The sequence below is a fragment of the Achromobacter sp. Marseille-Q0513 genome (assembly GCF_018195695.1).
Taxonomy (GTDB): Bacteria; Pseudomonadota; Gammaproteobacteria; order Burkholderiales; family Burkholderiaceae_B; genus Achromobacter.
The window spans coordinates 1-55,729 of record NZ_JAGTJY010000015.1 but is presented as its reverse complement, the minus strand read 5'-3'; the positions used below and the strand labels follow the sequence as shown (position 1 = coordinate 55,729).

Here is a 55,729-nt window from a genome sequence, read left to right as displayed (position 1 = left end):
CCTGGGTCTGGACGCTGAACGAATCGAACACGGAATCGAACTTGGCGCGGTCCACGCCTTGCGCGGCGGCCCATTCGCCCATGGCCTTCTTGTCGATCAGGCGCTTGTGCTCGCCATGGATGGCGGTGAAGACCTTGGCGTGCAGGTCGGGGCGTTCCAGCGCGATCAGCGTGAAGTACAGCTGCTGCAGCGGCTTCATGCCGGCGTTGAAGGCGATCGGCACCTGCTTGAGCACCACGTCGGGCGGGGCGGTCTTGGCCCAGTCCTCGACCAGCGGTTCCATGGCGGCGCAGTGCGGGCAGGTGTAGGCGAAGAATTCCAGCACTTCGATCTTGCCCGGGGTGTCCGACGGCAGCGGCGGGTTGATCGCCTGGTATTGCTGGGCGCCGCCCTGGGCGTGGCTCGCCGGGCTGAGGAAGGCCGTCGCGGTCAGGGCGGCGGCGGCCATAAGGCGGATGAGCTTTTGGGACAGCATGGGTATGAGGTTCCTGGAGAAAACGTTACAGACAGGCCCAAGGCCGGATTAGTTCAATGCGGCCATTCACTGCCGCACCACCGCGGTTTCGATCTTGTTCTCGCCCAGGCGCCCGCGCGCCCGGTTCATGTCGTCCAGGCGGGCATACGGCCCCACGCGGACGCGGTTCAGCGACTTGCCGTTGACTTCGGCCTTCTGCACCGACACCGGCAGGCCCAGCAGGATGATGCGGGCCTTGAGCGATTCGGCGTCGTCGGCGCTGCGGAAGGCGCCGGCCTGCAGATAGTAGGAGCCGTTGGCCGATGCCGAGGCGGACGCCGATGCCGCGGGCGCGCTGGCCTTGGGCGCCGGGGCTGGCGTCGGCGCGACCTTGGCGATCGGCGTGGGCAGCGGATTGGGCGCGGCGGGGGGCGGCGCCACGGCCGCGGCTGCCGGCTTGTTGTTGGACGTCGGCAGCGTGGCGATCAGCGCGCCCAGGTCGTCGGACTTGGACGGCGGCGTATCGGCGCCGGCCGTGCCGGTGCCGGGCAGCGGCGCCGGCGTGGTCGCGGTGGGGCCGCTGGGCGGCGTGCCCGCCGCGCCGTCGCGGCCGTACAGGCCGGCGTTGGGATCCGGCGCCTGGCGCGGGTCGGGCAGCTTGCCGGCGTCGCGGCTGGCGCGGTCCACGAAGGGCACCGGCGCCTTGGTCACGTAGAACGCCACCACCGCGGCGACGATGAGGCCGATCAGCAGGCCGGCAAGCGCCCCGTACAGGGTGCTGCCGCTTTCGCCCGACCGGCCGGAGGATTTGCGCTTGGTCGCCATGTGCCGATGTTACATCCGCTCCGGCGCCGACACGCCCATCAGCTCCAGGCCGTTGGCCAGCACCTGGCGGGTGGTGGCGGCCAGGCGCAGGCGCGCCAGCTTCAGGGCGGTGTCGTCGACCAGCACGCGCTCGGCGTTGTACCAGGCGTGGAAGTCGGACGCGCAATCACGCAGCCAGAAGGCGATATGGTGCGGCGACAGGTCCTGGGCGGCCAGGGCCACCACTTGCGGGAACTCGGCCAGGCGCTGCATCAGCGCGAATTCGGTCGGCGCGGTCAGCAGCGCGGCGTCGGCGCGGGCGACGTCGTCGGCCGGCATGCCGGCGTTGGCGATCACCGAGCAGATGCGGGCGTGCGCGTACTGGATGTAGTAGACGGGGTTCTCGTCGCTCTTGGACAGCGCCAGGTCCACGTCGAACACGAACTCGGTGTCGGCGCGGCGCTGGATCAGGAAGTAGCGCACGGCGTCGCGGCCGACCCAGTCGATCAGGTCGCGCATGGTGACGTAGCTGCCGGCGCGCTTGGAGATCTTGACCTCTTCGCCGCCGCGCATGACCTTGACCATCTTGTGCAGCACGTAGGACGGGTAGTCCTTCGGGATGCCCTCTTCCAGCGCCTGCAGGCCGGCGCGCACGCGCGCCACGGTGCCGTGGTGGTCGCTGCCCTGGATGTTCACGGCGCGGTGGAAGCCGCGTTCCCACTTGGCCTTGTGATAGGCCACGTCGGGCACGAAGTAGGTGTAGCCGCCCTCGCTCTTGCGCATGACGCGGTCTTTGTCGTCGCCGGTGCCCAGTTCGGTGGTGCGCAGCCACAGCGCGCCGCCGTCTTCGTAGGTGTGGCCGCCGGCGATCAGCGCCTTCACCGTGGCCTCGACGCGGCCGGAGGTGTAGAGCGAGCTTTCCAGGTAGTAGTTGTCGAACGCCAGGCCGAAGGCCTGCAGGTCCAGGTCCTGTTCGCGGCGCAGGTAGGCCACGGCGAAGGCGCGGATGTCGTCCAGGTTGGCGATGTCGCCGCTGGCGGTGACCGGCGCGCCGTCGGAGGCCTGCAGCGTCTTGCCGGCCTGGTAGTCGCTGGCGTTGTCGCTGATGTAGTCGCCCTTGTAGCCGTCGGCCGGCCATTCGGGCGAATCCGGCGTCAGGCCGCGGGCGCGGGCCTGCACGCTGATGGCCAGGTTCTCGATCTGGTTGCCGGCGTCGTTGTAATAGAACTCGCGGGTCACGTCCCAGCCGCTGGCGTCGTAGAGGCGGCAGAGGGCGTCGCCCAGCGCGGCCTGGCGGGCATGGCCCACGTGCAGCGGGCCGGTGGGGTTGGCGGACACGAACTCGACCAGGATCTTCTCGCCCGTGCGCGGCGCGCGGCCATAGGAGGCGCCCTGCTCGGCCACCGTCGCGATGACGGCCTGGCGCGCGGCGGGGGTGACGCGCAGGTTGATGAAGCCGGGGCCGGCGATCTCGGCGCTCTCGACCAGGGCGCGGGCATCGGGCTGCGCCATCAGGGCGTCGACGATGGCCTGGGCCAGCTCGCGCGGATTGCGCTTGGCCGGCTTGGCCAGCTGCATGGCCACATTGGTGGCGACGTCGCCGTGGGCGGCGACCTTGGGGCGCTCCAGCAGCACGTTGGGCTGGGCGTCGGGCAGGCTTTGCGCGACGGCGGCCTGGATCAGGGAAATGAGTTGTTTCTGTTGCTCGAGGAGCATGGGCGTCCGGAGTGGTTCGGTATGAGTGGCGCAGGCGGCCGGGCCGGGCTGGCCGGGGGCGTCCAGGGATGCGCGGCGCGTCGGCGCCGGATTCGTGGCCGCCGCAGGTCCTGCTGTCACGGGAATCCCCTGAATCATAGTTGATTTGGCGGCCGGACCGGCGGTTGCCGGGGGCGGGCCGGCCCGTGCAGGCATGCCGCGGCGTTTCCGGCGGCGCGTTCAAAGCGCCAATGAAATCAAGGAGCTAGGCCAGGCGCCGGATGGCCGGTGGCATCCGGGGCGGGGTTGCGGTAGTGTTATGAAGTCCCACCCCATCCCGGAGACAGGAATATGCTGATCACTTTTCATTCCAAGGTCGTGGCCGAAGTGCTGATGTTGACCGACCACGCCGGCGCGCTGCTGCAGGCCGCGGGCAAGTCCTTCGGGGACAAGATTCCGGAACGCGGCGTGTTCACAGCGGACCAGCTCGGTCCGGCCATCCAGGGCATCGAGCGCGCCATCGCCGACTACCAGAAGAGCGGCCATGATGACGACGAGGACGACGACAAGCAGCCGGTGGCGCCGATGGCGCGCGCCGTGGGCCTGAAGGAACGCGCCTTTCCGCTGCTGGACATGATGCGCCAGTCGCAGGCCGCCGGCGCCGAAGTCACCTGGGAAGTGTCGCGCGGCTGGTAGCAATGTCGCCGGGCGGACAATCTGTCCGGCGATTTTTGCCTACGCTTGCCGGCTGACGCCACATCAAGGAACCTGCCCCATGCGCAGCGACATCACCATCGTTTTCGACACCCGGCGCTCGCTGGACCTGAATGCCACCGTCGAGCCCTCGCCGCAGCGCCAGAGCGACGCGCGCGACTGGTTCGACAGCGCCTGGGAAACCCTGGGCTGCGAGCCGCTGCGCCCCAGCGGCAAGGTCCTGCTGCTGGACAAGGTGCTGGGCGTGGCCGACGCGCTGGGCTATGACGTGCTCTCCACCGACGAGAAGGAAGCGCGCGAGTTCGCCGAACACCTGGCCCTGGCGCTGGAGCGCCCGCGCATCACCGTGGACCTGCCCGGCCTGACGGTCGGTTACTGATCCGCCCGTCCGCCCCGCAACGGGGCGGATGTTCGTGACACGGCGGGGCGGGCTCCGCCGCGACCTGATTTCCTGGCCGGGCCTCGCGCCCGCCGACCCGCCTGGGCATCGCCCGCATCTGGCGTTTCCTTTCCGCATGTCACCTGGCCCGACCGTGCCCCGGGCGGCGGCGTCACGCGCCGCCTTTCCCAGCTAGGGTATTTCCCAGGCCGCACACGCCTGGCTTCGGGCTATAGTCAGTTGGAATTCAGGTGGGATCCCAGAAGGATTCCAATGGGAACATGAACATCGAACTGACAGGCCATTCCGTCGAAAACGAGGCCGCCGGCTGTGACGGCCCGGCGCTGAGCGTGTCCGAACGCACCTACCAGGCCCTGCTCGACCGCATCGCGGCGCGCCAGATCGGCCCGGGCGAAGTGCTGGAAGAGCGCCGCCTGGCCGAAGAGCTGAACGTGTCGCGCACGCCCATGCGCGCCGCACTGAACCGGCTGCTGGGCGAAGGCATTCTCAAGCGCCTGTCCAATGGCTCCGTGGTGGTCCATGCCTTCGGCGTGACCGAATTGCTGGAGCTGCTGCAGATCCGCCAGCTGCTGGAAGGCCAGGCCGCCGCCATGGCGGCCGGCCGGATTCCCGGCGACAAGCTGGCCGCCGTCAAGGCGCGGCTGGAAGACGTGATGCGCTACAGCGCGGCCGGGGGCGAATCGACCTGGACCGCGGACAACGAGGTGCACGAGCTGGTGGCCGCCTATTGCGGCAACAAGTCCATGGCCGCGATGATCGCCGACGCGCGCCGGCGCGCGCGCCTGTGCAACGTCGAGCGCCTGTCGCAGCGCGCGGTGCAGGCGCGGGCCGAGCACCTGGCCATCGTGCAGGCGCTGCAGGCCGGCGACGCCGAACGGGCGCGCGCGACCATGACGGCGCACCTGGGCGCCGTGCGGCGCGCGTTCGCGCGCACGCTGGGGTATCTGCCGCATGAAGACTGACGCCGCGCGCCTGGCGCGTTGCATCGTCGCCGAACCGCTGACATCGCAGGCCTTCGCCGAATTCGGCGAAGTGGTGGAACATGCCGGCAATGAACGCCGCAGGCATCTGGCCCTGCCCTACGCGCACTCGGCGCCGGCCGCGCGCACGGCGATCTGGGTCAGCCGGGTGGAAAGCGCCATACCCCAGCCCTGCCCCGTGCTGCTGCTGGAACGTCATCCGTATTCTTCGCAGACCTTCATCCCGCTGGACAACACCCCCTATCTGGTCGTCGTGGCGCCGGACGATGCGCAGGGCGAGCCGGACCTGGAACGGCTGCGCGCCTTCGTCGCCAGCGGCAGCCAGGGCGTGTGCTATCGGACTGGCGTCTGGCACCAGGGCCTGTCGACGCTGCGCGCGCCGGCCCAGTTCGCCGTGACCATGACCTTGACCGGCGCCGGCGACGACGATGTGTTCTGGAAGATGCCGGACAGCGTTTCCATCGCCATCGACTGCACCCTGCCGGCGTCCCGCCCGCGCTCTGATCCCGCCACCTGAAGATCTGCTCAAGGACTCGCCCAAGCCCATGCAACCCGATCATCCCCACCTGAGGCGCGACTTCGTCGGCTACGGATCCGACCTGCCCCATGCGCGATGGCCCGGCGACGCGCGCATCGCGCTGAACCTTTGCGTCAACTACGAAGAAGGCGGCGAGCTGTCCGTGCTGGATGGCGACGAGGCCTCGGAGTCGGCGCTGACCGAAGGCGGGGGCGGCGGCTTCGCCGGCCGCGACCTGGCGGCCGAATCCATGTTCGAGTACGGCAGCCGCGTCGGCTTCTGGCGCGTCGCGCGGCTGTTGCAAGCGCGCGGCATGCCGGCCACCATCTTCGGCTGCGGGCTGGCGCTGGAACGCAACCCGCAGGTCTGCGCCGCCATCCGCGACGCCAGCTGGGACGTGTGCGCGCACGGCTGGCGCTGGGAGCGCCACCAGACGCTGACCGAGGCCGAAGAGCGCGAGCGCATCCGCCGCACCGTCGCCTCGATCGAGGCCTCGGTCGGCGCGCGCCCGTTGGGCTGGTATTGCCGCTACGGTCCCAGCGTCAACACGCGCAAGCTGGTGGCCGAGGAAGGCGGCTTCCTGTACGACTCCGACGCCTACAACGACGAGCTGCCCTACTACGTGCAGGTGGATGGCCGTCCGCATCTGGTGCTGCCCTATGGCCTGGCCAACAACGATGCCAAGTTCATCCGAGGCGGCATGGCCACCGGCCAGGACTTCTTTGAATACCTGAAGGACGCGTTCGACATGCTGTACCGCGAAGGCGCGCAGCGGCCCCGCATGATGTCGGTGGGCCTGCATCTGCGGTTGGTGGGCCATCCCGGCCGCGCGGCGGGCCTGGAACGCTTCCTGGATCATGTGGCGCGCCAGTCCGGCGTATGGGTCTGCGGCCGCGCCGACATCGCGCGCCACTGGCTGGCCACGCATCCGCCGCGTTAGCGGCGCGCGCGGCAGGCAAGGGCGCGGAAGCTCGAGCGCATCGGCGCGTAGCGGCAAGCGCGCCGGCGCGAGGCAACGAAAGCATAGGCAAGACGAATCATCACAACGAGGAGAAAAGCATGAACCTGTGGGTCCAAAGCAAGCTCGGGTTGTTTGTCAGCATTCTGGCGCTCGCCACCGCCGCGCCTTCCGCCGCGCTTGCCCAGCAGGGCTATCCCGACAAGCCCATCCGGCTGGTCACGCCCTTCCCGCCGGGCGGAGCGGCCGACATCCTGGCGCGCTCGCTGGCCAAGAGCCTGAACGAAACCTACGGCGCCACCGTGGTGGTCGAGAATCGCGCCGGCGCCGGCGGCACCATCGGCACGGCGTCGGTGGCCAAGGCCGCGCCCGACGGCTACACGCTGCTGCTGGGCAACGTCTCCACGCTGGCGACGGCGCCCAGCCTGTACACCAAGCTCACCTATGATCCGCTGAAGGACTTCACGCCGCTGACGCTGGTCGGCCGCAGCCCGCTGGTCTTCGCCGTGAATCCCGGCGTCAAGGCCAACAACCTGAAGGAACTGATCGCCGCCGCCACGGCGCAGCCCGGCGCGCTGGACTACGGCTCGTCGGGCGCCGGCAGCATCACGCACCTGACCGGCGAACTGCTCAACGTCAACACCAAGGGCGCGATGGTGCACGTGCCGTACAAGGGCAGCGCGCCCGTGGTCATGGCGATGGTGTCGGGCGAGCTGGACATGGGCGTGACACAGGTGGCCGAGATGCTGCAGCAATACCGCGCCAAGCAGGTGCGCGCGCTGGCCATTACCGGCAACCAGCGCCTGTCGGCCATTCCCGAGGTGCCCACGGCCGCCGAAAGCGGCGTGACGGGCCTGGACGCCACCACCTGGTACGCGGTCGTCGCGCCCCAGGGCCTGCCGCAGCCCGTCATCGACAAGCTGCAGCCCATGCTCGTGAAGGCGCTGGAAGATCCCGACATGAAAAAGCGCTTCGCCGAGGAAGGGCTGATCCTGGAATCCTCGACGCCCGAGGCGCTGAAGGACCTGATGCGCAGCGACATCCCGAAGTGGGCCGAGGTGGTCAAGCGCGCCGGCGTGAAACTCGACTAGGGGTAAGGCCCACCCCCGAAGCGCTGCGCGCTTCCCCCTCAAGGGGGCACCGCTACGGACCGGCAAAGCCGGCTCCGTGCGGTCCCGATATTCATGCAGCGCTGGGGTTGGGGTGATCTAGCGGATCCCTGCACGCATGAACGACTGCACGAACTGGCGCTGGAATAGCAGGAACGCGATCAGCAGCGGCGCGGCGGACATCAGCGTGGCGGCCGTGATGACGGACCAGTCGATGCCCTGGTCGGTCGACGAGAACACCTGCAACCCCACGGTCAGCGGGCGCGATTCCACCGAGTTGGTGATGATCAGCGGCCACAGGAAGTTGTTCCAGTGGTGGCTGACCGACACCAGCCCGTAGGCCACGTAGATAGGCTTGGCCAGCGGCACGTAGACCTTCATCAGCACCTGCAGCGCATTGGCGCCTTCCATGCGCGCGGCCTCTTCCAGCTCGCGCGGCACGGTCTTGAAGGTCTGGCGCAAGAGGAAGATGCCGAAGGCCGAAGCGAAGTACGGCAGGCCGATGGCGAACACCGTGTCGCGTATGCCCAGCTGGCTCATCGAGCGGTAGTTCTCGACCAGCAGCACGTCCGGCATGATCATCAGCTGCAGCAGCACCAGCATGAAGACGAAGTCGCGGCCACGGAACTCGAAGCGCGCGAAGGCGTAGCCGGCCAGCGTGGACAGCACCAGCTGCGCGGCCAGCACCATCGTGACCAGCAGGAAGGTGTTGAGGAAGTAGCGCGGGAACGGCGCCGCATTCCAGGCGCGCACGAAATTGTCCAGCGTCAGCGGCGCGAACAGGTCGAAGCGGGTCGCGTAGGCCGGCGGATGGAAGGCGGCCCACATGGCATAGGCCAGCGGCAGGATCCACAGCAGGCCCAGCGCCCAGGCACCCAGGGTGTCTAGCTTGTCTTTCATTGATAGTGCGTCCTGCGGTCCAGCCAGCGGAATTTGATCAGCGCGGTCAGCGCCAGCACCACCAGCAGCACCACGGTCAGCGTGGCGGCGTAGGCGGTGTCCCAGAAGCTGAAACCCACCTGGTAGATGTAGTACAGCAGCAGCGTGCTGGCGTTGTCGGGCCCGCCCTTGGTCATCACGACCACGTGGTCGACCAGGCGGAAGGCGTTGATCAGCGCGTTGATCAGCACGAACAGCGTGGTGGGCATGAGCAGCGGCCACAGCACGCGCCGGAAATACTGCCAGCGCGACGCGCCTTCCAGCATGGCCGCCTCGCGCAGCGACGGCGATACCGTCTGCAGGGCGGCCAGGTAGAAGATCATGAAGAAACCCGACTCCTTCCACACCGTGACCAGCATCAGCGCCGGCAGCGCCGTGGCGCGGTCGCCCAGCCAGTTGGGGCCGGGCGAGCCGAACAGCTGCATCACCTGGGCGATCAGGCCGTACTGCGGCGTGTAGAAGAACAGCCAGATGTTGGCCACCGCCACCATGGGCAGCACCGTCGGCGTGAAGTAGGCCATGCGCAGGAAACCGCGCCCCGCGAGGTTGCGGTTGACCCAGAGCGCCATGATCAGCGCGATGCCGATCGAGGTGGGAATGGTGCCCAGCGCGAACCACAGGTTGTTCCACAGCGATTGCCAGAACACCGGGTCATCGCGCAGGACCGCGTAGTTGTCCAGCCCGACATAGCGGGCCGGACGCGCGCCCTTGGGCGTGGAGTAGAAGCTGTGCCAAAGCGTCGCCAGCGCCGGGTAGTGCGTGAACGCGGCGAGCAGCACGACGGCTGGCAGCAATAGCAGCCAGCCGTAAAGCGCATTCAAAGAGCGATTCATCGTGCTGGAACGTGATTACTTGTAGGAACGCAGTATGCGGTCGGCTTCGCGCTGGGCGTCCGTCAGCGCCTGCTGCGGCGCCTTCGAGCCGGTCAGCACGGCTTGCAGCGCGTCGTTCAGCACTTTGGTCACGCGCTGGTTCTCGTGCGTCGAGAATTCGGCCACGCTGACTTCCAGCTGGTCGCGCGCCACGGCGGCGGCCGGCACGTCCTGCGCGTACTTCTTCATCTTGTCGGTCTGCCAGGCGGCGGGCGTCACGGCCACGTAGCCGGTGGCGATGCTCCAGTCGGCGGCGCGCTCGGGCGTGGTGACCCATTGCGCGAACTTCAGCGCGGCCTGCTGCTGCTCAGGCGTGCCGCTCTTGAAGATGTAGAAGTTGCCGCCGCCGGTCGGGCTGCCGCCGCGCTTTTGCTGCGGCATCATGGCCACGCCGAACGGGAAGTCGGCGTTCTTGCGGATGTTGGTCAGGTTGCCGGTGGTGGTCCAGACCATGGCGGCCTTCTTTTCCAGGAAGTCCTTGGGCGTGGTGCCCCAGTCGATCGTGCCGCTGGGCATGATCTTGTGCTTGGCGGCCAGGTCGCGCCAGTATTGCGCGGCCTCGACCACGGCGGGCTTGTCCAGGTAGACCTCGTTGCCGGCCTCGTTCATCAGGATCGCGCCGTTGGGCGTGGTCAGGGCCTGGAACAGCCAGTAGGCGAAGGCGCCGCCCGAGGGGATCTCGATGCCCCATTGCGTGGTGTTGCCCGAGGCGTCCTGCTTGGTCAGCTTCTTGCCGTATTCGACCAGCTCGGCCCAGGTGGCGGGCGCGCGCTCGGGATCCAGGCCGGCGGCCTTGAACAGGTCCTTGTTGTAGTACATCACGATGGTCGAGCGCTGGAACGGCACGCCCCAGGTATGCCCGCCGCTGCGGCTGTTCTGCATGAAGGCGTCGTAGAAGCTGCCCAGCCACTTCTTGTCGGCATCGCTCTTGGCCAGCGAGTCGATCGGCACGATGGCGTCTTCGTCGATCAGCGTGAACATGTCGGTCGACAGCAGCACGGCCAGCTGCGGCGGCGTGCCGCCCTTCAGCGCGGTCAGCGCCTTGGCGATCGAGTCCTGGTACGAGCCCGCGTAGATCGGCTTGATCTTGATGTTGGGGTTTTCCTTCTGGAAGTCCGTCACCATGTCGTCGACGATCTTGGTGATCGGGCCGCCCACGGCCACCGGGTAGTAGAACTCCACTTCCACCGGCTTCTGCTGGGCCTGCGCCGGCAGCGACAGGCAGGCGGCGGCCAGGCTGGCGGCCAGGGTCTTGAGTACGATGCGTCGCATGTCGTGTTTCCTTTCCTGAGGTGGGCGCTTCAGCGCCCGGCGGTGTTGATGACCGCCGAATCGGCGGCAAAGAAATGCTGTTGTTCGTCGGGCCAGGACAGGCGCAGCGTCTCGCCGGCGCGGGCGCGCATGTGCCCGCCCACGCGCACGGCCACGCCGCTGGTGTCGCCCATGCGGCAGACCACGATGGAGTCGGCGCCGAAGAATTCCACGCTTTCCACGGTGGCCTCGCGGCCCTCGCCGTCGATGCGGATGTGTTCGGGGCGCACGCCCAGCTTGACCGCGCCGGCGGGCGCGCCGGCCACGGCCGGGCCCTGCGCGCCGGCGATCACGGTCGCGCCTTGCGGCGCGGCCAGGCCGATCAGGTTCATGGGCGGCGTGCCGATGAAGCGCGCGGCGAATTCGCTGGCCGGGCGCGCGTACAGGCCGTCAGGCGTGTCGTGCTGTTCGATCTGGCCGCCGCGCAGCAGCACCACCTGGTCGGCCATGCTCATGGCCTCGGTCTGGTCGTGCGTCACGTACACCATGGTGATGCCCAGGTCCTGCTGCAGCGCGCGGATCTCGCGGCGCATGTCGTGGCGCAGCTGGGCGTCCAGGTTGGACAGCGGCTCGTCCATCAGGCAGACCGGCGCTTCGGAAATCACGGCGCGGCCCAGCGCCACGCGCTGCTGCTGGCCGCCGGACAGCTGCGACGGCTTGCGGTCCAGCAGGTGGCCCAGGCCCAGCAGGCCGGCCACGCGCTGCAGGCGGCGCTCGTAGTCGCGCGCCGGCTCCTTGCGCACCTTCAGGCCGAACAGGATGTTCTCGCGCACCGACAGGTGCGGGAACAGCGCATAGGACTGGAACACCATGGAGATGCGGCGCTTGGCCGGCGGCAGCTGCGTGACGTCGCGGTCGCCGATGTGGATGGTGCCGGACGTGGGCGTGTCCAGTCCGGCGATCATGCGCAGCGTGGTGGACTTGCCGCAGCCCGACGGGCCCAGCAGCACGGTGAAGCTGCCGGCCGGGACCGTGAAGCTCACGCCGTGGATGGCGGCGGCGCCGTTGTATTGCTTGGTCAGCTTATCCAGGACGATGGATGACATGCTTTCTCGTAGATCTATCGGGTCGTTGCGTTTGGCGGAGCCGCATTGTCGCTGCTGATGAAAACCTTTTCATTGTGCAGCGCAAACATGACGGGTGTATGGCAGCCCTGTGTTTGTAATCCGGATGCGGCCTCAGGCGAAGGGGTAAGGACCGGGGTATTCCCCAATCACGGCGTGATGCGTGACCAGCCGGCCGTCGTTCCACCAATGCAGTTGGTAGCCCGGCGGTTCCATGATGTATTGCAGCGTCGGCCGCGGGCCCAGCTCCAGCGCCAGCTGGTGCGCGGTGCCCGGACAGGTCGAGGCGATGGTGCCGCCGAAGCGCTGGAAGATGGTCCGGTGCAGGTGACCGCAGAGCACGCGCTCGACATTGGGATGGCGCGACACGATGCGCTCCAGCTCGGGCGCGCCGGCCAAGAGGCCGATGGCGTCCATGTGCTCGATGCCGGTCAGGAACGGCGGATGGTGCATCAGCACCAGCGTGGGCCGGCCTGGTTGCTGCGCGAGTTGTTGCTCCAGCCAGGCCAGGCGCTCGCCGCAGAGTTCGCCGTGGCTCTTCATCGGCACCACGGTGTCCAGCGCCAGCAGGCGCAGCGGATAGGTGTCGACCGAGTACTGGATGAACGGGCTCGCGCCTTGCAGGTAGGCGTGGTCGGGGAACGCGGCGCGCAGGCCCGCGCGGTCGTCGTGGTTGCCGGGCAGCAGGAAATACGGCATTTCCAGCGCCTGCAGCTGCGCGCGCAGGTGCGCGTATTCATGCGGGCGGCCCAGGTCGGTCAGGTCGCCGGTGATGAGCACGCAATCGGGGCGCGGCGACAGCGCGTTGAGCGCGCGCACGGCCGGGCCGAGGAAGGCGGCGGGGTCGATGATGCCGTAGGCCTTGTCGCCCGGCGTGCGCATGTGCAGGTCTGTGATTTGTGCGATGAGCATGAAGAATCCGTGGGGTGTAAGGGCGGCGCGCGCGTTCAGCGCCGCACCGCCGCCGCCGTGCCGCCCACCACGATGCAGTGCGGCAGGCGGTTCGATTGCGGAGGTTGGCCGTGGATCTGCGCCAGCAGGTTGGAACAGGCCGCCTGGCCGATGCCGTCGCTGGGCTGCGCCACCGTGGTCAGCGGCGGCGTGAGCAAGGCGCCGAAGCGCATGCCATCGAAGCCGCAGACCGAGATGTCTGCGGGCACCGACAGGCCCAGCCCGACCAGGTCGGCGATGACGGCGGTGGCCAGCAGGTCGTTGGAGCAGAACAGCGCGGTGGGCGCCTGCTTGCCGCGCAGCGCGGCCTTGAGCGCCTCGACATCGCTGCCGGTGTGCGAGCTCATGCTGATGTGCTGGACTGCGTCCAGCCCCAGCTTCTTGGCGCAGGCGCGCGCGCCGGCCAGGCGCCGCCGCGCGCGGTCGGAGGCCGTCAGCGGGCCCGTCACCAGCGCGATGCGCTTGTGGCCCAGCTGGGCCAGATGGGTGACCATGTCGCAGGCCGCGGCGCGGTTGTCGACCGAGGCATAGGGATGCGACGCGGATTCGTTGTAGACCAGCACGTAGGGCATGCCGGCGCTGTCCAGGTCGTCCAGCGTGGCGCTCTTGGCCACGTCGGCCACGGTCAGGATCAGGCCGTCGACCTGATGGTCCATCAGGCCCTGCACCGCCGCCGATTCCACCGCCGGGTCATAGCCGGTGGCGGTCAGCATGACGCTGTAGCCGGATTCGCGCGCGCGCCGCTCGGCGCCCTCGAAGCATTCGGCGAACACCGGGTTCGACAGCGTGGGCAGGATCAGGCCGATGGTGCGGGTGCTGCCCGAGCGCAGGCTGCGGCCCACGCGGTTGGGGCGAAAGCCCGCGCGCTTGGCGATGCTGCGGATATGGGCCAGCGTGTCCGGATGCACGATCTCGGGCTGGTTGAACGCGCGCGAAACCGTCGCTGGCGAGACGCCTGCCTTGCGGGCCACTTCGATGATGGAAAAGCGGGGCGACGGACGCGCGGCCATGTCTCTGTGTTTTGCTTATATGCTGAAAACGATTTCATCTTACAAGACAAATATGACCTTTGTGTTGCACGGGTTTGCGCTATGCTGGCAGCAACGCAACAACACGAAGCCAACATGCGCGAGCATGACGCGAGTCATGAAAATCACCGGGGTTTTTCGGTAGTTTTCCTAATTGACGCGTCGCATGAATTGGCAGGTCCGCGCAGGCGGGCCACGGTCAAGGGGACCGGGTGCGGAAGTCAGTACCGCGCAGGGCGCGGCACCGGGAACGAGGAAAGCAAATGTCCATTGCCTTGAACAGACTTGGCGCGCTTGACGCGGCGCGCAAGCTGCAACGGCGCGAATTGACCGCGGTGCAATTGGTGCGCGCCTGCTTCGCGCGCATCGAACAACGCGAGAACACCATCCATGCCTGGACCGCGCTGCAGAAGCAGGCGGCGCTGGAGCATGCCGAACAACTCGACAAGGGTCCGCTGCGCGGTCCGCTGCATGGCCTGCCCATCGGCGTGAAAGACCTGTTCGACACCGTCGACCTGCCCACGCGCTACGGCTCGCCCATCTACGAGCGTCACCATCCCGGCCTGGATGCCGCCGCGGTGGCGCTGTGCCGCGGCGCCGGCGCGGTCGTGGTCGGCAAGACCGTCACCACCGAATTCGCCACCTACACGGCCGGTCCCACGCGCAATCCGCGCAACGAGGCCTACACGCCCGGCGGCTCGTCCAGCGGCTCGGCCGCGGCGGTGGCCGACGACATGGTGCCCTTCGCGCTGGGCTCGCAGACCGCCGGCTCCATCATCCGTCCGGCCTCGTATTGCGGCATCGTCGGCTTCAAGCCCACCTTCGGCGCGATTCCGCGCGCCGGCGTCAAGAGCCTGGCGGAATCGCTGGACACAGTAGGCGGCTTCGCCCGTTCCGTGCCGGACATCGCTCTGTTCGCATCGGTGCTGATGCGCGATCCGCGCATGCTGGACCTGAACTACGACGCCAAGCCGCGCATCGGCATGTACCGCAGCCTGCAATGGCGCCACGCGCAGGCCGAGACCAAGGAAGCCTACGCCCAGGCCGCCGCCATCCTGGCGCGGGCCGGCGCCCAGGTCGAGGAAGTGCCGCAGCCGCCGGCCGCCGACTGCATGCTGGTGCAGCTGCACGCCGACATCATGGCCTACGAGGCCTCGCAGTCGCTGGCCTACGAACGCCTGGAGCATGCCGCGCAGCTCAGCGCCAAGATCCAGTCCGTGCTCGAGGCCGGCGCGCGCATCACGGCCGAGGAACATCACCGCAACCTGGCGCGCGCCGCCGAGGTGCGCGCGCGGGTGGACCTATGGTTCGACCGCTACGACGTGCTGCTCACGCCCAGCGCCAGCGGCGAGGCGCCCTTCGCCGACCTGGGCACGGGCGATCCGCAGTTCTCGCGCGGCTGGACGCTGTTCGGCCTGCCCTGCCTGAACCTGCCCTTCGCCACTGGGCCGCAAGGGCTGCCGGTGGGCTTGCAGGTGGTCGGCCCGCGTCACGCGGACCATCGCACGCTGGCCATCTCCGCCTGGATGCACGAACGCTTGCTGGCCACGCAGGCGCCGGACATTGGCGCTTCGAATATCTGGCCGCGCGGCTGAGTCCGTGGCGTGATGCAAAGCCCCCGCAAGGGGGCTTTGCATATCCAGACGGTCCGACACAAGAAATACTCCCCACGCCGCGCGCCCTGCGCGCGTTGCTGCCCGCCCGAGGGGGGCGCTTTTCATCTTGGGCGGCCCGACCATGAAAAAAGCCCGCAACAGCCTGTTTGGCTGCTGCGGGCTGCTTCGTCTCCCTCGCGCCCGGCGCTGGTGCGCGCGGCGGGCGGTCGGCGGCGCATGTGGCGCGCCGCCGCGGACGTTTCATGCCTGGGCGCGGATCACGCGGCCTCGGCGGTTTCTTGTTCGGTGGCGTCGGCGCCGGCGTTGATGTGGCGGTTGACGGCGCTCAGCACGGCCTGGAACGAGGCCGTGACGATGTCGCGGTCGATGCCCACGCCGAAGCCCGTGCCGGAATCGCCCACGCGCAGTTCGACGTAGGACGCGGCGCGGGTGTCGGTGCCGGTGCCGATGGCGTGCTCGTGGTAGTCCATGATGCGCACCGGCACGCCCAGCGCGGCCACGAATGCCGAGATGGCGCCGTCGCCCTTGCCCGTCACGATACGGCGTTCGCCGTTGTATTCGAGTTCGGCCTCGATGCTGAAGTGCTGGCCTTCGCCGGCCGACGGATTGCCGTCGATGCGATGGCGCACCAGCTTCCACGGCGACTTCTGTTCGAGGTATTCGCGGTTGAAGATGGTGTGCACATCGTCGGCCGTGACTTCGCGGCCGGTCTCGTCGGTGACGCGCTGGATGGCGCGGCTGAATTCGATCTGCAGGCGGCGCGGCAACACCAGGCCGTGTTCCTGTTCGAGCAGGTAGGACACGCCGCCCTTGCCCGACTGGCTGTTCACGCGGATCACCGCGTCGTAGCTGCGGCCGAGGTCAGCCGGGTCGATCGGCAGGTAAGGCACTTCCCAGACGGCGTCCGGCTTCTGCTGCGCGAAGCCCTTCTTGATGGCGTCCTGGTGCGAGCCGGAGAAGGCGGTGAACACGAGGTCGCCGGCATAGGGATGGCGCGGGTGCACGGGAAGCTGGTTGCAGTACTCGGCGCAGCGGCGCACTTCGTCGATGTCCGAGAAGTCCAGGCCGGGGTGCACGCCTTGCGTGTAGAGGTTCAAGGCCAGCGTCACCAGGTCGACGTTGCCGGTGCGCTCGCCGCTGCCGAACAGGCAGCCTTCGATGCGGTCGGCGCCGGCCATGACGGCGAATTCGGCGGCGGCCACGGCGGTGCCGCGGTCATTGTGCGGGTGCACGCTGAGCACGATGCTGTCGCGGCGGGCCAGGTTCTTGTGCATCCACTCGATCTGGTCGGCGTACAGGTTGGGCGTGGTGGCCTCGATGGTGGCGGGCAGGTTCAGCACCATCTTGCTGGCCGGCGTGGGCTGCCAGATGTCGGCGACGGCGTTGGACACGTCCAGCGCGAAGTCGGGTTCGGTGGTGCTGAAGACCTCAGGCGAATACTGGTAGCGCCACTGCGTTTCCGGATGCTGGGCCACGTATTGCTTGACCAGGCGCGTGCCGGTGGTGGCGATGTTCTTGATTTCGTCGCGGCTCATGTTGAACACGACCTTGCGGAACGCCGGGGCGCAGGCGTTGTACAAGTGGACGATGGCCTGCTTGGCGCCGGCGGCGGCTTCGACCGTGCGGCTGATCAGGTCTTCGCGCGACTGCGTCAGCACGATGATGGTCACGTTTTCGGGAATGCGCTTCTCGTCGATGAGCTTGCGCACGAAATCGAAGTCGGTCTGCGAGGCGGACGGGAAACCGACTTCGATTTCCTTGAAGCCGATCTTCACCAGCTGTTCGAAGAAGCGGAGCTTGCGCTCGACGCTCATCGGTTCGATCAGGGCCTGGTTGCCGTCGCGCAGGTCGGTGCTCATCCAGATGGGCGGCTGCGTGATGCGGCGGCTGGGCCAGGTGCGCTCGGCATAGTCGCCGGCGAAGGGCTTGAACGGTACGTACTTGGTGGCGGGGTTGGCAAGCATCATCTCTACACCTCGATCGGTTTCTTTTGAATCCCGGGGACTGGGTCCCGCAAGCGGCGCACGCCCGGATGACGGTCTGGCGCCTGGATTTGCCGTGGATATGCCCGGAAACTACTGGCCAGGCCGGCAGGATTCAGTCTTGAAAACAGGAAAAGAAAGGGGAATACGCGTGTGGCGAGCGTGTGGCTGCCGAGCTACCACGAGGCACTAGGCCCGGCAACCGATCGGTAGGTATAGCGATAGCGCGGCGAAGGAGGCAACGCTGAAGAAGGAAGCGCGCAGGCCGGCGACCGGAGCGTCGTAGCGTCCGGTGGCAATCGCGAGGGGGTTGCGGTTAGCGGCCATAGGTGTGCTAGTCAAACATACTTTTTGTGCAAGCGCAAATGAAAAAGCCAGGGACGTATCTGTCTTACGGTGACGTCTCAGGGTAATCCCTGGTTCTTTCGACAGGCCGGCAGGCGCGGCGCGAGCCACGCGTTTCGCGGTGGCGCGGGGCTCGCGCGGCCGGACGCGCAACAGCATGAGCGCGCGCCGGCCCAGGCGCCTACTGCGTCTGCATATGGCCGTTCTTGACCACTTCGCCCAGGCGCTTGCGCTCGTTGGCGGCGAACTCGGCGAAGCTGGCGCGCGAACCGCCGCCCGGCTCGATGCTGCTCTGGCGCAGCGCATCCTGCACTTCACGCGTCTGCAGCGACTGCTCGACCGCCGCGTTCATCTTGTCGAGCACGTCTGCCGGCGTGCCGGTCGGCGCGTACAGGCCGGCCCAGTGGCCGATGCGCACGGTGCCGAAGCCGGCCTCGGCCGTGGTCGGAATGTCCGGCGCGCTGGCCATGCGCTTGTCCCAGGTGGTGGCCAGCGCCTTGAGCTTGCCGCTCTGGACCAGCGGCAGCGTCACGATGCTGGCCTCGGAGGTGGCGTCGACCTGGTTGCCGATCACCGCGCTCACGCCTTCCGAGCCGCTCTTGTAGGCGATGGGCTCGACCGGCAGGCCGGTGGCCTCCTTGAGCATCTCGGCCACGAAATGCGGCGTGCTGCCGTTGCCGGCCGTGGAAAAGGTGATGCGGTCGCTCTTGGCCTGCTTGGCGCGCGCCACGAAGTCCTTCAGGTCCTTGGCGGGGTTGGACGGATGGGTCACGATCACCGACGGCGTGATCGACAGCAGCGCGACGGGCGTCAGCGCCTCGTCCTTGTACGGCTGGTCGGAACGGATCAGGCTGTTGGTGACGGTGCCATTGCTGCCGACCAGGTAGGTGTAGCCATCGGCCGGGCTGCGCGCCACGTGCGCCGCGCCGATCACGCCGCCGGCGCCGGGACGGTTCTCGACGATGACGGGCTGGTTCAGCGCGGCGCCGACCGCCTTGGCGATGATGCGGGCGACCAGGTCATTGGCGCCGCCAGCGGTGAACGGGGCGACGAAGGTGATGGGCTTGTCGGGCCAGGCGGCCAGGGCCGGCGCGCTGAACGAGAGGGCGGCCGAGCAGGCCAGCGCCATGCTGGCGGCGAACCGGACGGAAGTGCGGAACATGGAAAGCGGACTCCAGGAGGCCGGCCGCGCGGTCGCCGCGGCAGGGCCGCCGGCGCTTGGTGTCGGTATGACGCGCAGCCCGCGGTTGCGCGAGCCTGGCCGGCCAGTATAGGAGCGGCTTGCTGGCAGGGGACTGAAATGCAAAAGCCGCCTGGACGGCGGCTTCTGGCGGGTTGCGCGGAAGGGGTGTCGCTTATCGGGCGGGGCCGATGCGCGGCTCGACGTAGCGGTCGGCGCGCGCTTCGCGGCGCGGGGCGTCGTCGTCGCGGGAGCCGGCGCGGGACTTGCCGCCGCCTTCCAGGATCTCGGCCTGGCGCGCCACCATGTCGATCTTGGCGATGCGGCTGTGGCGGATTTCAGACAGCGAACGGCGCAGGTCGCCGACGGTGAAGGGTTCTTCGCGGTCGCCCCAGGTCCAGCGCAGCACGCCCAGCGATTCGTCGGACAGCTGCGGCGCCAGTTCGGCCAGCACCTCGGTCTGCACCGGCGTGGCGCGGCCGGAGGCCAGGCTGGCGGTCAGCCAGGCGCGCAGCGCGAAGAAGACGATGAGGCTCCAGATGCCGACCCCGACCCACCACAGGTAGGGGCTGAACTTCTGCACCATGTCCATCGTGGGCTGGCCCAGCGAGTGCAGGAATTCGAAGCTCACGCGCTTGCCCGCGTCCAGTATCCAGTTGGCGACGAAATACCAGATGATGAGGGCGACGGCGATCACGATCGCGCGCAGGAGGAGTCTGGGAAGCGCAAGTTTGAGCAGGGTCTGGCCGATCAGGCGGCTATCCTGGCGAACGCGCTCGGGCGAAGTCTGATTCATCATGCAAAATATTGTACCTATGACCCGTCCGATTTTAGAACTGCGTCCTGGTCAGCATCTGACGCTGACCCCACAACTGCAGCAATCGATCCGATTGTTGCAGTTGTCCACGCTCGAACTGGAAGCCGAGATCTCGCAGGTGCTGGCGGACAACCCGCTGCTCGAGCGCGACGACGAGCCCGCGGCGCCCGAGGCGCAGGCGGAGTCCGAACGCGAATCCTCGGTGCAGGACGACGAGCCGGCCGCCGAGCGCGACACGCCCGTCGAGGAAATGCCCGGCTCCGGCGGGGTCTATCCAGACGAGGACGGCGGCCCGCCCGAGGCCGCCATGCCGGACACGCTGCGCGAGCATCTGCTGGGCCAGCTGATGCTGACTCGGGCGGCGCCGCGCGACGCCGCCTTGGCCGCCCTGCTGATCGACGAGCTGGACGAGAACGGCTACCTGGGCTCGCCGCTGGAGGAAATCCTGGGCTGGCTGCCCGCCGAGCTGGAGCCGGACATCGACGAGCTGAAGGCGGCGCTGTCGCTGCTGCAGTCATTCGATCCGCCCGGCATCGGCGCGCGGGACATGGCGGAATGCCTGCTGTTGCAATTGCGCCACCCCGATATCGGCCGCCTGCCCGAAGCGGCCGACCCGGCGGCGCTGGCCTGCGCCCGCGAGATCTGCGCCCGTCACCTGCCGCTGCTGGCCACCGGCAATGTCGCCCGTCTGTGCGCGGCGGCGGGTTGCGACGAAACCCGATTCCGCGCCGCGCACGCCCTGATCCTGCGCCTGGAACCGCGTCCGGGACGCGCCTGGACCGTGCCGGCCGCCGACTACGCCGTGCCGGACGTGATCGTGCGCAAGACCCGGCGCGGCTGGCAGGTCACGCTCAACAGCGCCGCCGTGCCGCGCCTGCAGATCAACGGCCTGTACGCGCAGATGCTGGGCAACCAGAAGGAATCGGCCCACGCCGGCCTGCAGGCCCAACTGCAGCAGGCCAAGTGGATGATCCGCAACGTCGAGCAGCGCTTCGACACCATCCTGCGCGTGTCCCAGGCCATCGTCGAACGCCAGACGGCCTTCTTCAGCCAGGGGCCGGCGGCCATGCGTCCGCTGATCCTGAAGGACATCGCGGGCGAATTGGGCCTGCACGAATCCACGATTTCGCGGGCCACGACGCAGAAGTACATGCTCACCCCGTTCGGCACGCTGGAGCTCAAGCGCTTCTTCGGGACAGGGGTTTCGACCGATGGCGGCGACGCCACCTCGGCCACGGCGGTGCAGACCCATATCCGCCAGATGGTGGCGGACGAGAATCGTGCCAAGCCGCTGTCCGACAGCCAGATCATGGAAAAGCTGGCCGACCAGGGCATCGTGATCGCCCGGCGCACGGTGGCCAAGTACCGCGAGGCCTTGCGCATTGCGCCGGCGGCGCTGCGCAAGGCGCAAGCCTCGGTCCGGTGAAATCAGGGACGAATCGTTAGAAATTCGTCCCTGATTTCAAATACTTGCGTGACAAATCGGTTGCAAATTTTTTTAGGACAGCCGCTTGCCAGATTGAGAATAATTTTCGATAATTATTCTCATGTACATTTGTGTATGCAACGCGATCACCGAACGCCAAGTCCGCGCCAGCGTGGACGCGGGCGCAACCACGCTGGCCGACCTGCAGTTCGAGCTGGGCGTGGCGACCTGTTGCGGCTGTTGCGCAGCCACCGCCACGGAATACCTGCCCGGCGGCCGTTGCTCCAGCGTCTGCGACGTGCGCTCGATCGCCGTTCCGGTCAATCCTCCCGCCGCCCTGACTGAACAGGCCAGCGCGCCGGCGGCCAATACCTATCCGGTCATCCGGGTGGCCGTCGCCTGATTTCTCCAGCCTGATTCATCTGGCTTGATCACATAGCCACGGTTGTCGACCGTGGCTTTTGTTTTTTGGGCGCGCCCGCCGCGCCAGTCCCCGCGTTCTTCCTGTCAGCGCCCGTCTTTTCCTCTTGCGGCTTGTCGACGCGCGCGGATCCTCCCGATTCCTTGAATTCTCGCTGACCCTCCACCGTCCAGGGCGATGGCTGGCGCCATGTCTCGGCGCAGAAAGCCTGCACCGTCAGCGCCACCTGGCGCGCCGGTTCGCGTGCCGCCGCGCCCAGGCGGACGGCCAGTTCGGTCGGCGGCGCCCCGGGCAGGTGTCCGTCCACGATGCGCAGGCCGGTGGCCAGGCAGCGGCGCTCCAGCAGCGCCACGCCCAAGCCGCCGGCCAGCGCCGCCTGCAGGCCTAGCAGGTTCGGGCTTTCATAGGCGATGCGCCAGCGCCGGCCGGCCGCTTCCAGCGCGTGGATGGCGCGGTTGCGGTAGATGCAGCCCTGGGGAAACGCCACCAGCGGCACCGGTTCGACATCGGGCAGCGGCCAGGCATCGGCGGCGATCCAGTGCAGGTGTTCCGGCCAGGCCGCCAGCGCCGCGCCCGCACCCAGGCCGGCTCCGGGTTCGCGCTTGAGCAGCGCCACGTCCAGGTCACCGCGTTCCAGGCTGCGCGTCAGCCCGGCGCTCAGGTCGCAGCGCACCGACAGGCGCAACGCCGGCCGTTCGCGCGCGTAGGCCGCCAGGATGGCCGTCAGGGCCTCTGGCGCGAAGTCGTCCGGGATGCCCAGGCGCACCACGTCCACGCGCTGGCGGCCGCTGACGGCCTCGCGCACCTCGGTGGACAGCGCCAGCATGCGGCGGGCATAGCCCAGCAGCCGCTCGCCGTCCTCGGTCAGCTGGACCTGGCGGCCGTCGCGGATGAACAGCGCGCATTCCAGCGCCTCTTCCAGCTTGCGGATCTGCTGGCTGACGGTGGATTGGCTACGGTGCACGCGTTCGCCGGCGCGCGTGAAACCGCCGGCGTCGACGACGGAAACAAAGCTGTGCAGCAGGTCGAGATCAAGCATGGCGGGGTCTGGAAAGAGGTCGCGCCTTCCGGACGGAAGGCGGATTCATGCATTCGATTTTCAAATACTTTCGATCTGAATAAAGCGTTTGTCAATGGATAGGGCGGCGCGCAGAATGGCCGCCAGCATGTCGCCACAGCGGCGGCGCCCTCTCTCCGAGACTCGCATGAAAACCCCCTCGCTAGCTGTCGCATCTCCCGCCCGCGCCGATTCTCCTGCCGCGTTCGCCTTGTTGCCCGTTGCCGCGTTCTGTCTGCTGTGGAGTTCCGCCTTCGCCGCCGCCAAGATCGCCGTGCGCGATTGTCCGCCGATGACCCTGCTTGCCGTGCGCTTCCTGATCGCGGGCGCGCTGATGCTGGGCGTGGCCGCGGCCACGGGCCGCTAGCGCTGGCCGAGCCGGCGCGACTTCGCCGCGCTGGTCTTGCTGGGCCTGCTGAACAACACGCTGTACCTGAGCTTGAGCTGGTCGGGCATGACGCTGGTGTCATCGGCTTTCACCGCGGTGCTGATCAGCACCAATCCGCTCTTGATCGGCGTGCTGGCCGGGCCGGTGCTGGGTGAGCGGCTGAACTGGCGCAAGCTGTCGGGCCTGCTGCTGGGGCTGGCCGGCGTGGCCGTGGTGCTGCGCTCGCGCCTGAGCGGCATGCAGGAAGACGCGCATGGCACCTTGCTCGTGGTCGGCGGACTGATCGCGCTGGTGGCGGGCACGCTGCTGTACAAGCGCCTGAAGCCGTCCGCGGACCTGTGGATGGGCACCGGCATCCAGTCGCTGGCCGGCGCGGCCGCGATGGTGCCGGTCGCGCTGGCGGTCGATGATCTGGGCGCGGCGCACATGACGGCCAGCCTGTTCTGGAGCATGGCCTACATGATCGTGGCCGTGTCGATTGGCGGCTATTACTTGTGGTTCATGATCCTGGGCCGCGCCAGCGCCACCGCGGCCAGCGCGCTGCACTTCCTGATGCCGCCGCTGGGTTTGCTGTTCGGCTGGCTGGTGTTGAGCGAGCCTGTGTCCTGGCTGGACCTGCTGGGCATCGTGCCGATCGCTTTCGGCATCTGGCTGGCCACGCGGCGTGCCGATTGAGTCCGCGATATCCAGCAGGTCGATGCGTCATGACGCCGCCCGCGCTCATGGGGTCGTAGATATGCAACAGCGCGGATCGCGCGTCGCACGCGGGCTTTTCAGCGATGCGGCGCGCGATCCGCGCTGCGCTTGACGCGCATCAAGGCGCGCAATCGGGCGCCATGGTCGCTTCCAGGCCGCATGCAGCCTGCGTGGCGCGTGCAAGGCATCGCTCACGCAAACTCATTCTCATTATCCTGTCGCTTTCGTGTTGCGCTTGCAAAGCCGTTTACCAAATGCAGAGCAAGGCTAGGCGCGGCCCCGCACCGGATGTTAGTCTGCCGGGGTTGCGTACGCGCGGCATCGCGCGTCTTCCTGTCGCGATGTGCTCGCATCGCGCCTGACTGCAAGGAGTCTCATCATGAAAGGCGATAAAACCGTCATCCAGCATCTCAACAAGCAGCTGACCAACGAGCTGACGGCCATCAACCAGTATTTCCTGCATGCGCGCATGCTGAACCACTGGGGCTTCGACAAGCTGGGCAAGCACGAATACGAAGAGTCGATCGGCGAGATGAAGCATGCCGACCGCCTGATCGCGCGCATCTTCATGCTCGACGGCCTGCCCAACCTGCAGGACCTGCACAAGCTGCTGATCGGCGAAGACGTGCCGGAACTGCTGGCCTGTGACCTCAAGCTGGAGCAAGGCGCGCAAGCCACGGTCAAGGAAGCCATCGCGTATTGCGAATCGGTGCGTGACTACGTGTCGCGCGATCTGTTCCAGGACATCCTGGACGACACCGAAGAGCACATCGACTATCTGGAAACCCAGATCGACCTGATCGACAAGGTCGGCCTGCAGAACTACCTGCAGAGCCAGATGTCGGTGCCGGAATAAGGTTGACGGCCTGGCGGCGGTCACAGGATCGCCGCCCAAGACAAAGGCGCCCCGAGGGGCGCCTTTGTTTTTGTACGCGGCCAGAGCGCCGCGTCGATATCGCTGCGATCGCGTTACTGCGGACGGGCCGGGCATTCGGCCATCGTGCCCCAGGCGCGGTTCGGCGCACAGTACTTGTTGCGCGCGGCCCAGGAACACGAGGGGCGTTCGAAGAAGCCCTGCGTGGCGCAATGGGCCAGCTCGCGCTTGAGCGCGTCCTGCCAGCCGGGGGCGCCGGGCGCCTGCGCGGTGTTCGGGGGCGGAGGCGCGGGCATCATCTGGCCGGAACCGTAGCCGCCGGCCTGGACCTGGCCCTGTCCCGCGCCGCCGTTGACGGCGGTCGAGGTGCCGGGCGCCTGCAGATCCAGCGTGCTGACGTCGGACGTGCCCGTGGGCAGCGGCACCTGCTGCGAGGCCGCGGCGATCTCGCGCGCCTGGTCGGCCGAGATGCGCTCGCGCGACAGCTTGACGTTGGGATCGCTGACGGAATCGAACAGCGATACGGTGTTGATGGCCCACTCGCGGTCGGCAGGCTTGTCGGGCACGCCCAGCGTGCCGTCGATGCGCGGCTGCGGCGGCTGCGCCACATAGGGACGCCCGTTGGCATCCAGCACCGGTTGCTGGCCGTCGGCCCCATCCTGGCCGGGCGCGGGCGCGGCGACCGGGGCATGCGCCACCAGCCAGTCGCCAAGTTGAATTCCGCCCCAGGCCGACGCGCCCAGCGCGACCAGCAGCGTTGCGAACAATAAACGCCAAGACATTGCTAAACCTCTTCTGCCGTGCGGAACCCGGACGGGTCTACGCCTTGTCTCCGAAAACCTTGCCGCCATGCTCGCGCATGGCGTGGAATTTCACATCCGGATACAGTTCCTCGGCCACGCGCAGCTGCGCGGGCGAACCGATCAAAAACGCCGCCGCATCGACCACATCATAGGCGATATGGGCAGCATTGGCATCCATGAACTTGCGCAGCGCCTTGGGGTTGTCGGACGTGATCCAGCGCGCCATGGTGTAGCGCGAAGGCAGCATGCGGGCGTCCACGCCGTACTCGGTCTTGAGCCGGTGCGCCACCACTTCGAACTGCAGCTGGCCGACCGCGCCCAGCAGCAGCGAGCCGCCGGCCGCCTCGGGACGGAACACCTGGATGGCGCCTTCCTCGCCCAGCTGCGTGAGGCCGGTGCGCAACTGCTTGGTGCGCAGCGGGTCCTTCACTTCGACGGCCTGGAACAGCTCGGGCGCGAAGAACGGCAGCCCGGTGAACTGCAGGGTTTCGCCTTCGGTCAGCACGTCGCCGAGCTGCAGCACGCCGTGGTTGGGGATGCCGATGACGTCGCCGGCATAGGCCTCGTCCAGCAGCTCGCGCCGCTGCGACAGGAACGACACCACGTTGTTGGGCCGCATTTCCTTGTTGGTGCGCGCCACCTTCAGGCGCATGCCGCGCTCGAAGCGGCCGGAGCTCACGCGCACGAAGGCGACGCGGTCGCGGTGCGCGGGGTCCATGTTGGCCTGCACCTTGAACACCACGCCGGTGAACTTGGGTTCCTCGGGCTGCACCTCGCGTTGCAGCGCGGTGCGCGGGCCGGGCGGCGGGGCCTGCTCGACCAGCGCGTCCAGCACTTCCTGCACGCCGAAGTTGTTGATGGCCGAGCCAAAGAACACCGGGGTCTGCCTGCCGGCCAGGAACTGCGCGCGGTCGAAGGCGGGCGCCGCTTCGTTGATCAGCTCGATCTCGCCGCTGGCCTGTTCGAAGGCCGAGCCGAAGCGGCGGCCGATCTCGGGGTTGGACAAGCCCTCGATGAAGTCGTCGTTGTCGGAGCGGCGCTCCTGGCCGGCGCGGAACACGCGCATGCGGTCGCGGCGGATGTCGAACACGCCGCCGAAGGCCTTGCCCATGCCCACCGGCCACGAGAACGGCACCGCGTCCATGCCCAGGTGCCCTTCGATCTCGGACAGCAGCGCGAGCGGCTCGCGCACTTCGCGGTCCATCTTGTTGATGAAGGTGATGATGGGCGTGTTGCGCGCGCGGCAGACCTGCAGCAGGCGGATGGTCTGCGGCTCCACGCCGTTGGCGGCGTCGATCACCATGAGCGCGGCGTCCACCGCGGTCAGCACGCGGTAGGTGTCTTCCGAGAAGTCCTGGTGGCCCGGGGTGTCGAGCAGGTTGATGACGCAGTCGCGGTATTCCATCTGCATCACCGACGAGGCCACCGAGATGCCGCGCTGCTTTTCGATCTCCATCCAGTCGGATGAGGCGTGGCGCGAGGCCTTGCGGGCCTTGACGCTGCCGGCGATCTGGATCGCGCCTGCGAACAGCAGCAGCTTTTCGGTCAGCGTGGTCTTGCCCGCGTCGGGGTGGGAAATGATGGCGAACGTCCGGCGTCGCGCGACTTCTTGTTGAATGCTCATGATCGGTGGAATATTCGGGCGCCGTGTTTCAGGTCCGGCGCGGTCCTGCTGCGTGCAAAATAGCGCGGGGCTCGCGCCGGGAAGGCGGCGAGCCCCGCTCGGTCGGGTTCAGGAATGGCGGCGGAACGAGGCGAGGAACACCCCGGCCAGGATGAACAGCGACCCGAAGGTCCGGTTCATCCAGCGGATGTGCTTGGCGTCGCGCAGCAGGCGCAGCACGCGTGCCGCCAGCAGCGTGTACACGCCCATCGCCACCAGGTCGGTGAAGGCCAGCGTGCCGGCCAGCGCCGCGTACTGCGCCACCATCGGCAGCGCCGGGTCGACGAACTGCGGCACCACGGCCAGCAGGAACACCGTGCCCTTGGGATTCATGGTGTTGATCAGGAAGCCGCGCATGACCAGCTCGCGGATCGACGCCTGCTTGGGATCGCCGGCGTCGACCGCGACCGGCGCGGCGTCGGTGCGGATCTGGCGCACGCCCAGGTAGATCAGGTAGGCCACGCCCAGGTACTTGACCACGTTGAAGGCCATCTCTGACGTGGCCAGCACCGCGCCCAGGCCGACGGCCACGACCACGAACTGGAACAGGATGCCCATGATCAGGCCGGCCGTGTTCCAGTAGCCGCGCGCGAAGCCGTACTTCAGCCCGGAGGACATGGCCGAGATCGCGCCCGCGCCGGGCGAGAACGAAATGGCCCAGGAGGCCAGGAAAAACGTCAACCAGGTCGATAAGGGCATGATGCGCGCGGGTCCGTGGGTCGCTGTCTGGGTGTGGGCTATCCGCAGATATTACTTGCTGAGCAGCGCGGCCCGCGGCGAGCCGCCGGGACGGCCGCCGTTGCCCGCCGGGCGCGCGGCGCCCTCGGGACGGCGGTGGTTCTGCTGTTGCTGCGGGCGGGCCTCGTTGCGGCCGGCGTGGGCCGGACGGTCGGACGGCTTGCGCTCGCCATCGCGCGGGGCGTGGCCGCGGCCTTCGCCGCCGGCGCGGGCCGGGGCGGGGGCGCGGTTGCCCGAGGGTGCGCGCGGCGCGGCGCCGGCCGGGCGCTGCTGGCCGCGGCCGCCGCCGTTGCCACCGCGGTCGCCACGGTCGCCGCCGCGATCACCGCCGCGGCCGTTGCGCTGGCCGCCGCGAGGCTGGCGCGAGTCTTCGTCCCGTTCCTGGCGCTCGAACGAGGCCGCGGTCGTGGCGGGCGGGGTCCAGCCTTCGACCGGCTTGCGGTCGATGGTCTTCTTGATCAGGCGCTCGATGTCGCGCAGCAGCTTGATTTCGCTGTTGTCGACCAGCGAGACCGCGGCGCCACCGGCGCCGGCGCGGCCGGTGCGGCCGATGCGGTGCACGTAGTCCTCGGGCACGTTGGGCAGCTCGAAGTTCACGACCTGCGGCAGCTGGTCGATGTCCAGGCCGCGGGCGGCGATGTCGGTGGCGACCAGCACGGTGACCGTGCCTTCCTTGAAGCCGGCCAGCGCGCGGGTGCGGGCCGACTGGCTCTTGTTGCCGTGGATGGCGGCGGCGGTCAGGCCGTCCTTGACCAGCTTTTCGGCCAGGCGGTTGGCGCCGTGCTTGGTGCGCGTGAACACCAGCACCTGGTGCCAGCCGCTTTCGCGGATGATGTGGCTGATCAGGTCGCGCTTGTGGTGCTGTTCGACCAGGTGCACGGTCTGCGTGACCAGTTCGGTGGCGGTGTTGCGCGGGGTGACCGAGACTTCGCCCGGGTTGTTCAGCACGCCGCGCGCCAGCGAGCGGATCTCGTCCGAGAAGGTGGCCGAGAACAGCAGGTTCTGGCGCTTCTGCGGCAGCAGCGCCAGGATCTTGCGGATGTCGCGGATGAAGCCCATGTCCAGCATGCGGTCGGCTTCGTCCAGCACCAGGATCTCGACGCCCGACAGGTCGATGGTGCGCTGGCCGCAGTGGTCCAGCAGGCGGCCGGGCGTGGCCACCAGGATGTCCAGCGGCTTCTTCAGCGCGCTGATCTGCGGATTGATGTTGACGCCGCCGAACATCACCATGGATGACAGCGCGGTGTGCTTGCCGTAGGTCTGCACCGATTCGGCCACCTGCGCGGTCAGTTCGCGCGTGGGCGTCAGGATCAGGCAGCGCGGGCGGCCCGGCTTGCGCTGGGCGGGCTTGGTCTGCGACAGCAGGTGCAGGATGGGCAGGGTGAAGCCGGCGGTCTTGCCGGTGCCGGTCTGGGCGGCGGCGAGCAGGTCGCCGCCCTTCAGGACCTGCGGAATGGCCTGGGCCTGGATGGGGGTGGGCGCGGTGTAGCCGGTTTCGGCGATGGCGCGCAACAGGGAATCAGCCAGCCCGAGGTCGGCGAAATTAGAAGAGGCAGTCAAAACAACTCCAGCGGCAGCCCGTCGCTCAAGTTGAGAGACTCCAATCCAGGCGTACGAATAAGGAGAAAAGGGAAGCGCCCTTGCAGGGCGAAGCCAGGCGGCGAAGGGCCCGGCGAACGTGCGCAGATTGGCAAAGCGCACGGCGGGATTGTAGCTGATGTGGCCGCCGGCCATGGCGGCAAGGGGCGTCCTGGTATAACCAAGTAACATATTGCACGACCTTTCTACCAAATAAGTAGTTTCCCTAGGCCGCACTCCCTATAATCCGTGCGCTTTCATCCATTTGAAAATAAGGATTGCTATGAAAAAGGCGGCAATTGCGGGCATCGTCGTGGCGCTGGGCGCGGTTTGGACCGGCTCTGCCTGGTACACGGGCAAGAAGGCCGAAACCTTCGTCAAGCAACTGATTCAGGATGGCAACGTCGATCTGCAGAAGTTCGGCGAGCGCACCGGCGTCACGCCCTCGATCGAGCTGATCTCGTTCGAGCGCGGCGTGTTCTCGTCGACCGAGCGCTATCGCGTCAAGTTCTCGATCCCGGCCAAGGACGGCAAGCCCGGCCATGACGGCGAGATCGAGTTCGTCGAATACCTGGACCACGGTCCCTTCCCGCTGTCGAACCTGAGCCGTGGCAAGCTGGCCCCGGCCATGGTCGCCAGCCGCTTCCAGCTCGTGGAAACGTCCTCGGTCAAGGAATGGTTCGCCGCCGCCAAGGGCTCGGTGCCGCTGTCGGGCTCGTACAGCGTCAGCTATGGCAAGAATGTCGACGGCAAGTTCGACCTGGCCGCCGTCGAATTCGCCAAGGATGCGAACAGCCTGAAGTTCTCGGGCATGAAGGGCGATGTCGAGGTCAACACCGGCACCAAGCACGCCGTCTTCAGCGCGCAGTCGGACAGCCTGGTGATCGGCGGCAAGTCCGACGACAGCGACATCACCAGCATGGCGCTGCAGGGCCTGACGATCGCCGGCAACGGCGCGCCGGGCAAGAGCGACATGTACATGGGCAGCCAGAAGATCGGCTTCAAGACGCTGACGATCAACTCGGCCACCCAGCCGCCCGTGATCGTCAAGGACACCTCGATGTCCTTCGACACGAGCGAGGCCGACGCCGGCGTCAACGCCAAGGCCGTGCTCGACTTCGGCATGATCAACGTGCAGAACCAAGACGTCACCGGCGTCAAGTTCGCGCTGGACATGAAGAACCTGGATCCCAAGGCGCTCAAGGCCCTGAACGAAGTCTATGAAAAGGCCTCGCATCGCATGCTGCAGAGCGGCGGCGAGGAAAAGACGCCGCAGTTCACGCCCGAAGAGCAGCAGATCCTGAAGGACAACGTCCAGCTGCTGCTGGCCGGCAACCCCAGCTTGTCGGTGGCGCCGCTGCAACTGCGCACCGCCAACGGCGCGTCGACCTTCAACCTGGATCTGAACCTGGCCAAGCCCGCATCGCTGGACGCGCCCTTCCCGGACGTGGCCATGCAGACCGTGCGCAAGCTGGACGCCAAGGTCGTGCTGTCCAAGGCCAGCCTGGCCGACCTGATGGCCTTCAAGGCCCAGCAGGACGGCGCGCCGGCCGACCAGGCCCTCAAGACCGCCAAGGGCCAGGCCGACATGGTCGGCACCATGGCGGGCGCCATGGGCCTGGCCAAGGTCGAGAACGACAACGTCGTTTCCTACCTGAACTACGCTGACGGTCAGGTCGATTTCAACGGCAAGAAGATGCCGCTGGAACAGTTCCTGATGATGGCCATGGGCGGCTTCATGGGCAAGCGCTAAGCGCGCGTCCTGCCGGCCCCTGGTGGCCGGCGTCGCAGTGAAACGGGCTGATGCGCCTTGCGCGCATCAGCCCGTTTTCATTGGCGTGGGCGAGCGCAACGCGGCGCTGCGCCCGTGATACTCACCCAGGCAAGGCGCCTGCCTGGACCACGCCGCCCTGCAGCACCGCCACATGGAAGCGCTTGTCGGCCGCCTTCGTGATGTCCTGGGTCGGATCGCCCTGCACCAGCAAGAGGTCGGCGGCGTTGCCGTCCTGGATGGCGCCGTGCCCGTCCATGCCCATCAGGTCGTGCCCGCGCGAGGTGCCCGCGACCAACGCGTCCACCGGCGTCATGCCGAACTCGACCATGTAGGCCAGTTCCATGGCGTTCTCGCCATGCAGGTTGAACGGCGTGCCCGCGTCGGTGCCCATGGCGATGCGGCCGCCGGCCTTGTAGTACATCTGGATGGACTCGCGGTGGCGCTGTTCGACGGCGCGGGCCTTTTCCACCGCGTAGGCGGGGATGCCGTTGTCGGCATTGGCCACGATGTTGCGCACGGCGGCGATGGTGGGCACCAGGTAGGTCTGGGCCTCCAGCATCTCGCGCAGGCATTCCTCGTCCATGAAGATGCCGTGCTCGATGGAATCGATGCCGGCGCGCACGGCGTTCAGGATGCCTTCCGTGCCCTGCGCATGGCTGGCCGTGCTCTTGCGAAAGCGCTTGGCCTCGTGCACGCCGGCCTTCATCTCGGCGAAGCTGTAGTGCGCGTCCATGGGGCTGACGCCCGGCGTCATGACGCCGCCGGTGGCCATGATCTTCACCAGGTCGCAGCCGGCGTGGACCTGCTCGCGCACGGCCTTCACCACTTCCTCGCAGCCGTCGGCCACGCGGCCGATGCGGTTGCCGTGGCCGCCGGTCATGCAGATGATGCGGCCGGACGCCCTGATCGCCGGACCGGGAAAGACGCCGCGCGCGATGGCGTCGCGCACGCCGAATTCCAGGTAGTCCTTGCCGCCGCAGTCGCGCAGCGCGGTGACGCCGCCGCGCAGGCTGGCCTGCGCGTTCTCCAGCGCGGTCAGGGTGATCTGCGCCGGGCCCTGCTTGTTCATCTGCGCGTTGGGGTCGGGGCCGCCGGTGTAGACCAGGTGCACGTGACAGTCCGCCAGGCTGGGCATCAGCGTCATGCCGGCGGTGTCGACCTTGCGGCCGGCATAGCCTTCGAACTCGGCCGCCGGCGCCACGCGCGCGATGCGGCCGTCCTGGACCAGCACGCCGTGTCCGGCCAGGGTCTTGCCCAATCCATCGAATACCAGGCCGCCGATGAACAGGGTTTGCTGCGAGGTGCTCATGTCTCGTTCCTTGGTTCAGTGCATGCGGCCCTAGCCGGCCACGTCCAGCCCCTCGCGGGACATGGATTGCAGGCGCGGCATCAGGCCCAGCAGGTGTTGGCTATAGGGGTGTTGCGGGCGATCGAACAGGGTTTCCGTGTCCGCCACTTCCAGCAGTTCGCCGTAGCGCATCACGCCGACGCGGTCGCACATCTGGCGGATCACGGGCAGGTCGTGGCTGATGAACAGCATGGTCAGGCCGAGCTGTTCCTGCAGGTCCTTGAGCAGGTTCAGGATCTGCGCCTGGATGGACACGTCCAGCGCCGAGGTGGGCTCGTCGCAGATCAGGAAGCGCGGACGCGTGGCCAGGGCGCGCGCGATGCAGATGCGCTGGCGCTGGCCGCCGGAGAATTCGTGCGGATAGCGCTGGGCGGCGCGCTCGCCCAGGCCCACCACGTCGAGCAGGTCGGCGACGATGCGGCGCGCCTGCGCCTCGCTGTCGGCCAGCCGGTGGAAGCGGATGGGCTCGGCGATGATGTCCAGCACGCGCATGCGCGGATTCAGCGAGGAATACGGATCCTGGAAGATCATCTGGATCTGGCGGCGGAAGGGATTGAGCTGCTTCTCGCCCTTGAGCGCGGTCAGGTCGGTGCCGCCGAAGTGCACCGATCCGGCCGACGGCGTGTACAGCCCGGAGATCAGCCGCGCGACCGTGGACTTGCCCGAGCCGGACTCGCCCACCAGGCCGAAAACCTCGCCCTCGCCGATGGCGAAGCCGACGTTCTTGACCGCGTCCAGCGTGCGCTGGTTGCGTTTCAGGAACGCGTTCTTGAGCACGAAGCGCATGCCCAGGCCGCGCACGTCGACCAGCGGGCCGTCGCCACGCCCGCCGAAGTCGCGCCGCTGGCCCAGCCAGTGGGTGGCGATGTCCAGCGGCTGTGCCGGCGTCTTCACGTCCTCGATGTAGGTGACCAGCGGAAAGCGCTTGAGCTTGATGTCGGGCCGGGGCACGGCCGAGATCAGGCTGCGGGTGTAGGGATGGTCGGGATCGCCCAGGATCTTGGCGGTGGCGCCCTCTTCGACCAGCTTGCCGCGATACAGCACCGCCACGCGATCGGTCACGTCGGCGATCACGCCCATGTCGTGCGTGATGATGATCATGCCGACCTGCTCTTCGCGGCACAGCTTGCGCAGCAGCTCCAGGATCTGCGCCTGGATGGACACGTCCAGCGCTGTGGTCGGTTCGTCGGCGATGATGACTTCCGGCTCGCAGCACAGCGCCAGCGCGATCACCACGCGCTGCCGCATGCCGCCGGAGAACTGGTGCGGATACTGCTTGGCGCGCAGCTCGGGCTTGTCGATGCCGACCTGCGCCAACAATTGCACGGCGCGCTTGGCGGCCTCGGCCTGGGACAGGTCCAGGTGCACCTGCATGGTTTCCACCAGCTGGCTTTCCACGGTCTGCAGCGGATCCAGCGAGGTCAGCGGATCCTGGAAGATCATGCCGATGCGCCGGCCGCGCACGCGGCGCTGCTGCGCCGGCGTCAGCGTGTCGATGCGTTCGCCGTTGAGCAACACCTGGCCGCCGGCCAGCCGGCCGGGCGCTTCCAGCAGGCCGATCACGGCGTTGCCGATGGTGGACTTGCCGGCGCCGGATTCGCCCACCACGCCCAGGATCTCGCCTTTCTCCAGGCTCAGGGACACGCCGTCCACCGCCACCATGGTGCCGCGGCGGCTGGGAAATTCGATGCGGATGTCGTCGATGTTCAACAGGGCCATGATGTTCTCAGCGCAGCTTCGGATTGAGCGCGTCGCGCAGCCAGTCGCCCAGCAGGTTGACGGACAGCACCAGCGCCACCAGCACGATGCCGGGGAAGATGGAGATCCACCACATGCCCGAGAACAGGTAGCTGTTGCCGATGCGGATCAAGGTGCCCAGCGACGGCGCGGTCGGCGGCACGCCCACGCCCAGGAAGGACAGCGTGGCCTCGGTGATGATGGCCACGGCCAGGTGGATGGTGGCGATGACCAGCACCGGCCCCATCACGTTGGGCAGGATGTGGCGGCGCAGGATGGTGACGGGGCCGATGCCGATCAGGCGGGCGGCCTGCACGTATTCCTTGTTGCGCTCGACCAGCGTGGAGCCGCGCACGGTGCGCGCGTACTGCACCCAGCCGGAGGTGCCGATGGCGAAGATCAATACGTACATCGCCAGCTCGTCGTGCATGTCGCGCGGCAGCAGCCCGCGCGCCACGCCGTCGATCAGCAGCGCCACCAGGATGGCGGGAAAGGACAGCTGCACGTCGGCGATGCGCATGATGAAGCTGTCCACGCGTCCGCCCGCGTAGCCGCTGATCAGGCCCAGCGTGACGCCCAGCACCATCGAGAACGCGACCGAGGCCAGGCCCACCAGCAGCGACACGCGCGAGCCATAGAGCAGGGCCGAGAAGATGTCGCGGCCCTGGTCGTCGGTGCCGAGCACGAAGGCCGCGCTGCCGCCCTCTTCCCAGGACGGCGGCGTATTGGCGTCGATGATGAGCACCTGGCCCGGGTCGAAGGGATTCTGCGGGGCGATCAGCGGCGCGAACACCGCGCCGAGCACGATCAGCAGCGTGACGAGGGCGCCAATGACGGCGGCGGGCGAGCGCTTGAAGCTGTACCAGAGGTCGCTGTCGGCGGCGCGCGCGAAGAAGGGGGCGATGCGGGCGGTCATGCGGATTCCTTTACGTTCGTCCTGGAAGGTGCCTTACTTGCTCTGCACGCGCAGGCGCGGGTCCACCGCGAAATACAGCAGGTCGACGATCAGGTTGATGACCACGAACATGAATGCGATCAGCACCAGGTAGGCCGCCATGACGGGGATGTCCACCGTGCTGATGGCCTGGATGAACAGCAGGCCCATGCCGGGCCACTGGAACACGGTCTCGGTGATGATGGCGAAGGCGATGATGGAGCCCAGCTGCAGGCCGGTGATGGTGATGACCGGCACCATGGTGTTCTTGAGCGCATGGCGGAAATTGATCAGCCGCTCCGGCAGGCCGCGGGCGCGCGCGAACTTGATGAAGTCGGCGCGCAGCACTTCCAGCATCTCGGCGCGCACCAGCCGCATGATCAGCGTCATCTGGAACAGCGCCAGCGTGATGGCGGGCATGATCAGCGCCAGCAGGCCGGACTTGGTCAGGAAGCCCGTGGTCCACCAGCCCAGTCCGACCACGTCGCCGCGCCCGAAGCTGGGCAGCCAGCGCAGCTGCACGCCGAAGAACAGGATCAGCAGGATGCCGATCAGGAAGGTGGGCAGGGAGATGCCGGCCAGCGAAATGGCCATGAAGGCCTTGGACAGCACGCCGTGGCGCCTGAGCGCCGTGTAGATGCCCATGGGAATGCCCAGCGCCAGCGCCATGACGGCGGACACGAAGGACAGTTCCAGCGTGGCGGGCAGGCGTTCTTCCAGCAGTTCGCTGACGGGGCGGCGGTGGCGGTACGAGACGCCGAAATCGCCGCGCGCGGCGTCGGCCACGAAGCGCGCGTACTGCACCACGAAGGGATCGTTCAGGCCCAGCTGCTCGCGCAGTTGTTCACGTTGTTCCGCCGTGGTGTCCTGGCCCACCATGGTGGCCAGGGGGTCGCCCACGTAACGGAACATGGCGAAGGCGATCAACGCCACGGTGAGCATGACCAGCAGCGACTGGAAGAGTCGTTGCGCGATGAAGGAAAGCATGGGGTGTGGCCCTCAAGAAAGCCGGCGGCGGGGGCGGCCGTATCGCGATCCGGGCGGCCGAGGCCGCCCGGCAAAGGCTGCGCCCGATATCAGGGCAGCACGACGTCGCGCAGGTCGAGCACGTCGTCGGCGCGCTGGATGACCTTGATGTTGTCCTTCACGCCCCAGGACATGGGCTGCTGGTGCAGCGGCAGGTAGCCGTACTCGGCGCGCACGATGCCGAAGGCCTCCTTGATCATCGCGTTGCGCTTGGCCTGGTCGGTCTCGGTGCCGATCTGCGTGATCAGCTCGTCGACCTTCTTGTTGCAATAGCCGCCCAGGTTGAACTGGCCAGAGGCGGTCTTGGCGTCGCGGCAGCCGGCCAGGTTCAGCAGCGCGTTGTGCGCGTCGGTGGAGCTGGGCGTCCAGCCGAGCATGTACATGCTGGTCTGGTTGCCGGCCTGCAGCAGGATCTTGCCGAAGTACTTGGACTTGGTCTGCGCCAGCAGGTTGACCTTGATGCCCACGCGCGTCAGCATGCCGGCCACCGCCTGGCAGATCTTCTCGTCGTTGACGTAGCGGTCGTTGGGGCAGTCCATGGTGACGGAGAAGCCCTTGGGATAGCCGGCCTCGGCCAGCAGCTTCTTGGCGCGCTCCGGATCCGGCTTGTACGGCGCGCCGTAGGACTCGTCATAGCCGTTGATCGAGGTGGCGATCAGCGAGCCCAGCGGCTTGGCCGCGCCGCGCATGATCTTGTCGTTGATGATCTTGGTGTCCACGGCCAGCACCACGGCCTCGCGCACCTTCGGATCCTTGAAGGGGTTCTTGCCCTTCACGTCCGAGAACAGCAGCTCGTCGCGGCTCTGGTCCATGCCGATGAAGATGGCGCGGGCCTCGGGCGCGGTCAGCGGCTTGACGCCCTTGGCGTCTTCCAGGCGTTTCCAGTCCTGCACCGGCACCGGCTGCACCAGGTCCATTTCGCCCGAGATCAGCGCGGCCACGCGCGTGGCTTCCTGCGTGATGGGCTGGAAGATGACCTCGTCGATATTGGTCTTGATGTTCTTGTTCCAGTAGCCGTCATAGCGCTTGAGCACGGTCTTCACGTCGGGCTGGCGCTCGGCCAGCATGAAGGGGCCGGTGCCGTTGGCGTGCAGGTTGGCGTAGTTGCCCTGGTTGTCGCCCTTGATGTTGGTGGCCTCGGTGGTCTTGTTCTTCTCGGACCACGTCTTGCTCATGATGTACAGGAAGGCCCATTCGCGCGGCAGGATGGGGTTGGGCGCGGGCGTGGTGACTTCGACGGTGTAGTCGTCGATCTTCTTGATGTCGGACGCCTTGGCGCCGTAGCCCTTCATGTCGGAGCCCGGCGTCAGGCTGCGCTTCCAGGTGAAGATCACGTCGTCGGCGGTGAAGGGCGAGCCGTCGTGGAATTTCACGCCCTTGCGCAGCTTGAAGATCCATTTGGTGGGCTCGGGGTTTTCCCAGCTCTCGGCCAGCAGCGGCGTCAGCTTCAGCTCGCCGTCATAGCCGGCCAGCGTTTCGTAGATGTTGCCCTGGAAGCCCAGTGTGAAAGTCTCGTTCAGCGCCATCGGGTCCATGGACGAGGCATCGCCCTGGTACGACCAGTGGAAGGTCTTGGCGGCGGCGCCGGCGCTGAAGGCCAGCGAGGCAACCAGGGCCGCCGTCAGCGCAGCCTGTTTGAAAGCGGGGAAAGTACGCATAGCCCTGATGCTCCGTGTGGTGCGCGGATCGCGCGGCAGAGGAATGGGCCCCGACCCCTGGAGGAGTCCGGGGCATGGCGTTGCTGCTTACGACGAGACGGAATTGGGGAATGGACGCCGCGCGGCGCGGCATGCGCGTCGGCCGGCGGGAGCCTTGATGTACATCACTGCGCAGGACTTCGGCTTCACGATACACCCAACCCCATTTTGTGATTCATCGTCATGAGGGGGACGGACCCACGCCCATGCAGAAGGCATCTTATAGAGCCATTCTTTTAAGCGTCAATCGGTTTGGATTGGGGATAGTACGTGCTTGCCAGGGCGCATGAATGGTGTCTGAGCGCCAACCGGGCGGCCGCTGTCAGCCGGCCGCGGGCGCGTCCGCGGACAGCGTGCGCGCCAGCTCGCGCAGCATGGTCTTGCGGCGTTCGCTGTCTTCGTGGGCCTGGCCCAGCGCCGACCATTCTGGCCGGCTGCGCGCTTCTTTCAGCGCGGCCGGCAAGGCGCCCTTGCGCAGGTCCTCGCCATCATGCGGGACGATCCGGATGGGCGTGCGAGCCGCATGGCCGCGATGTTCGAGCGCCGCGATCAGCTCGCGCTGGCGCAGCGCCAGGAGGCGCAGCACGGCGTCGTCCACGCTGATCTCGCGCCAGCCACGCAGCTTGCCCGCCACGCGCTTGCCGAGCTTTTCCACGCCTTGCCACAGCCCGCCCGCGGCCGCGCCGATCAGCATGCCCGTGCCCAGGCTCAGGCCGGCGCTGAACAGGTCCACCGCCGCGCCGGCCATGGCGCCGGCGGCGGCGCCCATGCCCAGCTGCAGGCCCATGTCCTTGAGCGCCTGCGGATGGAACAGGTCCATGCCCCAGCGCTCGCCCTGCAGCGGCAGCGCATCGGTGTCGATGTCGGACGGGCGGAAGTTGTACAGCGCCAGCAGCGCGGTGACGCAGGCCTGTTCGCGTTGGCGCGCCAGCGCGCGCAGGCGTTCGGCCGCCGCCGCCAGCGCGTCGGCGTCATTGGGGCTGGACAGGCGCAGCGCGGCCACGTCGATCAGCAGGTCGGCCAGCAGTTCGAAGGCGGCGGCGCGGCGTTCCCGGCGCTGCCGCGCGAGCGCGTCGGACAGGCGCGCCAGCGCGGCGGCGTGGCGGTCCAGCAGCACGGCGAGCCGGGCGTACAGCTGCTGCTCGCCGTCCAGCGCGGGCGCCACCGTGTCGAATTCCACCACCGCGTGCAGGCCCAGCCGGGCCAGCGCCGCGCGCCAGTCGGCGGCGCGGTGCTGCGGCGCGTTGACGAAGTTCAGCACCGGCAGCAAGGGCCGGCCGCAGGCGGCCAGGATGTCGAGTTCGTCACGGTGCTTGCCCAGCACCGGGTCGCGCGCGTCGATGACATAGAGCGCCGCGTCGCAGTCCAGCATCTTGGCCAGCACGCGCGCTTCCTGTTCGTAGCGGCCGTGAGCTTCCGGCGTGTCCAGGAAGCGGCGCACGCGCGCCGGTCCGTCCAGCCGTTCGCCGGGCGCTTCCAGCCGCTCCAGGTATTCCAGCAGCGAGATGCTGTCCTCCATGCCGGGCGTGTCGAACCATTCCAGCGCGTCGCCGCCCTCGATGCGCAGCCGCGCGCCTTCGACGTGGCGCGTGGTGCCGGGGCTGTCGGCGACTTCGCCGAAGCGCGTGTCGCGCGTCAGCGTGCGCAGCAGCGAGGTCTTGCCGGTGTTGGTGTGTCCCACCACGGCGATGCGGATCAGGGAATCAGCCATGTCCGGTCTCCAGCCAGGCCAGCGCGTTGGCGGATGCCGCCAGCACGGCCTGCGCGGGCAGGCCCAGCGCCGCGAGCTGCGCCCGCCACAGCGGCGCGCGCGCCGGGCCGTCCTCGTGCGCGGGCATCAGCAGCCAGACGCGCGTCTGCTGCGCGTGCGCGGCCAGTTCGGCGATCAGCGTGAGCGTGCCCCGGTCCGGCGTCTGGCGCGCGTCGCAGGCGATCAGGAGGCGCGAGGCGGCGGCGTCGGCCAGCGCGTCGAGGATGCGGCGGCGTTCCTCGCGCGTGTCGAGCCGGCCGGCGATCTGGATGCCGGCGGGCGCGGCGGCCGGCGGCCAGGGCAGGTCGGACGGCAGTTCCAGCGCCAGCAGCACGGGGCGGCCGTCCAGGCCGGCAGGAGCCGCGGCGGACAGGCGCGGCTCGTGCAGCGGGTCGACGGGGCGGTCCAGGCCGGTGGAGACCACGGCGGGTTCCAGCCGGTCGCGCAGCGCGGCGTGGCCGGGCAGCGCGGGGTCGATGCGCAGGCCGGCGAGCCTGCGCCGCAGCACGACCAGGCATAGCAGCGCGGCGGCCAGCCGGGGCAGCACGCCATAGACGACTACCACGCCGATGAGCCACAGCGACCATTGCACCTGGGCGGCGGCAGGCAGGGTCTGGACGCCGTCGCTGGCGAGCACGGTGGCGGCGTCGGGCAACGGGAAGCCCGCCAGGCCCGGCAGCCAGCCGATCGCCTGGGTCAGCCAGACGAAAGTGTCCGGCGCGAGCAGCGTGGTGGCCCAGATGAAGCGATAGCTGGCGGTGGACAGCACCGTCAGCAGCGTCGCCAGGGCGGCGCACAGTCCCGTCAGCCAGAGCAGGTGGCTGACCGTGCCGAACAGCCAGCGCAGCGCGCCGGCGCGCGCCAGCAGGTTGAGCAGGGCCTGGGGCGCCAGCGCCGTGTCCGGGCCGCGCGCCAGCTTGCGCGTGATCCACAGCCAGAGCCGTCCCAGGCCGGTGGCGGCGGCCGGACGCAGCAGGAAGCTGGCCAGCCACAGCAGGAAGGTCAGCGCGTGCAGGCCCAGCAGGGCGCCCAGCGCCCACAGCACGTTGACGGGCCGCGCGCCGTCGCCCAGCGCGCCCAGGGCCAGGCCGATGCCGGAGAACAGCGCCAGCGCGAACAGCGCGGCCAGCACGGCCAGCGCGCTGCGGGTCCAGGTCTGGAGCTGGGCGGGCAGTTGTTCGCGTTCGGCAAGCCGGTGGGCGCGGACCAGGATGCGGGCCGGCAGGCCGCCCTCGGCGCGGCGCGCGGCGCGCACGGCCTCGGCGTCTTCGAGCGGGCCCCAATGGGTTTCGCGCAGGCGGATGATCTCGGCGAGCCAGTACTCGCGCAGCGGGCGGCGGGAGGCGTCGTCCAGGGGCATGGGCAGGTTCGGACCAGGTTGCCACAGCGGCGCGGGGCCGCGGCGGGCGGTGCCCCATTGTAGGGGAGATGCGCGCCGGCTCAGCGCCCGGCGCGGGCGCTGCGGTACTGGCCTGGCGTGACGCCGGCCGCGTCGCGGAAGACCCGCGACAGATGGCTGGCGCTGCCGAAGCCGCTGGCCTGCGCGACGCCGGCCAGGTCGCTCTTGCCGGCGGTCAGCAGGGCCTTGGCGCGCTCGATCCGGCGCGCGCGCACCCAGGCGTGCGGCGGTTCGCCGAAGGAGGCGTGGAACATGCGCGCGAAGTGATAGGTGGACAGCGCCGCCACGCCAGCCAGCTCAGCCAGCGTGAGCGGGGCATCCAGGTGCGCGTCCACGTAGTCCATGACGCGACGGCGCACGGCGGGGGCCAGGCCGCCGCGCGCGGGTTGCGGCGTCTTGCGCGACACGCCCTGGTGCAGCAGCTGGTGCAGCACGGTCTCGGCGGCGCTGCTGGCCGCCAGCCGTTCGTCGGGGCGGCTCCAGTCCGCGCCCAGCAGCGAGCGGCAGACGTCGGTCAGCGAATCGTCGTGGATGTAGGTGCGGTCGCGCAGTTCCAGCGTGCGCGGCTCGCAGTCCAGACGCATGACGGCTTCGCGGGCCAGCCGCTCGGGCGCGATGTACAGGTGCAGGAAGCGCACGTTGTCGTTCATGCTCCAGCGCGAGTAATGCTCGGCGGGCAGCACGCAGAACTTGCCCGCGCCGCCGTGCAGCGAGTCCAGGCCGACGCGGAAGGATTTTTCGCCGCCGCGCAGGTACAGCGACAGGGTATGGTGGCCGGGCATGTCGTAGCCCAGCGTTTCGCGGGCGCTGCGCGACCATTGCGAGATCGCCAGGCCCTCGCCGAGCGTGGCCGCGCGTTCCAGCGTCGCGGTGGAGCCGGACAGGGTGCGGAAGACGGAGAAATCGGCTGGTGCCGACGCGACGGTGCCCATGGAAATCACATGCTACTGCGATCGCGCGCGCCGCGCGCGGGCGCGCGAGCAATAAGCGCAAGAAACGGCAATCGCCGCCGGCTCGGGCGGCGCACACTATAAGCGCACGGCGGCCTGCCGCCGGATTTGCATGTCCCCTATTTTCTTGCCGCGCGCCGCATCGTGAATCTATTCCTGTATCTCCTGACCGTCATCATCTGGGGCACCACCTGGATCGCCATCAAGCTGCAACTCGGCGTGGTGGCGATTCCCGTGTCCATCTTCTACCGCTTCGCGCTGGCGGGCCTGGTGCTGTTCGCTGGCCTGCTGCTGCTGGGCAAGCTGCAGAAGCTGGACCGGCGCGGGCATCTGATGTGCCTGGGACAGGGCCTGTGCCTGTTCTGTTTGAACTTCCTGTGCTTCTACACCGCCACGCAATGGATCCCCAGCGGGCTGGTATCGGTGGTGTTCTCCGCCGCCACGCTGTGGAACGCGTTGAATGCCCGCCTGTGGTTCGGCACCCGCGTCGCGCCGCGCGTGATGCTGGCCGGCGCGCTGGGCTTCACGGGCCTGGTGCTGCTGTTCTGGCCCGAACTGGCCAGCCAGCAGGCCAGCCACGAGACGCTGCTGGGCCTGGGCTTCGCGCTGCTGGGCACGTTCTGCTTCTCGACGGGCAACATGCTGTCATCGCTGCAGCAGCGCAACGGCATCCGGCCGTTGACCGGCAACGCCTACGGCATGCTGTACGGGGCGGCCATCCTGCTGGCGGGCTGCGTCGCGACCGGCCAGCCCTTCCGCTTCGACACCTCCACGCCCTATGTGGGCGCCCTGCTCTATCTGGCGATACCGGGGTCGGTGATCGGCTTCACGGCCTACCTGACGCTGGTGGGCCGCATGGGGCCGGCGCGCGCGGCCTATTGCACGGTGCTGTTCCCGGTGGTGGCGCTGTCGGTCTCGACCTATGCGGAAGGCTATCAGTGGACGATGCCGGCGCTGCTGGGGCTGGCCCTGGTGATGCTGGGCAATCTGCTGGTCTTCACCAAGTGGACGCCCTTCGCGCGCCGGGCGGTGGCCTGAGGCGCGTCAGCCCTGGCGCGGCAACTGTCGCAGCGCGTCCAGCAGGCGGCCGATCTCGTCCTGCGTGGTCAGGTAGCTGACCGAGGCCCGCGCGATCTGCGCCAGCCCGCGCGCCGTCATGTCCAGCGGCGTGTAGCTCACGCCGTTGCTGCCGATGGTCACGCCCTGCGCGGCCAGCGCGCGCTGCACCGCCGGCGCGTCCAGGCCCGCCACATTGAACGACACCAGCCCCGAGCGTTCGCGGCCCTGGTCCAGCACCGTGATGCCGGGCAGCGCGGCCAGTTCGGCGCGCAGGCCCTGGGCGATGGCGTCGACGCGGGCGCGGATCGCATCCAGGCCGATGTCCAGCGCCTCGCGCAGCGCATTGGCCAGCCCGCAGCGTAGCGCCAGCGACGCTTCCGCCGATTCCAGCCGCGCCGCGTCCGGACGCAGCATGGGCGCGCCGTCGGGATCCAGCGGCGCGCTGTGGGTGTCGACCCAGGCCGGCGTCAGCCTGGGCAGGAAATCGCGCCGCACATACAGCAGGCCGGTGCCGCGCGGGCCGCGCAGCGCCTTGCGTCCGGCGCCGGCCAGCACGTCGCAGCCGACCTGCTCCACGTCGATGGGCAACTGGCCCACGGTCTGGGCGGCGTCCACGAAATAGGCGATGCCGTGTTCGCGCGCCACCGCGCCGACCGCGGCGGCCGGATTGATCAGGCCGCCGTTGGCGGGCAGCCAGGTCAGCGCGATCAGGCGCACGCGTTCGTCCAGCATGGCGCGCAGTGCCTCGGGATCGACGCAGCCGTCCTGGTCCGACGGAATGGTCTCCACGCGCGCGCCCGCGCGCTCGGCGAGCAGCCGCATGCAGGCGAGATTGCCGCCCCATTCGTGCCGGCCCACCAGGATGCGGTCGCCGGGCCGCCACGGATTGGCCGTCGCGAACGCGGCAAAGGCCGCGCCCCAGCCGGGCGAATTGCCGCCGGTGAGCGCGATCTCGTCCGGCTGCGCATTGAACAGCCGCGCCGCCAGGGCGCGCGCCGATTCGGTTTCCGCGCGCGCGGCCACGCCGGCTTCCATCGGGCCGCGTTCGGCTTCGCGCAGCAGGTGCGCGCGGATCGCATCCAGCGTGCCGTTCGACGGCAGCGAGGACCCCGCGTGGTTGAAATGGATGGCGCTGCGCGTGCCGGGAGTGGCGGCGCGCAGCGCTGCTACGTCGTGGTCGGTCAGGATCGAGGTCATGGCGGCGGATGATGAGACGGGCGCGGCGCGCCTGGGCCGGCGGGACCGCCCGGCGCGCGCCGCGCTTCAGGGGTGAGACGGACTCAGGCGGCCGTCAGCGCGACCACGGCTTCGATCTCGACGGCCACGCCTTGCGGCAGCGCGGCCACGCCGACGGCGCTGCGCGAGTGGCGGCCGGCGTCGCCGAACACCGCCACCATCAGGTCCGAGGCGCCGTTGGCGACGATGCTCTGGCGGCTGAAATCCGGCGCGCTGGCGACGAACACGCCCAGCTTCACCACGCGCGCCACGCGGTCCAGGCGGTCGCCGGTGGCAGCGGCGATCTGCGACAGCACGCCCAGCGCCGACAGCCGGGCGGCCTCGACGCCGTCGGCCTCGGACACCGCGCCGCCGAGCTGGCCCAGATAGGCGGCCTGGCCGTTCTTGCGCGAGATCTGGCCCGAGATATAGAGCAGATTGCCTTCCTGCACGTAGGACACGTAGTTGGCGGCGGGGGCGGAGGCGGTTTCGAGCGTCAGGCCGAGTTCGGCGACGCGGGCGGAAATGGTGCGGGACATGGATTACCTGCCTGAAAAGGGAATGAAGGGAAAAGGAGCGTTCCAGCTTCAGGCCATGCTATCGGCCCGGGGTCGCCTTGACCAATCAATTTTCCCCGGGCACACATGAATAAAAGTAATGCGTTGCCGGCGCCAGGAGGCATGTCCGACACCGTTCCCGGGACGCAAGGCGACCGCCACGGCAGCAAGCGTTGCGGGGCTGCGCGGATCAGGCCGGCGCACCGGCTTGCGCGGCCGCCTCGACCAGCCAGTCGTGCAGCGTCTGCACGTCGGGATCCGCCGCGCCCCGGCGCGTGACCAGCCACCAGCCGATGCGCGGATCGTCCAGCGCCAGGCCGGGCAAGGCCTCGACCAGCGCGCCGCTGGCCAGTTGCGCGGCGATCATGCGGTGCCGGCCCATCGCGACGCCCTGGCCCGCCAGCGCCGCCTCGATCACGATGTTGTAGTCGTGCAGCGGCACGTTCTGCGCGCCGCCCAGGTCCACGCCCGCGAGCCGCGCCCAGGCGGGCCATTCGAAGGGATTGTGGGAATGCGAGGTCAGCAGCGGATGGCGCAGCAGGTCTTGCGGCGCGCGCGGGCGTTTCCGGCCGGCGATCAGCGACGGCGCGCAGACCACGGACAGGCGCTCGCGCATCAACAGGCGCGCGCGCACGCCGGGCCAGGTCCCCCGGCCGTAGCGGATGGCGGCGTCGACCTCGCCGCCGGCGACGTCCGCCAGGCCGATGTCGGGTTGCAGCTGCAGTTCGATATCGGGATGCGCGGCGCTGAACGCCGGCAACCGTGGCGCCAGCCAGCGCGTGGCGAAGGAGGACAGCAGGCCGATCCTGAGCCGGCGGCGCGGGCGCTGCGGCGCGCGGATTTCCTCGGTGCCCTGGCGCAGCAGCTCGAACGCGGCATGCACGCGCTCGTAGTAGGCCTGCCCCGCGGGCGTCAGCGCCACGGCGCGCGTGCGGCGTTCGAACAGCGCGGCGCCGAGTTCGGCTTCCAGCTTCTGGATGTGATGGCTGATCGCGCTTTGCGTGACGTACAGCTCCTCCCCCGCCAGGCTGAAGCTCAGGCGCCGGGCCGCGGCCTCGAAGGCGCGCAGGGAAACCAGGGCGGGCAGGGATCGCGGGGAGCGCATGGCGGCATGACGGATGGCTGGGGCCGGAACGGGGCCGGCGGATGCGCGTCATGCTACGCCCGACCGGCGCAAATGCAAAAAGCCCGCAACCTGGGTTGCGGGCTCTTCAGGGGTACTGCGGGTACTGCGAAATCTTGGCTCCCCGAGCTGGGCTCGAACCAGCGACCTGCGGATTAACAGTCCGTCGCTCTACCGACTGAGCTATCGGGGAACAGGTAGAGGGGGCGAATTATGCACAAATTTTTCGAGGAATGCAAAACGGCGGATGCGGGCCGTTGGAAACACGCCATGTCCGACGGATGCCGGTACTTCAGGCCGGTGCGGCCTATGTCTTCGACAGCAACAGCCTGATGCCTGCATAGGCGAAGGCCACGGACAGGATCCCTTCTATCCAGCGCTTCGACTTCTGGTAGGTCCGGACCATCAGCGGCGTGGAAAACACCAATGCGTATCCGCCAAAGACAAGAACGCCGAGCATCGCGCAACCCGCGATGATGGCCTGGAACGAGTACGCGGGCGAGTTGGCTCGCAGCCCCAGGGACATGATGGCGATCCAGGCCAGCACGGCCTTCGGATTGGTGAGGTGCAGCAGGACGCCCCGGCGATAGAGCTGCCACTTGTTGGACGCCGCGCCGCCTGCTGCGGACGATGGACGCCCTGCCGTGAGCGCCGACCTGGCCGCCTTCCAGGCCAGATAGAGCAGGTACAGGCCGCCGGCGATCTTGATGACGAACAGCGCATCGGCATAGCTCGCCAGGAGCGCGGAGATGCCCGTGGCCGCGAGGACCGCCCAGAACATGCTGCCGGTCGTGACGCCCAGCGCCAGGGCCAGGGCCGACGAGCGGCCCTGGCTCATCGCCACGCCCATGATGGCCATGTTGCTGGGACCGGGACTCGCGGTGGCGATCAGATAGGTCGCGTAGACGGGCAGCAGCTGTTGCAGGTGTTCGATGACCATGGCCTTGGGCCTCGCGATGGCGGGACTGGCCGTCCCGGTGTGCTAGACGATGTCGCCCCGATGGACCAGGTGAATCTTGTTGCCGTCGGGATCGCGCAGGTAGGCGCCATAGTAGCCGTCGCCGTAGTGGGGCCGGGGGCCCGGGGCGCCTTCATCGGCGCCGCCGGCGGCAAGCCCGGCGGCATGCGCTTGTCTCACCGCCTCTGCGTCGGGGGCGAGGAACGCCACCATGCTGCCATTGCCCACGGTGGCCGGCTTGCGGTCAAACGGCGAGTAGGCGTAGAACCGTGGCAGCGTCGATCCGGGGAGGATCCAGCAGCGCGATTCGGGGCCGCCATCGGGCGTGACCGGACGCTGGCGCAGGCCCAGCGGCTGCAGGATCGCGTCGTAGAACACAGATGCGCGAGTCAGGTCGCTGACGCCGACCGTGATGTGGCTGAACATGAATCTGCGTCTCCAGGTTGCGGGGAGAATCCGTTGGTGCCGGTGAAAGGAATCGAACCCTCGACCTTCTCATTACAAGTGAGCTGCTCTACCAACTGAGCTACACCGGCAAGGCGCGCCATGGGGCACGCGCGGGGACTGCATTGTAATGAAAAACGCAGCCCCCGGCATGGAACGGCGCGCGCGGGCAGGCCGCGCGCGCCGGGTGTCGCGGGCCGGGCCAGGCAGGCCCGGCCGGACTTACTTGACGATGGTCAGGCGCGGGCGCTTGGGCTCGTCGCCGCCGGTGTCGTCGCCGGACGGCGAGGCGGCATCGGCTGTGCCCTCTTCGGCCGGCTCGGCCGTGCCTTGCGCGCCGGCGGCCGGCGGCTCGTAGGGCTGCACTTCGAAGCCCATGCCGGCGCCGGTCTCGCGCGCGTAGATGGCGCTGACGGCGCCCACGGGAACGTAGACGTTCTCGGTCACGCCGCTGAAGCGGGCCTGGAATTCGATGAATTCGTTGCCCAGCACCAGGCGGTTGGTGGCCAGCGTGCCCACGTTCAGCGTGATCTGGCCGTCGCGCACATGGGCCATCGGCACCATGGTGTGCTCGTCGACCTGCACGGTGATGTAAGGCGTATAGCCGTTATCGGTGCACCACTCGTGCAGCGCGCGGATCAGGTACGGTTTGGTCGAAGTTTCACCCATCTGACTGCCTTAGCGACGCATGACCTTTTCCGAAGGCGTCAGCGCTTCGATGTAGGCCGGGCGCGAGAAGATGCGCTCGGCGTACTTCTGCAGCGGAGCCGCGTTCTTCGGCAGTTCGATGCCGTAGTGGTCCAGGCGCCACAGCAGCGGGGCCACGGCCACGTCCAGCATGGAGAATTCCTCGCCCAGCATGTACTTGTTCTTCAGCAGCATGGGGGCCAGCTGGGCCAGGCGGTCGCGGATGTTCTGGCGCGCGTTGGCCAGCTTCTTCTCGTCGGGCTTGGCGCTGCGGTCTTCCAGCGTCGAGACGTGAACGAACAGTTCCTTCTCGAAGTTGTAGAGGAACAGGCGGGTGCGGGCGCGCATGACCGGATCGGCCGGCATCAGCTGCGGGTGCGGGAAGCGCTCGTCGATGTACTCGTTGATGATGTTCGACTCGTACAGGACCAGGTCGCGCTCGACCAGAATGGGCACTTGACCGTACGGGTTCATCACCGAGATGTCTTCGGGCTTGTTGTACAGGTCGATGTCGCGGATCTCGAAATCCATGCCTTTCTCGAACAACACGAAGCGGCAGCGTTGCGAAAACGGACACGTGGTTCCGGAATAGAGCACCATCATGGCGATAAGTCCTTGTATAAAAAGCGAAAGGCCAGCGCCTTAATCTAGCAGGCGCTGGCCCCGATTGCCAGGCGGGACAGGCGGTACGGCCCTGTCCGCTGGTCCCGTCCCTGTTTTCATGGGGACGGAAGCACCTGGCGGGGCGTTGCGGTTAACGTACGTGCTTCCAGTAGGAGGCGTTCAGGCGCCACATTACCAGGAAGAACAACAGCAGGAACAACATGACGCCGACGCCGAGCTGCACGCGGAAGGTCTGGACGGGTTCGGACATCCAGGCCATGAACGCGGTCAGGTCGGCCACGTCGTTGTCGTATGTTGCGACTTGGGCCGGGTTGGCGGCCTTGAATTTAGCCTCAAACGTGGCGTGGCCGTGGTAATTCGCCACCGGCTCGGCCTTCACGTTTGCAAAACCTTGAGCATCGTACACCGTCGTGACCTTTTCCCAGGTCTTGGGCGTGCCTTCCTTGCCCTCGACTTCGTGCATGGCCACCGTGGTCAGCTCGCGCGGACCCTGGCGTTCCCACAGCGCGTGGGGCATGCCCACGGCCGGGAAGACCAGGTTGTTCCAGCCCGTGGCGCGCGAGGTGTCGCGGTAGAACGTGCGCAGATAGGTGTAGATGTAGTCCGAGCCCGAGGGGCCGGCGTTCACCGACTTGGCGCGCGCGATCACGGACAGGTCCGGCGGCGTGGTGCCAAACCACTTCTTGGCATCCTTGGACGTCATGGCGACGTGCATCATGTCGCCGACCTTCTCGCCCGTGAACAGCAGGCTTTCCTTGATCTGCTGGTCGGTCAGGCCGATGTCCCGCAGCTTGTTGTAGCGCATCGAGGACGCGCTATGGCAGTTCAGACAGTAGTTGACGAACAGCTTGGCCCCATTTTGCAGCGAGGCGACGTCATTGACGCGGTACGGGGCTTTTTCCAGGGGGAAGCCGCCCTCCGCGGCGAAAGTGGCGGTGCACGTGAGCATCATCAGTGCCACGGCGCCAATCAGCTTCTTGATCATGGTCGGTCCGTTATCTCGTGGGCTCAGTGGGGCTGGAACGTGACGCGCTCGGGCACGGGCTTGAACGTGCCCAGGCGGCTCCAGACCGGCATCAGGAAGAAGAATGCCAGGTACAGCAGCGTGCCGATCTGCGACGTCAGGTTCAGCGGCGGGCTGGGCGGCTGCGTGCCGATGTAGCCCAGGACGAGGAAGTTGACCATGAAGATGCCGTAGATCCACTTGTGCCAGGTCGGGCGGTAGCGGATCGACTTGACCGGCGAATGGTCCAGCCACGGGAGGAAGAACAGGATGACCACGGTGCCGCCCATGGCGACCACGCCCCAGAACTTGGCGTCGATCGCGCGCAGCAGGATGGCCACGACGATCAGGATGCCGGGGACGGCGACGCGCAGGATGCCCTTCAGGTTGCTCTTGACCAGCAGCGCGATGGCGCCCAGCACGGACGCGCCCGCCAGCACCCAGGTGAACTCGTCGGTGGTGGCGCGCAGCATGGAGTAGAACGGCGTGAAGTACCAGACCGGCGCGATGTGCGGCGGCGTCTTCAGCGAGTCGGCGGGGATGAAGTTGTTGAACTCCAGGAAGTACCCGCCCATTTCCGGCGCGAAGAACACGATGGCCGCGAACACCAGCAGGAAGCCCGCCACGCCCACCAGGTCATGCACGGTGTAGAACGGGTGGAACGGGATGCCGTCCTTCGGGCGGCCGTACTTGTCCTTCGGGCCCTGCTTGATCTCGATGCCGTCCGGGTTGTTCGAGCCGACTTCGTGCAGCGCCACCAGGTGGGCGGCGACCAGGCCGACCAGCACCAGCGGGATGGCGATGACGTGGAAGGCGAAGAAGCGGTTCAGCGTGGCGTCGGACACGACGTAGTCGCCGCGGATCCAGATCGACAGCTCGGGGCCGATGAACGGAATGGCGGCGAACAGGTTCACGATCACCTGGGCGCCCCAGTAGGACATCTGGCCCCAGGGCAGCAGGTAGCCGAAGAAGGCTTCCGCCATCAGACAGAGGAAGATCGCGACGCCGAAGATCCAGACCAGTTCGCGCGGCTTGCGGTACGAACCGTAGAGCAGCCCGCGCAGCATGTGCAGGTAGACCACGACGAAGAACATCGAGGCGCCGGTCGAGTGCATGTAGCGCACCAGCCAGCCCCACGGGACTTCGCGCATGATGTATTCGACGGACTGGAACGCGCGTTCGGCGTCCGGCTTGTAATGCATGACCAGGAAGATCCCGGTCACGATCTGCAGCACCAGCACCAGCAGTGCCAGCGAGCCGAAGAAATACCAGAAGTTGAAATTCTTCGGCGCGTAGTATTCAGACAGATGGGCTTTCCAGGTGGACGTCACCGGAAAGCGCCGGTCCAGCCAGCCCAGCAGGCCTGTTGTCTCGACGGTTTTCTCGCCAGCCATGTAACGGCTCCTTCTCTCACGTGGCGTATTGTTTTACTTACGCAATTCGGGAATGAAAGCGCGACGCGGGCGTCAGGCTTTGTTGTCTTCGTCGACGCCCACGATGATGCGGGTGTCGCTCAGATACTGGTACGGCGGAACTTCGAGGTTGTCGGGCGCGGGCTTGTTCTTGTAGACGCGGCCGGCCAAGTCGAATGTGGAGCCGTGGCACGGACAGAGGAAGCCGCCCTGCCAGCTGGCGCCCAGGCCGCCGCCGCCGCCGGTTTCGAAGTGGGCGGTGGGCGAGCAGCCGAGGTGGGTACAGATGCCGACGCAGACGAAGATCTCGGGCTTGCGCGAGCGGCCTTCGTTTTCGGCGTATTTGGGCGTGAAGCCGGGGCGCTTGGAGTTCGGATCGGCCAGCAGCGCGTCCTGGGATTTCAGGCCGGCGAGCTGTTCGGGGGAGCGGTGGATGATCCACACGGGCTTGCCGCGCCATTCCACCGTCTTCATCGCGCCGACGGGAATGTCGCCGATGTCCACTTCCACGGGGGCGCCGGCGGCGCGGGCCTTTTCCGAGGGGGAAAACGTGCTGACCAGCGGCACGGCTGTTGCTACACCTGCTACGCCACCGACAGCACAGGCGGTGGTTACCCAGAAACGTCGCGAAGGATCGGGCGGCAGATTGGGATCAACCGCACCGTCATCGTCGTCATGCACCAGCGTATCCTGACTCATCTTCCTATCCTTGTTGATGCGCCCGCTCTACGAGTAGCATCACTTCTGCGGCATCGGGTTCGCGGGAAAATGTAACAACATAGCAACCGCGTATTATAGCGTCGCCCATTCTAGGGCGTATCACGAAGGGAGTGCTATTTATGAGCAAAGCGGGTGGTTTTATCAAAGAGTTCCGAGATTTCGCCGTCAAGGGCAACGCGGTCGACCTGGCCGTCGGTGTCATCATTGGCGCGGCGTTCGGCAAGATCGTCGACTCGCTGGTCAAGGACATCGTGATGCCGCTGGTCAACTTCCTGCTGGGCGGCTCGGTCGATTTCTCGAACAAGTTCCTCGTCCTCTCCATGCCTGCCGGCTATAACGGTCCGATGACCTACGCCGATCTCTCCAAGGCCGGCGCCAACGTCTTCGCCTGGGGCAACTTCGTCACCATCATCATCAACTTCGTGTTGCTGGCGTTCGTGATCTTCTGGATGGTCAAGGCCATCTACAAGGCGCGCGCCAAGTCCGAGGAAGTGCCGGCCGCGCCCGCTGCCACGCCGGAAGACGTGGCCCTGCTGCGTGAAATCCGCGATCTGTTGAAGAAATGAGCATGACCCCCCTGCGTCGCGCGCATTGCCAGGGGGGCTTTCACCCAGACGTGACCCGATAGAAAAAACGCCCCTTCCCGGGGCGTTTTTCTTGCCTGCGCATCTTCGCGGCCTGGCGCCGCGGCGCGCTTGCGTCCGGGCGGTCAGACGGGGTTGTCGATGTCCACGAACTCGACCTTGATGCCGAAGCGCTCGGCCACGGCCTGTCCCAGCGCCTGGACGCCGTAGCGCTCGGTGGCATGGTGGCCCGCGCCGATGAAGCCCACGCCGGTCTCGCGCGCCAGGTGCACGGTGGATTCGGAGACCTCGCCCGTGATGTAGGCGGTGGCGCCGGCGTCCACCGCGTCGGCCAGCATGCCCTGCGCGCCGCCGGTGCACCAGGCCACGCGGCCCAGCGGCTGGCTCGGATCGCCCACCACCAGCGGCTCGCGGCCCAGGCGTTCGCGCACGCGCGCGGCCAGGTCGCCCAGCGTGGCCAGGCCGGGGGCGTCGCCCAGCCAGACGAGATTGTCCTGCCCACAGGTGCGTGGCGTGCCGTCGTCGCGCAGCGACGGCGCCAGGCCCAGCACGCGGGCCAGTTGGGCGTTGTTGCCCAGCTGCGGATGGGCGTCCAGCGGCAGGTGGTAGGCGTACAGGTTCAGGTCGTTGTTCAGCGCCAGCGCCATGCGGGTGCGGCGGGTGCCGATGACGCGGCGGTCCTCGTTGCGCCACATCCAGCCGTGATGGACCAGCACCGCGTCCGCGCCGCGCTCGACAGCCACGCGCAAGAGCGCCTCGCTGGCGGTGACTCCGGTGATAATGTGTCCGATCTCGGAACGGCCTTCCACCTGCAGCCCGTTGGGGCAGTAGTCCTTGAATCGAGGGGCCTGCAGGGTGTCGTCCAGCCAGTCGGCCAGGACGCGGGAATCCACTTTTTGCATTGCTAGTCCTATCAGAAACATGCGCCGATATTGGCTGATCTTCGCTCAGGCCGTCACGGTCTGCCTGGGTATTCTATTCGTCGTCACCACCTTGCGGCCCGACCTGCTGCGGCTGGCGGGGCCTGCGGCCGCGCCGGCCGTCCAGGCCGCTGTGCCCGCCGGGCCGCCGGCGACGCGCGCCGCCGGGCTGGCGTCCTACGCCGACGGCGTGGCCCGCGCCGCGCCGGCCGTGGTCAACGTCTACACGACCAAGCTCGTGAACGTGCCGCTGATTCCCCTGCCGGACGATCCCATCCTGCGCCAGCTGTTCGGCAACATGCCTGGCGCCAGCCGCCAGCAGGCCACCACCAGCCTGGGCTCGGGCGTGATCGTGAGCCAGGACGGCTTCGTGCTGACAAATTATCACGTGGTGCAGGCGGCCGAGGCCATCGAGGTGGCGCTGGCCGATGGCCGCAAGGATAGCGCCAAGGTGGTGGGCGCCGATCCGGACACGGACCTGGCGGTGCTCAAGCTGGGCAGCCTGCGCAACCTGCCCACCGCCGTGCTGGCACCCGACAAGGGGCTGCGCGTGGGCGACGTGGTGCTGGCGATCGGCAATCCGTTCGGCGTGGGCCAGACCACGACGCAAGGCATCGTGTCGGCGCTGGGCCGCAACGGGCTGGGCCTGAACACCTACGAGCATTTCATCCAGACCGATGCGGCGATCAACCCCGGCAATTCGGGCGGCGCGCTGGTCGACGCCCAGGGCAGTCTGGTCGGCATCAACACCGCGATCTATTCGGAGTCCGGCGGCTCGATGGGCATCGGCTTCGCCACGCCCATCGACATCGCGCGCAGGGTCATGGACGAGATCGTCAAGACCGGCAAGGTCAAGCGCGGCTGGCTGGGCATCGAGCCGCAGGACATCACGCCCGAGCTGGCGCGCGCGTTCCAGCTGGAGCGCGACGCCGGCGGCGTGATCATCGCCGGCGTGCTGCGCGACGGCCCGGCGGCTCGCGCCGGCCTGCGCGTGGGCGATATCGTGCAGTCGGTGAACGGCAAGCCCATGATCAGCACCAATGGCCTGCTGGCCGAGATCGCGCAGCTGCCGACCGGCGAGCGCGCCCGGCTGGGCCTGCTGCGCGGGGGCAAGATCAGCGAGCTGGACGTCGTGGTGGGCACGCGGCCGGGCCGGCCGCGCTAGGGATTGCCGCGGCTGCGCCTGACGCGCCGAAGCGTCTAGCTCGCGGGCCGGCCGTCGAGCAGGATGCGGACCACGGTCAGCACCTGTTTCTTGGTGGCGTCGGGGCGGCTGCGCAACAGCGCGCAGATTTCGGTGCAATAGCCGTCGCCCGGCTGGGCGGCGTCTTGCAGCACATGCGGCGGGGCCGCGCGATCACCGGGTCCGGAGGCGGGGGCCACGCCGTCGGTCAGCCAGACGGCGCTGGTGTCCAGCGCCTTGGCCAGGCGCAGCACCGTGCGGCGGTCGGGCCAGTAGTGGTCTCCGCGATTGAGGATGCGATGGATGCAGGACTGCGGCACGCCGGAAATGCGGGCCAGCTGGTTTTGGCTTTTGATGCCGCGCCACCGCATCAGGGCGCTCAGGCGTTGGGCTAGGGACATGAGTGCAATGTAGGATTGCAGTCATGTCCCCGCAAGGTGAAACGGTCTTACTTCAGTGGCGCTCGGTGAGGGAATCCGATGCCGGATCGTCCTCGGCGGCGCGCCTGGGCGAGACCATGCGTGCGCAGATCAGGCCGACCTCGTACAGCAGGCACAGCGGCACGGCCAGCATAAACTGGCTGACCACGTCGGGCGGCGTGACCACCGCCGCGATGATAAAGGCGCCCACCACCACGTAGCCGCGCGCGGCCTTGAGCTTGGACAGCTCGACCACGCCCATCTTGACCAGCAGCACCACGGCCACGGGCACCTCGAAGGTGATGCCGAAGGCCAGGAACATGGTCATGACGAAGCTCAGGTAGGCCTCGATGTCCGGCGCCGGCGTGATCGACTGCGGCGCGAAGGTGGCGATGAAGTGGAAGACCGTGCGGAACACCACGAAATAGCAGAACGCCATGCCGGCCAGGAACAGCACCGTGCTGGAGACGATCAGCGGCAGCGCCAGCCGCTTTTCATGGCGGTACAGGCCGGGCGCGACGAAGGCCCAGGCCTGGTACAGCACCACCGGCAGCGAGATGATGAAGGCCGCCATCATGGTGACCTTGACCGGCACCATGAAGGGCGTGATGACGCCGGTGGCGATCATGCGCGTGCCCTGCGGCAGCGAGGCCAGCATGGGCTGGGCCAGCGCGTCATAGATCGGCGAGGCGCCGGGATAGATGAACAGCACGATGAACACGCCCACGATCGCGGCGGCGGCGCGCAGCAGGCGGGAGCGCAGCTCGACCAGGTGGGAGATGAAGCTCTCCTGCTGGCCGTCTTCTTGTTGGGAGGCGTCCTGGGT

General features: G+C 68.1%; 52 protein-coding genes, 2 tRNA genes and 1 pseudogene (1 of these 55 cut by a window edge). 15 read left to right on the top strand and 40 right to left on the bottom strand.

Going from position 1 to position 55,729, the window contains the following annotated elements:
• The 3 genes from KDH83_RS05805 to argS all read right to left on the bottom strand — a co-directional run.
• Positions 1-475, bottom strand: partial view of a thiol:disulfide interchange protein DsbA/DsbL gene (locus KDH83_RS05805; protein ID WP_212313455.1) — the 5' portion only. It extends 161 nt beyond the left edge of the window; the window shows 475 of its 636 coding nt (coding positions 1-475); the start codon lies at positions 473-475; its stop codon lies off the left edge, out of view.
• A gap of 66 nt (positions 476-541) precedes the next feature.
• A complete protein-coding gene (locus tag KDH83_RS05800) occupies positions 542-1,279 on the bottom strand; it encodes an SPOR domain-containing protein (RefSeq protein WP_212313454.1) in 738 nt (245 codons plus the stop codon).
• Positions 1,280-1,288: 9 nt separating this feature from the next.
• Positions 1,289-2,974 (bottom strand): arginine--tRNA ligase, encoded by a 1,686-nt coding sequence (argS, locus tag KDH83_RS05795; RefSeq protein ID WP_212313453.1) that lies wholly within the window; start codon positions 2,972-2,974, stop codon positions 1,289-1,291.
• Between the two features lie 330 nt (positions 2,975-3,304).
• Here argS and KDH83_RS05790 point away from each other — a divergent pair, with 330 nt between their 5' ends.
• From KDH83_RS05790 to KDH83_RS05765, 6 genes are all read left to right on the top strand, one after another.
• Positions 3,305-3,649 carry a DUF1840 domain-containing protein gene (locus tag KDH83_RS05790; protein ID WP_103271932.1) on the top strand — a complete coding sequence of 115 codons (345 nt, stop codon included), beginning with the start codon at positions 3,305-3,307 and terminating at the stop codon, positions 3,647-3,649.
• Positions 3,650-3,728: 79 nt separating this feature from the next.
• The gene (locus KDH83_RS05785) at positions 3,729-4,046 is read left to right on the top strand and encodes a hypothetical protein (RefSeq protein ID WP_103271933.1); all 318 of its coding nucleotides are present in this window, start codon (positions 3,729-3,731) and stop codon (positions 4,044-4,046) included.
• A 281-nt stretch (positions 4,047-4,327) separates the two neighbouring features.
• A complete protein-coding gene (locus tag KDH83_RS05780) occupies positions 4,328-5,029 on the top strand; it encodes a GntR family transcriptional regulator (RefSeq protein WP_249204878.1) in 702 nt (233 codons plus the stop codon).
• Entirely contained in the window at positions 5,019-5,564 is a 546-nt protein-coding gene (locus KDH83_RS05775) for an ureidoglycolate lyase (RefSeq protein WP_212313451.1), read from the top strand. Before KDH83_RS05780 ends, KDH83_RS05775 begins: the two co-directional genes overlap by 11 nt.
• A 28-nt stretch (positions 5,565-5,592) precedes the next feature.
• Positions 5,593-6,504 (top strand): allantoinase PuuE, encoded by a 912-nt coding sequence (locus KDH83_RS05770; protein WP_212313450.1) that lies wholly within the window; start codon positions 5,593-5,595, stop codon positions 6,502-6,504.
• A 119-nt stretch (positions 6,505-6,623) separates the two neighbouring features.
• The gene (locus KDH83_RS05765) at positions 6,624-7,613 is read left to right on the top strand and encodes a tripartite tricarboxylate transporter substrate binding protein (RefSeq protein ID WP_212313449.1); all 990 of its coding nucleotides are present in this window, start codon (positions 6,624-6,626) and stop codon (positions 7,611-7,613) included.
• A gap of 117 nt (positions 7,614-7,730) precedes the next feature.
• On the opposite strand, the gene KDH83_RS05760 is transcribed toward KDH83_RS05765, so the two are convergent.
• The 6 genes from KDH83_RS05760 to KDH83_RS05735 form a co-directional block, all read right to left on the bottom strand.
• Entirely contained in the window at positions 7,731-8,531 is an 801-nt protein-coding gene (locus tag KDH83_RS05760) for a carbohydrate ABC transporter permease (protein ID WP_103271937.1), read from the bottom strand.
• Entirely contained in the window at positions 8,528-9,403 is an 876-nt protein-coding gene (locus KDH83_RS05755; protein ID WP_212313448.1) for a sugar ABC transporter permease, read from the bottom strand. The genes KDH83_RS05760 and KDH83_RS05755 overlap by 4 nt, the downstream gene beginning before the upstream one ends.
• A gap of 15 nt (positions 9,404-9,418) precedes the next feature.
• Positions 9,419-10,714, bottom strand: coding sequence for an ABC transporter substrate-binding protein (locus KDH83_RS05750; protein WP_212313447.1), 1,296 nt, complete (start codon positions 10,712-10,714; stop codon positions 9,419-9,421).
• A gap of 29 nt (positions 10,715-10,743) precedes the next feature.
• Complete coding sequence (locus KDH83_RS05745; RefSeq protein WP_212313446.1) at positions 10,744-11,799, bottom strand: ABC transporter ATP-binding protein; 1,056 nt, start codon at positions 11,797-11,799, stop codon at positions 10,744-10,746.
• 132 nt (positions 11,800-11,931) lie between these two features.
• On the bottom strand, positions 11,932-12,729 hold the full coding sequence (locus tag KDH83_RS05740) for a phosphodiesterase (protein WP_212313444.1): 798 nt from the start codon (positions 12,727-12,729) through the stop codon (positions 11,932-11,934).
• 35 nt (positions 12,730-12,764) lie between these two features.
• Complete coding sequence (locus tag KDH83_RS05735; protein ID WP_212313442.1) at positions 12,765-13,778, bottom strand: LacI family DNA-binding transcriptional regulator; 1,014 nt, start codon at positions 13,776-13,778, stop codon at positions 12,765-12,767.
• Positions 13,779-14,059: 281 nt separating this feature from the next.
• Here KDH83_RS05735 and KDH83_RS05730 point away from each other — a divergent pair, with 281 nt between their 5' ends.
• Positions 14,060-15,391, top strand: a complete 1,332-nt coding sequence (locus tag KDH83_RS05730; protein ID WP_212313440.1) for an amidase — start codon at positions 14,060-14,062, stop codon at positions 15,389-15,391.
• A 278-nt stretch (positions 15,392-15,669) separates the two neighbouring features.
• Here KDH83_RS05730 and leuA read toward each other — a convergent pair whose 3' ends face one another.
• From leuA to KDH83_RS05715, 3 genes are all read right to left on the bottom strand, one after another.
• Positions 15,670-17,379, bottom strand: a complete 1,710-nt coding sequence (gene leuA, locus KDH83_RS05725; RefSeq protein ID WP_212313438.1) for a 2-isopropylmalate synthase — start codon at positions 17,377-17,379, stop codon at positions 15,670-15,672.
• Between the two features lie 541 nt (positions 17,380-17,920).
• Positions 17,921-18,901 (bottom strand): tripartite tricarboxylate transporter substrate binding protein, encoded by a 981-nt coding sequence (locus KDH83_RS05720; RefSeq protein ID WP_212313436.1) that lies wholly within the window; start codon positions 18,899-18,901, stop codon positions 17,921-17,923.
• A 193-nt stretch (positions 18,902-19,094) separates the two neighbouring features.
• Complete coding sequence (locus KDH83_RS05715) at positions 19,095-19,718, bottom strand: hypothetical protein (RefSeq protein ID WP_212313434.1); 624 nt, start codon at positions 19,716-19,718, stop codon at positions 19,095-19,097.
• Between KDH83_RS05715 and rpoN the strand changes: the two genes are divergently transcribed.
• Positions 19,717-21,162: an RNA polymerase factor sigma-54 gene (gene rpoN / locus KDH83_RS05710; RefSeq protein ID WP_212313432.1), complete on the top strand. Its 1,446-nt coding sequence runs from the start codon at positions 19,717-19,719 to the stop codon at positions 21,160-21,162. The genes KDH83_RS05715 and rpoN overlap by 2 nt on opposite strands.
• Positions 21,163-21,283: 121 nt before the next feature.
• Positions 21,284-21,565, top strand: coding sequence for a (2Fe-2S)-binding protein (locus KDH83_RS05705; protein WP_212313431.1), 282 nt, complete (start codon positions 21,284-21,286; stop codon positions 21,563-21,565).
• 28 nt (positions 21,566-21,593) lie between these two features.
• Here KDH83_RS05705 and KDH83_RS05700 read toward each other — a convergent pair whose 3' ends face one another.
• Entirely contained in the window at positions 21,594-22,622 is a 1,029-nt protein-coding gene (locus KDH83_RS05700; protein WP_212313430.1) for a LysR family transcriptional regulator, read from the bottom strand.
• A gap of 166 nt (positions 22,623-22,788) precedes the next feature.
• Between KDH83_RS05700 and KDH83_RS05695 the strand changes: the two are divergent.
• Together KDH83_RS05695 and bfr are read left to right on the top strand one after the other, a co-directional pair.
• Positions 22,789-23,703 (top strand): annotated as a pseudogene (locus KDH83_RS05695) (DMT family transporter).
• A 400-nt stretch (positions 23,704-24,103) separates the two neighbouring features.
• Positions 24,104-24,580 carry a bacterioferritin gene (bfr, locus tag KDH83_RS05690; protein WP_103271951.1) on the top strand — a complete coding sequence of 159 codons (477 nt, stop codon included), beginning with the start codon at positions 24,104-24,106 and terminating at the stop codon, positions 24,578-24,580.
• 113 nt (positions 24,581-24,693) lie between these two features.
• Here bfr and KDH83_RS05685 read toward each other — a convergent pair whose 3' ends face one another.
• The 4 genes from KDH83_RS05685 to KDH83_RS05670 all read right to left on the bottom strand — a co-directional run bounded on the left by KDH83_RS05685 (position 24,694) and on the right by KDH83_RS05670 (position 29,362).
• The gene (locus tag KDH83_RS05685; RefSeq protein ID WP_212313429.1) at positions 24,694-25,380 is read right to left on the bottom strand and encodes a hypothetical protein; all 687 of its coding nucleotides are present in this window, start codon (positions 25,378-25,380) and stop codon (positions 24,694-24,696) included.
• Positions 25,381-25,417: 37 nt separating this feature from the next.
• Positions 25,418-27,025: a peptide chain release factor 3 gene (locus tag KDH83_RS05680; RefSeq protein WP_212313428.1), complete on the bottom strand. Its 1,608-nt coding sequence runs from the start codon at positions 27,023-27,025 to the stop codon at positions 25,418-25,420.
• 108 nt (positions 27,026-27,133) lie between these two features.
• Positions 27,134-27,763: a LysE family transporter gene (locus KDH83_RS05675; RefSeq protein WP_212313427.1), complete on the bottom strand. Its 630-nt coding sequence runs from the start codon at positions 27,761-27,763 to the stop codon at positions 27,134-27,136.
• Positions 27,764-27,814: 51 nt separating this feature from the next.
• Positions 27,815-29,362 carry a DEAD/DEAH box helicase gene (locus KDH83_RS05670; protein WP_212313425.1) on the bottom strand — a complete coding sequence of 516 codons (1,548 nt, stop codon included), beginning with the start codon at positions 29,360-29,362 and terminating at the stop codon, positions 27,815-27,817.
• 301 nt (positions 29,363-29,663) lie between these two features.
• On the opposite strand from KDH83_RS05670, the gene KDH83_RS05665 reads away from it, so the two are divergent.
• Positions 29,664-31,133 carry a YdgA family protein gene (locus KDH83_RS05665; RefSeq protein ID WP_212313423.1) on the top strand — a complete coding sequence of 490 codons (1,470 nt, stop codon included), beginning with the start codon at positions 29,664-29,666 and terminating at the stop codon, positions 31,131-31,133.
• A 121-nt stretch (positions 31,134-31,254) separates the two neighbouring features.
• On the opposite strand, the gene KDH83_RS05660 is transcribed toward KDH83_RS05665, so the two are convergent.
• The 8 genes from KDH83_RS05660 to KDH83_RS05625 form a co-directional block, all read right to left on the bottom strand.
• Positions 31,255-32,463 carry an amidohydrolase family protein gene (locus KDH83_RS05660; protein ID WP_212313421.1) on the bottom strand — a complete coding sequence of 403 codons (1,209 nt, stop codon included), beginning with the start codon at positions 32,461-32,463 and terminating at the stop codon, positions 31,255-31,257.
• A 30-nt stretch (positions 32,464-32,493) separates the two neighbouring features.
• On the bottom strand, positions 32,494-34,221 hold the full coding sequence (locus KDH83_RS05655; protein ID WP_212313419.1) for an ABC transporter ATP-binding protein: 1,728 nt from the start codon (positions 34,219-34,221) through the stop codon (positions 32,494-32,496).
• Between the two features lie 7 nt (positions 34,222-34,228).
• Entirely contained in the window at positions 34,229-35,155 is a 927-nt protein-coding gene (locus KDH83_RS05650) for an ABC transporter permease (protein ID WP_103271959.1), read from the bottom strand.
• A 33-nt stretch (positions 35,156-35,188) separates the two neighbouring features.
• A complete protein-coding gene (locus KDH83_RS05645) occupies positions 35,189-36,160 on the bottom strand; it encodes an ABC transporter permease (RefSeq protein ID WP_212313417.1) in 972 nt (323 codons plus the stop codon).
• A gap of 89 nt (positions 36,161-36,249) precedes the next feature.
• Complete coding sequence (locus tag KDH83_RS05640; protein WP_212313414.1) at positions 36,250-37,857, bottom strand: ABC transporter substrate-binding protein; 1,608 nt, start codon at positions 37,855-37,857, stop codon at positions 36,250-36,252.
• A 361-nt stretch (positions 37,858-38,218) separates the two neighbouring features.
• The gene (locus tag KDH83_RS05635) at positions 38,219-39,607 is read right to left on the bottom strand and encodes a GTPase/DUF3482 domain-containing protein (protein WP_212313412.1); all 1,389 of its coding nucleotides are present in this window, start codon (positions 39,605-39,607) and stop codon (positions 38,219-38,221) included.
• Entirely contained in the window at positions 39,600-41,006 is a 1,407-nt protein-coding gene (locus KDH83_RS05630; protein ID WP_212313410.1) for a DUF2868 domain-containing protein, read from the bottom strand. The genes KDH83_RS05635 and KDH83_RS05630 overlap by 8 nt, the downstream gene beginning before the upstream one ends.
• Before the next feature lie 80 nt (positions 41,007-41,086).
• Positions 41,087-41,977, bottom strand: coding sequence for an AraC family transcriptional regulator (locus tag KDH83_RS05625; protein ID WP_212313408.1), 891 nt, complete (start codon positions 41,975-41,977; stop codon positions 41,087-41,089).
• A gap of 162 nt (positions 41,978-42,139) precedes the next feature.
• On the opposite strand from KDH83_RS05625, the gene KDH83_RS05620 reads away from it, so the two are divergent.
• On the top strand, positions 42,140-43,033 hold the full coding sequence (locus KDH83_RS05620; protein WP_212313406.1) for a DMT family transporter: 894 nt from the start codon (positions 42,140-42,142) through the stop codon (positions 43,031-43,033).
• Between the two features lie 6 nt (positions 43,034-43,039).
• On the opposite strand, the gene KDH83_RS05615 is transcribed toward KDH83_RS05620, so the two are convergent.
• The 12 genes from KDH83_RS05615 to petA form a co-directional block, all read right to left on the bottom strand.
• Positions 43,040-44,251 (bottom strand): aminotransferase class V-fold PLP-dependent enzyme, encoded by a 1,212-nt coding sequence (locus KDH83_RS05615; protein ID WP_212313404.1) that lies wholly within the window; start codon positions 44,249-44,251, stop codon positions 43,040-43,042.
• Positions 44,252-44,334: 83 nt separating this feature from the next.
• A complete protein-coding gene (locus KDH83_RS05610) occupies positions 44,335-44,808 on the bottom strand; it encodes a RidA family protein (protein ID WP_103271966.1) in 474 nt (157 codons plus the stop codon).
• 208 nt (positions 44,809-45,016) lie between these two features.
• A complete protein-coding gene (gcvA, locus tag KDH83_RS05605; RefSeq protein ID WP_212313402.1) occupies positions 45,017-45,931 on the bottom strand; it encodes a transcriptional regulator GcvA in 915 nt (304 codons plus the stop codon).
• A 135-nt stretch (positions 45,932-46,066) separates the two neighbouring features.
• A tRNA-Asn gene (locus KDH83_RS05600) sits at positions 46,067-46,142 on the bottom strand.
• Between the two features lie 114 nt (positions 46,143-46,256).
• Positions 46,257-46,889, bottom strand: coding sequence for a LysE family translocator (locus tag KDH83_RS05595; protein ID WP_212313400.1), 633 nt, complete (start codon positions 46,887-46,889; stop codon positions 46,257-46,259).
• A 42-nt stretch (positions 46,890-46,931) separates the two neighbouring features.
• Entirely contained in the window at positions 46,932-47,333 is a 402-nt protein-coding gene (locus tag KDH83_RS05590; protein ID WP_212313398.1) for a VOC family protein, read from the bottom strand.
• 34 nt (positions 47,334-47,367) lie between these two features.
• Positions 47,368-47,443 (bottom strand) — tRNA-Thr (locus tag KDH83_RS05585).
• A gap of 130 nt (positions 47,444-47,573) precedes the next feature.
• A complete protein-coding gene (locus KDH83_RS05580; protein ID WP_103271968.1) occupies positions 47,574-48,020 on the bottom strand; it encodes a ClpXP protease specificity-enhancing factor in 447 nt (148 codons plus the stop codon).
• 9 nt (positions 48,021-48,029) lie between these two features.
• Positions 48,030-48,641 carry a glutathione S-transferase N-terminal domain-containing protein gene (locus KDH83_RS05575; RefSeq protein WP_006388039.1) on the bottom strand — a complete coding sequence of 204 codons (612 nt, stop codon included), beginning with the start codon at positions 48,639-48,641 and terminating at the stop codon, positions 48,030-48,032.
• Between the two features lie 151 nt (positions 48,642-48,792).
• Positions 48,793-49,647, bottom strand: a complete 855-nt coding sequence (locus tag KDH83_RS05570) for a cytochrome c1 (RefSeq protein ID WP_212313396.1) — start codon at positions 49,645-49,647, stop codon at positions 48,793-48,795.
• Between the two features lie 23 nt (positions 49,648-49,670).
• On the bottom strand, positions 49,671-51,059 hold the full coding sequence (locus KDH83_RS05565; RefSeq protein ID WP_212313394.1) for a cytochrome bc complex cytochrome b subunit: 1,389 nt from the start codon (positions 51,057-51,059) through the stop codon (positions 49,671-49,673).
• Positions 51,060-51,131: 72 nt separating this feature from the next.
• On the bottom strand, positions 51,132-51,776 hold the full coding sequence (petA, locus tag KDH83_RS05560; protein WP_212313392.1) for a ubiquinol-cytochrome c reductase iron-sulfur subunit: 645 nt from the start codon (positions 51,774-51,776) through the stop codon (positions 51,132-51,134).
• A 140-nt stretch (positions 51,777-51,916) separates the two neighbouring features.
• Between petA and mscL the strand changes: the two genes are divergently transcribed.
• Entirely contained in the window at positions 51,917-52,363 is a 447-nt protein-coding gene (mscL, locus tag KDH83_RS05555; RefSeq protein ID WP_212313391.1) for a large conductance mechanosensitive channel protein MscL, read from the top strand.
• Between the two features lie 143 nt (positions 52,364-52,506).
• On the opposite strand, the gene KDH83_RS05550 is transcribed toward mscL, so the two are convergent.
• Positions 52,507-53,283, bottom strand: a complete 777-nt coding sequence (locus KDH83_RS05550) for a Nif3-like dinuclear metal center hexameric protein (RefSeq protein WP_212313390.1) — start codon at positions 53,281-53,283, stop codon at positions 52,507-52,509.
• A gap of 19 nt (positions 53,284-53,302) precedes the next feature.
• On the opposite strand from KDH83_RS05550, the gene KDH83_RS05545 reads away from it, so the two are divergent.
• Complete coding sequence (locus KDH83_RS05545; RefSeq protein WP_212313389.1) at positions 53,303-54,466, top strand: trypsin-like peptidase domain-containing protein; 1,164 nt, start codon at positions 53,303-53,305, stop codon at positions 54,464-54,466.
• 35 nt (positions 54,467-54,501) lie between these two features.
• Here KDH83_RS05545 and KDH83_RS05540 read toward each other — a convergent pair whose 3' ends face one another.
• Positions 54,502-54,885 carry a helix-turn-helix transcriptional regulator gene (locus KDH83_RS05540; protein ID WP_212313388.1) on the bottom strand — a complete coding sequence of 128 codons (384 nt, stop codon included), beginning with the start codon at positions 54,883-54,885 and terminating at the stop codon, positions 54,502-54,504.
• Between the two features lie 52 nt (positions 54,886-54,937).
• Positions 54,938-55,729 (bottom strand): twin-arginine translocase subunit TatC (tatC, locus tag KDH83_RS05535; RefSeq protein WP_249204874.1); only part of this gene is annotated, 792 nt, incomplete at its 5' end.

Bases quoted from the DNA above. Each gene is read 5' to 3' on its own strand.
- KDH83_RS05800 (WP_212313454.1), bottom strand. From the start codon at position 1,279: ATGGCGACCAAGCGCAAATCCTCCGGCCGGTCGGGCGAAAGCGGCAGC.
- argS (WP_212313453.1), bottom strand. From the start codon at position 2,974: ATGCTCCTCGAGCAACAGAAACAACTCATTTCCCTGATCCAGGCCGCC.
- KDH83_RS05790 (WP_103271932.1), top strand. From the start codon at position 3,305: ATGCTGATCACTTTTCATTCCAAGGTCGTGGCCGAAGTGCTGATGTTG.
- KDH83_RS05785 (WP_103271933.1), top strand. From the start codon at position 3,729: ATGCGCAGCGACATCACCATCGTTTTCGACACCCGGCGCTCGCTGGAC.
- KDH83_RS05780 (WP_249204878.1), top strand. From the start codon at position 4,328: ATGAACATCGAACTGACAGGCCATTCCGTCGAAAACGAGGCCGCCGGC.
- KDH83_RS05775 (WP_212313451.1), top strand. From the start codon at position 5,019: ATGAAGACTGACGCCGCGCGCCTGGCGCGTTGCATCGTCGCCGAACCG.
- KDH83_RS05770 (WP_212313450.1), top strand. From the start codon at position 5,593: ATGCAACCCGATCATCCCCACCTGAGGCGCGACTTCGTCGGCTACGGA.
- KDH83_RS05765 (WP_212313449.1), top strand. From the start codon at position 6,624: ATGAACCTGTGGGTCCAAAGCAAGCTCGGGTTGTTTGTCAGCATTCTG.
- KDH83_RS05760 (WP_103271937.1), bottom strand. From the start codon at position 8,531: ATGAAAGACAAGCTAGACACCCTGGGTGCCTGGGCGCTGGGCCTGCTG.
- KDH83_RS05755 (WP_212313448.1), bottom strand. From the start codon at position 9,403: ATGAATCGCTCTTTGAATGCGCTTTACGGCTGGCTGCTATTGCTGCCA.
- KDH83_RS05750 (WP_212313447.1), bottom strand. From the start codon at position 10,714: ATGCGACGCATCGTACTCAAGACCCTGGCCGCCAGCCTGGCCGCCGCC.
- KDH83_RS05745 (WP_212313446.1), bottom strand. From the start codon at position 11,799: ATGTCATCCATCGTCCTGGATAAGCTGACCAAGCAATACAACGGCGCC.
- KDH83_RS05740 (WP_212313444.1), bottom strand. From the start codon at position 12,729: ATGCTCATCGCACAAATCACAGACCTGCACATGCGCACGCCGGGCGAC.
- KDH83_RS05735 (WP_212313442.1), bottom strand. From the start codon at position 13,778: ATGGCCGCGCGTCCGTCGCCCCGCTTTTCCATCATCGAAGTGGCCCGC.
- KDH83_RS05730 (WP_212313440.1), top strand. From the start codon at position 14,060: ATGTCCATTGCCTTGAACAGACTTGGCGCGCTTGACGCGGCGCGCAAG.
- leuA (WP_212313438.1), bottom strand. From the start codon at position 17,379: ATGATGCTTGCCAACCCCGCCACCAAGTACGTACCGTTCAAGCCCTTC.
- KDH83_RS05720 (WP_212313436.1), bottom strand. From the start codon at position 18,901: ATGTTCCGCACTTCCGTCCGGTTCGCCGCCAGCATGGCGCTGGCCTGC.
- rpoN (WP_212313432.1), top strand. From the start codon at position 19,717: ATGCAAAATATTGTACCTATGACCCGTCCGATTTTAGAACTGCGTCCT.
- KDH83_RS05715 (WP_212313434.1), bottom strand. From the start codon at position 19,718: ATGATGAATCAGACTTCGCCCGAGCGCGTTCGCCAGGATAGCCGCCTG.
- KDH83_RS05705 (WP_212313431.1), top strand. From the start codon at position 21,284: ATGTACATTTGTGTATGCAACGCGATCACCGAACGCCAAGTCCGCGCC.
- KDH83_RS05700 (WP_212313430.1), bottom strand. From the start codon at position 22,622: ATGCTTGATCTCGACCTGCTGCACAGCTTTGTTTCCGTCGTCGACGCC.
- bfr (WP_103271951.1), top strand. From the start codon at position 24,104: ATGAAAGGCGATAAAACCGTCATCCAGCATCTCAACAAGCAGCTGACC.
- KDH83_RS05685 (WP_212313429.1), bottom strand. From the start codon at position 25,380: ATGTCTTGGCGTTTATTGTTCGCAACGCTGCTGGTCGCGCTGGGCGCG.
- KDH83_RS05680 (WP_212313428.1), bottom strand. From the start codon at position 27,025: ATGAGCATTCAACAAGAAGTCGCGCGACGCCGGACGTTCGCCATCATT.
- KDH83_RS05675 (WP_212313427.1), bottom strand. From the start codon at position 27,763: ATGCCCTTATCGACCTGGTTGACGTTTTTCCTGGCCTCCTGGGCCATT.
- KDH83_RS05665 (WP_212313423.1), top strand. From the start codon at position 29,664: ATGAAAAAGGCGGCAATTGCGGGCATCGTCGTGGCGCTGGGCGCGGTT.
- KDH83_RS05660 (WP_212313421.1), bottom strand. From the start codon at position 32,463: ATGAGCACCTCGCAGCAAACCCTGTTCATCGGCGGCCTGGTATTCGAT.
- KDH83_RS05655 (WP_212313419.1), bottom strand. From the start codon at position 34,221: ATGGCCCTGTTGAACATCGACGACATCCGCATCGAATTTCCCAGCCGC.
- KDH83_RS05650 (WP_103271959.1), bottom strand. From the start codon at position 35,155: ATGACCGCCCGCATCGCCCCCTTCTTCGCGCGCGCCGCCGACAGCGAC.
- KDH83_RS05645 (WP_212313417.1), bottom strand. From the start codon at position 36,160: ATGCTTTCCTTCATCGCGCAACGACTCTTCCAGTCGCTGCTGGTCATG.
- KDH83_RS05640 (WP_212313414.1), bottom strand. From the start codon at position 37,857: ATGCGTACTTTCCCCGCTTTCAAACAGGCTGCGCTGACGGCGGCCCTG.
- KDH83_RS05635 (WP_212313412.1), bottom strand. From the start codon at position 39,607: ATGGCTGATTCCCTGATCCGCATCGCCGTGGTGGGACACACCAACACC.
- KDH83_RS05630 (WP_212313410.1), bottom strand. From the start codon at position 41,006: ATGCCCCTGGACGACGCCTCCCGCCGCCCGCTGCGCGAGTACTGGCTC.
- KDH83_RS05625 (WP_212313408.1), bottom strand. From the start codon at position 41,977: ATGGGCACCGTCGCGTCGGCACCAGCCGATTTCTCCGTCTTCCGCACC.
- KDH83_RS05615 (WP_212313404.1), bottom strand. From the start codon at position 44,251: ATGACCTCGATCCTGACCGACCACGACGTAGCAGCGCTGCGCGCCGCC.
- KDH83_RS05610 (WP_103271966.1), bottom strand. From the start codon at position 44,808: ATGTCCCGCACCATTTCCGCCCGCGTCGCCGAACTCGGCCTGACGCTC.
- gcvA (WP_212313402.1), bottom strand. From the start codon at position 45,931: ATGCGCTCCCCGCGATCCCTGCCCGCCCTGGTTTCCCTGCGCGCCTTC.
- KDH83_RS05595 (WP_212313400.1), bottom strand. From the start codon at position 46,889: ATGGTCATCGAACACCTGCAACAGCTGCTGCCCGTCTACGCGACCTAT.
- KDH83_RS05590 (WP_212313398.1), bottom strand. From the start codon at position 47,333: ATGTTCAGCCACATCACGGTCGGCGTCAGCGACCTGACTCGCGCATCT.
- KDH83_RS05580 (WP_103271968.1), bottom strand. From the start codon at position 48,020: ATGGGTGAAACTTCGACCAAACCGTACCTGATCCGCGCGCTGCACGAG.
- KDH83_RS05575 (WP_006388039.1), bottom strand. From the start codon at position 48,641: ATGATGGTGCTCTATTCCGGAACCACGTGTCCGTTTTCGCAACGCTGC.
- KDH83_RS05570 (WP_212313396.1), bottom strand. From the start codon at position 49,647: ATGATCAAGAAGCTGATTGGCGCCGTGGCACTGATGATGCTCACGTGC.
- KDH83_RS05565 (WP_212313394.1), bottom strand. From the start codon at position 51,059: ATGGCTGGCGAGAAAACCGTCGAGACAACAGGCCTGCTGGGCTGGCTG.
- petA (WP_212313392.1), bottom strand. From the start codon at position 51,776: ATGAGTCAGGATACGCTGGTGCATGACGACGATGACGGTGCGGTTGAT.
- mscL (WP_212313391.1), top strand. From the start codon at position 51,917: ATGAGCAAAGCGGGTGGTTTTATCAAAGAGTTCCGAGATTTCGCCGTC.
- KDH83_RS05550 (WP_212313390.1), bottom strand. From the start codon at position 53,283: ATGCAAAAAGTGGATTCCCGCGTCCTGGCCGACTGGCTGGACGACACC.
- KDH83_RS05545 (WP_212313389.1), top strand. From the start codon at position 53,303: ATGCGCCGATATTGGCTGATCTTCGCTCAGGCCGTCACGGTCTGCCTG.
- KDH83_RS05540 (WP_212313388.1), bottom strand. From the start codon at position 54,885: ATGTCCCTAGCCCAACGCCTGAGCGCCCTGATGCGGTGGCGCGGCATC.